The sequence below is a fragment of the Pontivivens ytuae genome (assembly GCF_015679265.1).
In the GTDB taxonomy this organism is placed as follows: Bacteria; Pseudomonadota; Alphaproteobacteria; order Rhodobacterales; family Rhodobacteraceae; genus Pontivivens; species Pontivivens ytuae.
Genome location: NZ_CP064942.1, coordinates 787,200 through 842,966, shown reverse-complemented (window position 1 = coordinate 842,966; position 55,767 = coordinate 787,200). Strand labels below are relative to the sequence as shown.

At 68.0% G+C, this 55,767-nt stretch carries 51 protein-coding genes and 1 tRNA gene (2 of these 52 running past the window's edge); 26 read left to right on the top strand and 26 right to left on the bottom strand.

Features of this window, described 5'->3' with window-relative positions:
- Positions 1-193 carry the end of a GNAT family N-acetyltransferase gene (locus tag I0K15_RS03925; RefSeq protein ID WP_196104126.1) on the top strand. Its footprint begins 251 nt before the window's first position, so the window shows 193 of its 444 coding nt (coding positions 252-444); its start codon lies beyond the left edge, outside the window; it ends in the stop codon at positions 191-193.
- A gap of 82 nt (positions 194-275) precedes the next feature.
- Here I0K15_RS03925 and I0K15_RS03920 read toward each other — a convergent pair.
- The 5 genes from I0K15_RS03920 to I0K15_RS03900 all read right to left on the bottom strand — a co-directional run bounded on the left by I0K15_RS03920 (position 276) and on the right by I0K15_RS03900 (position 5,670).
- Positions 276-352, bottom strand: a tRNA-Arg gene (locus tag I0K15_RS03920).
- A gap of 11 nt (positions 353-363) precedes the next feature.
- Positions 364-1,806 (bottom strand): sensor histidine kinase, encoded by a 1,443-nt coding sequence (locus I0K15_RS03915; protein WP_196104125.1) that lies wholly within the window; start codon positions 1,804-1,806, stop codon positions 364-366.
- Positions 1,807-2,123: 317 nt separating this feature from the next.
- On the bottom strand, positions 2,124-3,152 hold the full coding sequence (locus I0K15_RS03910) for an acyl-CoA dehydrogenase family protein (protein ID WP_196104124.1): 1,029 nt from the start codon (positions 3,150-3,152) through the stop codon (positions 2,124-2,126).
- A gap of 76 nt (positions 3,153-3,228) precedes the next feature.
- Positions 3,229-4,410 (bottom strand): acyl-CoA dehydrogenase family protein, encoded by a 1,182-nt coding sequence (locus I0K15_RS03905; protein WP_196104123.1) that lies wholly within the window; start codon positions 4,408-4,410, stop codon positions 3,229-3,231.
- A gap of 81 nt (positions 4,411-4,491) precedes the next feature.
- Positions 4,492-5,670, bottom strand: coding sequence for an acetyl-CoA C-acyltransferase (locus tag I0K15_RS03900; protein WP_196104122.1), 1,179 nt, complete (start codon positions 5,668-5,670; stop codon positions 4,492-4,494).
- A 175-nt stretch (positions 5,671-5,845) separates the two neighbouring features.
- On the opposite strand from I0K15_RS03900, the gene I0K15_RS03895 reads away from it, so the two are divergent.
- The 3 genes from I0K15_RS03895 (at position 5,846) to I0K15_RS03885 (ending at position 7,337) form a co-directional block, all read left to right on the top strand.
- Positions 5,846-6,259 (top strand): Hsp20 family protein, encoded by a 414-nt coding sequence (locus I0K15_RS03895; protein WP_196104121.1) that lies wholly within the window; start codon positions 5,846-5,848, stop codon positions 6,257-6,259.
- Positions 6,260-6,279: 20 nt separating this feature from the next.
- Positions 6,280-6,498 (top strand): DUF1150 family protein, encoded by a 219-nt coding sequence (locus tag I0K15_RS03890; RefSeq protein WP_196104120.1) that lies wholly within the window; start codon positions 6,280-6,282, stop codon positions 6,496-6,498.
- A gap of 98 nt (positions 6,499-6,596) precedes the next feature.
- Positions 6,597-7,337 (top strand): FkbM family methyltransferase, encoded by a 741-nt coding sequence (locus tag I0K15_RS03885; RefSeq protein ID WP_196104119.1) that lies wholly within the window; start codon positions 6,597-6,599, stop codon positions 7,335-7,337.
- A 15-nt stretch (positions 7,338-7,352) separates the two neighbouring features.
- On the opposite strand, the gene I0K15_RS03880 is transcribed toward I0K15_RS03885, so the two are convergent.
- The 6 genes from I0K15_RS03880 to I0K15_RS03855 form a co-directional block, all read right to left on the bottom strand.
- A complete protein-coding gene (locus I0K15_RS03880; protein WP_196104118.1) occupies positions 7,353-7,730 on the bottom strand; it encodes a type II toxin-antitoxin system death-on-curing family toxin in 378 nt (125 codons plus the stop codon).
- Positions 7,727-7,942 carry an AbrB/MazE/SpoVT family DNA-binding domain-containing protein gene (locus I0K15_RS03875; protein ID WP_196104117.1) on the bottom strand — a complete coding sequence of 72 codons (216 nt, stop codon included), beginning with the start codon at positions 7,940-7,942 and terminating at the stop codon, positions 7,727-7,729. The genes I0K15_RS03880 and I0K15_RS03875 overlap by 4 nt, the downstream gene beginning before the upstream one ends.
- Before the next feature lie 148 nt (positions 7,943-8,090).
- Positions 8,091-9,797, bottom strand: a complete 1,707-nt coding sequence (locus I0K15_RS03870; RefSeq protein WP_196104116.1) for a bifunctional sulfate adenylyltransferase/adenylylsulfate kinase — start codon at positions 9,795-9,797, stop codon at positions 8,091-8,093.
- Between the two features lie 170 nt (positions 9,798-9,967).
- Positions 9,968-10,702: a hypothetical protein gene (locus I0K15_RS03865; protein ID WP_196104115.1), complete on the bottom strand. Its 735-nt coding sequence runs from the start codon at positions 10,700-10,702 to the stop codon at positions 9,968-9,970.
- Complete coding sequence (gene trxB / locus I0K15_RS03860) at positions 10,699-11,694, bottom strand: thioredoxin-disulfide reductase (protein WP_196104114.1); 996 nt, start codon at positions 11,692-11,694, stop codon at positions 10,699-10,701. The genes I0K15_RS03865 and trxB overlap by 4 nt, the downstream gene beginning before the upstream one ends.
- Before the next feature lie 109 nt (positions 11,695-11,803).
- Positions 11,804-12,718 (bottom strand): mitochondrial fission ELM1 family protein, encoded by a 915-nt coding sequence (locus tag I0K15_RS03855; protein ID WP_196104113.1) that lies wholly within the window; start codon positions 12,716-12,718, stop codon positions 11,804-11,806.
- Positions 12,719-12,818: 100 nt separating this feature from the next.
- Here I0K15_RS03855 and I0K15_RS03850 point away from each other — a divergent pair, with 100 nt between their 5' ends.
- Positions 12,819-13,322: an Lrp/AsnC family transcriptional regulator gene (locus tag I0K15_RS03850; protein ID WP_196104112.1), complete on the top strand. Its 504-nt coding sequence runs from the start codon at positions 12,819-12,821 to the stop codon at positions 13,320-13,322.
- 48 nt (positions 13,323-13,370) lie between these two features.
- Here the strand turns inward: I0K15_RS03850 and I0K15_RS03845 are convergent, their stop codons facing one another.
- The 6 genes from I0K15_RS03845 to I0K15_RS03820 all read right to left on the bottom strand — a co-directional run bounded on the left by I0K15_RS03845 (position 13,371) and on the right by I0K15_RS03820 (position 18,272).
- Complete coding sequence (locus tag I0K15_RS03845; RefSeq protein WP_196104111.1) at positions 13,371-13,829, bottom strand: hypothetical protein; 459 nt, start codon at positions 13,827-13,829, stop codon at positions 13,371-13,373.
- Positions 13,826-14,953: a M24 family metallopeptidase gene (locus tag I0K15_RS03840; protein WP_230374279.1), complete on the bottom strand. Its 1,128-nt coding sequence runs from the start codon at positions 14,951-14,953 to the stop codon at positions 13,826-13,828. The genes I0K15_RS03845 and I0K15_RS03840 overlap by 4 nt, the downstream gene beginning before the upstream one ends.
- A complete protein-coding gene (gene pgeF / locus I0K15_RS03835; RefSeq protein ID WP_196104110.1) occupies positions 14,950-15,705 on the bottom strand; it encodes a peptidoglycan editing factor PgeF in 756 nt (251 codons plus the stop codon). Before pgeF ends, I0K15_RS03840 begins: the two co-directional genes overlap by 4 nt.
- A 54-nt stretch (positions 15,706-15,759) precedes the next feature.
- Positions 15,760-16,767 carry a class I SAM-dependent methyltransferase gene (locus I0K15_RS03830; protein ID WP_230374278.1) on the bottom strand — a complete coding sequence of 336 codons (1,008 nt, stop codon included), beginning with the start codon at positions 16,765-16,767 and terminating at the stop codon, positions 15,760-15,762.
- The gene (lgt, locus tag I0K15_RS03825; protein ID WP_196104109.1) at positions 16,764-17,663 is read right to left on the bottom strand and encodes a prolipoprotein diacylglyceryl transferase; all 900 of its coding nucleotides are present in this window, start codon (positions 17,661-17,663) and stop codon (positions 16,764-16,766) included. The genes I0K15_RS03830 and lgt overlap by 4 nt, the downstream gene beginning before the upstream one ends.
- Before the next feature lie 102 nt (positions 17,664-17,765).
- A complete protein-coding gene (locus I0K15_RS03820; RefSeq protein ID WP_196104108.1) occupies positions 17,766-18,272 on the bottom strand; it encodes a hypothetical protein in 507 nt (168 codons plus the stop codon).
- 155 nt (positions 18,273-18,427) lie between these two features.
- On the opposite strand from I0K15_RS03820, the gene I0K15_RS03815 reads away from it, so the two are divergent.
- From I0K15_RS03815 to I0K15_RS03795, 5 genes are all read left to right on the top strand, one after another.
- Complete coding sequence (locus I0K15_RS03815) at positions 18,428-18,673, top strand: accessory factor UbiK family protein (protein WP_196104107.1); 246 nt, start codon at positions 18,428-18,430, stop codon at positions 18,671-18,673.
- Between the two features lie 89 nt (positions 18,674-18,762).
- Positions 18,763-19,152: a tautomerase family protein gene (locus I0K15_RS03810; protein ID WP_196104106.1), complete on the top strand. Its 390-nt coding sequence runs from the start codon at positions 18,763-18,765 to the stop codon at positions 19,150-19,152.
- 64 nt (positions 19,153-19,216) lie between these two features.
- Positions 19,217-19,630, top strand: coding sequence for a DUF4279 domain-containing protein (locus tag I0K15_RS03805; RefSeq protein WP_196104105.1), 414 nt, complete (start codon positions 19,217-19,219; stop codon positions 19,628-19,630).
- Between the two features lie 227 nt (positions 19,631-19,857).
- On the top strand, positions 19,858-21,117 hold the full coding sequence (locus I0K15_RS03800) for a Glu/Leu/Phe/Val family dehydrogenase (RefSeq protein WP_196104104.1): 1,260 nt from the start codon (positions 19,858-19,860) through the stop codon (positions 21,115-21,117).
- On the top strand, positions 21,114-22,757 hold the full coding sequence (locus I0K15_RS03795; protein WP_196104103.1) for an acetolactate synthase large subunit: 1,644 nt from the start codon (positions 21,114-21,116) through the stop codon (positions 22,755-22,757). The genes I0K15_RS03800 and I0K15_RS03795 overlap by 4 nt, the downstream gene beginning before the upstream one ends.
- 87 nt (positions 22,758-22,844) lie before the next feature.
- Here I0K15_RS03795 and I0K15_RS03790 read toward each other — a convergent pair whose 3' ends face one another.
- Entirely contained in the window at positions 22,845-24,731 is a 1,887-nt protein-coding gene (locus tag I0K15_RS03790) for an alpha-amylase family protein (protein WP_196104102.1), read from the bottom strand.
- Positions 24,731-26,362 carry an alpha-D-glucose phosphate-specific phosphoglucomutase gene (locus I0K15_RS03785; protein WP_196104101.1) on the bottom strand — a complete coding sequence of 544 codons (1,632 nt, stop codon included), beginning with the start codon at positions 26,360-26,362 and terminating at the stop codon, positions 24,731-24,733. The genes I0K15_RS03790 and I0K15_RS03785 overlap by 1 nt, the downstream gene beginning before the upstream one ends.
- Positions 26,363-26,518: 156 nt before the next feature.
- Here I0K15_RS03785 and I0K15_RS03780 point away from each other — a divergent pair, with 156 nt between their 5' ends.
- The 5 genes from I0K15_RS03780 (at position 26,519) to I0K15_RS03760 (ending at position 31,648) form a co-directional block, all read left to right on the top strand.
- The gene (locus I0K15_RS03780) at positions 26,519-27,337 is read left to right on the top strand and encodes a metalloregulator ArsR/SmtB family transcription factor (protein WP_338420754.1); all 819 of its coding nucleotides are present in this window, start codon (positions 26,519-26,521) and stop codon (positions 27,335-27,337) included.
- Positions 27,334-28,320: an ArsJ-associated glyceraldehyde-3-phosphate dehydrogenase gene (locus I0K15_RS03775; protein WP_196104099.1), complete on the top strand. Its 987-nt coding sequence runs from the start codon at positions 27,334-27,336 to the stop codon at positions 28,318-28,320. Before I0K15_RS03780 ends, I0K15_RS03775 begins: the two co-directional genes overlap by 4 nt.
- Entirely contained in the window at positions 28,281-29,552 is a 1,272-nt protein-coding gene (gene arsJ, locus I0K15_RS03770) for an organoarsenical effux MFS transporter ArsJ (RefSeq protein WP_196104098.1), read from the top strand. The genes I0K15_RS03775 and arsJ overlap by 40 nt, the downstream gene beginning before the upstream one ends.
- 105 nt (positions 29,553-29,657) lie before the next feature.
- The gene (locus I0K15_RS03765; RefSeq protein WP_422394003.1) at positions 29,658-31,331 is read left to right on the top strand and encodes an ABC transporter permease; all 1,674 of its coding nucleotides are present in this window, start codon (positions 29,658-29,660) and stop codon (positions 31,329-31,331) included.
- The gene (locus I0K15_RS03760; protein ID WP_196104097.1) at positions 31,328-31,648 is read left to right on the top strand and encodes an SH3 domain-containing protein; all 321 of its coding nucleotides are present in this window, start codon (positions 31,328-31,330) and stop codon (positions 31,646-31,648) included. Before I0K15_RS03765 ends, I0K15_RS03760 begins: the two co-directional genes overlap by 4 nt.
- 61 nt (positions 31,649-31,709) lie before the next feature.
- On the opposite strand, the gene I0K15_RS03755 is transcribed toward I0K15_RS03760, so the two are convergent.
- Positions 31,710-32,717 carry an extracellular solute-binding protein gene (locus tag I0K15_RS03755; protein WP_196104096.1) on the bottom strand — a complete coding sequence of 336 codons (1,008 nt, stop codon included), beginning with the start codon at positions 32,715-32,717 and terminating at the stop codon, positions 31,710-31,712.
- Positions 32,718-32,859: 142 nt separating this feature from the next.
- On the opposite strand from I0K15_RS03755, the gene I0K15_RS03750 reads away from it, so the two are divergent.
- Together I0K15_RS03750 and mnmH are read left to right on the top strand one after the other, a co-directional pair.
- On the top strand, positions 32,860-33,090 hold the full coding sequence (locus I0K15_RS03750) for an N-(5'-phosphoribosyl)anthranilate isomerase (RefSeq protein WP_196104095.1): 231 nt from the start codon (positions 32,860-32,862) through the stop codon (positions 33,088-33,090).
- A gap of 72 nt (positions 33,091-33,162) precedes the next feature.
- A complete protein-coding gene (gene mnmH, locus I0K15_RS03745; protein ID WP_196104094.1) occupies positions 33,163-34,233 on the top strand; it encodes a tRNA 2-selenouridine(34) synthase MnmH in 1,071 nt (356 codons plus the stop codon).
- On the opposite strand, the gene selD is transcribed toward mnmH, so the two are convergent.
- Complete coding sequence (gene selD, locus I0K15_RS03740; RefSeq protein WP_196104093.1) at positions 34,204-36,363, bottom strand: selenide, water dikinase SelD; 2,160 nt, start codon at positions 36,361-36,363, stop codon at positions 34,204-34,206. The two genes, mnmH and selD, sit on opposite strands and share 30 nt — an antisense overlap.
- Positions 36,364-36,599: 236 nt before the next feature.
- On the bottom strand, positions 36,600-38,948 hold the full coding sequence (gghA, locus tag I0K15_RS03735; RefSeq protein WP_196104092.1) for a glucosylglycerol hydrolase: 2,349 nt from the start codon (positions 38,946-38,948) through the stop codon (positions 36,600-36,602).
- A 226-nt stretch (positions 38,949-39,174) separates the two neighbouring features.
- On the opposite strand from gghA, the gene I0K15_RS03730 reads away from it, so the two are divergent.
- From I0K15_RS03730 to I0K15_RS03720, 3 genes are all read left to right on the top strand, one after another.
- Entirely contained in the window at positions 39,175-41,646 is a 2,472-nt protein-coding gene (locus tag I0K15_RS03730) for a glycogen/starch/alpha-glucan phosphorylase (protein ID WP_196104091.1), read from the top strand.
- Between the two features lie 163 nt (positions 41,647-41,809).
- Positions 41,810-43,996, top strand: a complete 2,187-nt coding sequence (gene glgB / locus I0K15_RS03725) for a 1,4-alpha-glucan branching protein GlgB (protein ID WP_196104090.1) — start codon at positions 41,810-41,812, stop codon at positions 43,994-43,996.
- Positions 43,997-44,007: 11 nt separating this feature from the next.
- The gene (locus I0K15_RS03720; RefSeq protein WP_196104089.1) at positions 44,008-44,640 is read left to right on the top strand and encodes a LysE family translocator; all 633 of its coding nucleotides are present in this window, start codon (positions 44,008-44,010) and stop codon (positions 44,638-44,640) included.
- Here the strand turns inward: I0K15_RS03720 and I0K15_RS03715 are convergent.
- On the bottom strand, positions 44,637-44,972 hold the full coding sequence (locus I0K15_RS03715) for a hypothetical protein (protein WP_196104088.1): 336 nt from the start codon (positions 44,970-44,972) through the stop codon (positions 44,637-44,639). The two genes, I0K15_RS03720 and I0K15_RS03715, sit on opposite strands and share 4 nt — an antisense overlap.
- A gap of 177 nt (positions 44,973-45,149) precedes the next feature.
- On the opposite strand from I0K15_RS03715, the gene glgC reads away from it, so the two are divergent.
- The 5 genes from glgC to I0K15_RS03690 all read left to right on the top strand — a co-directional run bounded on the left by glgC (position 45,150) and on the right by I0K15_RS03690 (position 53,183).
- On the top strand, positions 45,150-46,403 hold the full coding sequence (gene glgC / locus I0K15_RS03710) for a glucose-1-phosphate adenylyltransferase (protein ID WP_196104087.1): 1,254 nt from the start codon (positions 45,150-45,152) through the stop codon (positions 46,401-46,403).
- Positions 46,404-46,611: 208 nt separating this feature from the next.
- Positions 46,612-48,024, top strand: a complete 1,413-nt coding sequence (gene glgA, locus I0K15_RS03705) for a glycogen synthase GlgA (RefSeq protein ID WP_196104086.1) — start codon at positions 46,612-46,614, stop codon at positions 48,022-48,024.
- A gap of 394 nt (positions 48,025-48,418) precedes the next feature.
- Positions 48,419-50,275, top strand: coding sequence for a glycogen debranching protein GlgX (gene glgX, locus I0K15_RS03700; protein WP_196104085.1), 1,857 nt, complete (start codon positions 48,419-48,421; stop codon positions 50,273-50,275).
- Positions 50,272-51,897, top strand: a complete 1,626-nt coding sequence (locus I0K15_RS03695; protein WP_196104084.1) for an alpha-glucosidase — start codon at positions 50,272-50,274, stop codon at positions 51,895-51,897. The genes glgX and I0K15_RS03695 overlap by 4 nt, the downstream gene beginning before the upstream one ends.
- Positions 51,898-52,166: 269 nt before the next feature.
- Entirely contained in the window at positions 52,167-53,183 is a 1,017-nt protein-coding gene (locus I0K15_RS03690) for a sodium:calcium antiporter (RefSeq protein WP_196104083.1), read from the top strand.
- 25 nt (positions 53,184-53,208) lie between these two features.
- Here the strand turns inward: I0K15_RS03690 and I0K15_RS03685 are convergent, their stop codons facing one another.
- The 3 genes from I0K15_RS03685 to mce form a co-directional block, all read right to left on the bottom strand.
- Positions 53,209-53,850 (bottom strand): CPBP family intramembrane glutamic endopeptidase, encoded by a 642-nt coding sequence (locus I0K15_RS03685; RefSeq protein ID WP_196104082.1) that lies wholly within the window; start codon positions 53,848-53,850, stop codon positions 53,209-53,211.
- Between the two features lie 64 nt (positions 53,851-53,914).
- Positions 53,915-54,178: a DUF1467 family protein gene (locus I0K15_RS03680; protein WP_196104081.1), complete on the bottom strand. Its 264-nt coding sequence runs from the start codon at positions 54,176-54,178 to the stop codon at positions 53,915-53,917.
- The gene (gene mce / locus I0K15_RS03675; RefSeq protein WP_196104080.1) at positions 54,175-54,579 is read right to left on the bottom strand and encodes a methylmalonyl-CoA epimerase; all 405 of its coding nucleotides are present in this window, start codon (positions 54,577-54,579) and stop codon (positions 54,175-54,177) included. Before mce ends, I0K15_RS03680 begins: the two co-directional genes overlap by 4 nt.
- 317 nt (positions 54,580-54,896) lie before the next feature.
- Between mce and I0K15_RS03670 the strand changes: the two genes are divergently transcribed.
- Positions 54,897-55,767 carry the start of a carbohydrate-binding protein gene (locus I0K15_RS03670; protein WP_196104079.1) on the top strand. 3,194 nt of this gene lie beyond the right edge of the window, so the window shows 871 of its 4,065 coding nt (coding positions 1-871); its start codon is at positions 54,897-54,899; its stop codon lies beyond the right edge, outside the window.

Below are 55,767 nucleotides of genomic sequence, written 5' to 3'. Positions count from 1 at the left end.
ATCGATCGGCACGGCTCTTCTGAACCGGGCAAAGGACCGCCACGCCTACCTGCAACTCTGGGTCTTTCAGCAGAACAGCCGCGCCATCCGCTTCTATGAGCGCAACGGTTTTCGAAAGGTCCGGGAGACTGATGGGGCATCCAATGAGGAGAAGGTCCCGGACGCGCTGTACGAATGGCACCTGGAGCCATGAGGCAGTCCTTGCCGCGCGGCGACAGGCGTACGTCGGCATCCGGCGCCGACCGCTATCCATCTAAGATCTTTATGGAAAATAGTGGCGGACCGAGGAGGATTCGAACCCCCGACCCCCAGATTCGTAGTCTGGTGCTCTATCCAGCTGAGCTATCGGTCCGCGGTGAGAGGCTACCTATCGCCGCCCGCGAGGCTTTGCAAGGGCGAAATCTCGGCCGGGCGGACGACCTTCAGATCACGTGACGGCAGCACGATCCGGAAGGTCGTGCCGTTGGTCGAGGTCTCCGCCAGCTCCAGCCGTCCCCCATGCCCTCGCACCAGTTCGGAGGAGATGGCAAGGCCCAGCCCGGTGCCCCCGCGCCGCTGTCCGCCCTGGAACGGTTTGAAGAGATGTTCAATCGCCTTGGTCGGCAGGCCGGGGCCGGTATCGCAGATCAGGATCTCGGCCATGTCGCCCATATCCGTGCCCTCGATCCGGATCTGGCCGCCGCCGGGCTGGTTCTCCATCGCCTGGCGGGCATTGCGCACGAGGTTGAGGATCACGCGGTAGAGCTGCTCGGGATCCGCCTCGATCCGCATGCGGGCGGGGACCGCGTTCTCGAAGCTGACCGTGCAGTCGGGGCGGGCGAGGAGCTCCGCCTCGAACACGTCGGCGACCAGCGCGCTGAGATCCACGATCCGCTTTTCCGGCGGCGCCTCCTCCGCCCGGCCGAAGCTCAGCGTGCTCTCGCACAGGGTGACGGCGCGGCTGAGGGAGCCCACGAGCTTCGGCGCCGTGCGGCGCACCCGCGGGTCGGCCGAGGTCTCCAGGCGGTCGGCCAGCAGGCTCGTGGTGGTCAGGATGTTGCGCAGATCGTGGCTGATCTTCGCCACCGCCTCGCCAAGTGCTGCGAGCCGGTCCTTCTGCTTCAGGGCCGAAATGAGCTGCGTCTGCATGTCGGACATCGCCTGCTCCGCATCGCGGAACTCACGCAGACGCGACTCGGGCCGGATGATGCGCTCGGGGTTCTCGTAGTCCTCGCGGAAGGCCGCCATGTGCCCCACGACCCGCTTGATCGGCCGTCCGATGAAGCGGTTGACGGCGATCAGCAGAAGGCTCGCGGTGATGAGCGAGATGATGAGCGACAGCACGAGGATCCGGAGGCCATAGGCGATCAGCGCGTCGCGCATCGGCGTCTCGGGCACCGTGATCTCGATCGCCGTTCCGCCGCCCTGGACCGGCAGGCCGATCACACGGATCATCCGGTCGCCGCCATAGAGGAGGAGCTGGAACGCGTCGCGGATCAGCACGAAGGGCCCGGCGCCGCGCAGGTCATAGGTCTCCGCAATCGGTTCGGGCATGGGGGAGGCGAGTATGAGTTCGCGCATGAAGTCGCGGCGCAACACGATGTTGGTGACACCCGCATTGGCCAGCAGCTCCTCCTCCAGCGCGGGGGCGACCATGTCGTCTGGTGTGGCGAGCAAGGCGAGGGAGGCGATCTGCGCCCGCTCCAGCCGCTCCTGCAGGTAGTCGGCGCGGAAGCGGGAGATGGAGGGGACGAAGATCGCGACCTCCGCGATCATCACGAAGATGATCGTCAACGCGATGACGCGTCCTGCCAGCGAATGGAACATCGATGAAGGCCCCCGCGGCCGCCCGTTAACTTTGAAAATACGGACGAAAACGCCTGTGCACAACCCGTGCGCGGAGCGTATGACATCCGTATGCCAAGCAAAGCTGTCAGGCTTTCGCCTTCAAAAGGTTAACGGCTGGCGCCGTTCGCCTCCGGCGGGCGTATTTTAACAAAGAAGAAAGACCTGCCGTGTCAGATGAGCCCGCGGTACAGGCGGGCGCGCCGATGACCGCCAAAGGAGAAGTCCCCCGTGTTCCGGGGCGCCGGAGCCGGGGGCACTCCCTCCATCTTCTTCTTTGTCCAAATACGCAAGCCCGGTCACATGCCCGCGAACCGCATGAGATGGACGTCCTCGTCGCCGAGGATCTGGGCGAGCAGGCTCAGCCGTTTCGCGGCGTGAGCGATGTCGTATTCCCAGGTCATGGCGATGCCGCCGTGGAGCTGGATGGTCTCCTCCGCGATCATTCGGCCAGTGGCGCTCGCCGTGTATTTCGCGGCGGCGGCGTAGCGGGGGCCCTGATCGGTGCCGAGGTGGTGGGCCGCGTTGATCACGGCGGAGCGGGCCTGCTCGATCTCGGTCACCATGTCGACGGCGCGGTGCTGGAGCGCCTGGAACTTCGAGAGCGGCACGCCGAACTGCCGGCGGGTCTTGAGGTAGTCGATGGTGGTGTCCTTGCAGCGCTCCATCACGCCGAGCGCCTCGGCGGAGAGCGCCAGCAGCGCTCGGTCCAGTACTAGGTCGAGTGGGGTGTCGAGGCGGGCCGCCGGGGCGGCGACGAAGCTGATGTCCGCGCCCCGGCCGCCATCCATGAGGGCGTAGGGGGTGAGGGACGCCGCTCCGGCCTCGACGGCGAAGAGGGCAGGGGCGCCGTCCTCCAGCGCGGAGACGAGGAAGATGTCGGCTGCCTCGGCATTGGCAACGGCGACCTTGTGGCCGGTGAGCCTGCCGTTTTCGACGCGGGCGGACAGGCGGGCCGGGTCGAAGGCGGTCGCGGGCTCGGAATGGGCGAAGGCGGGGATGAGCGTTCCGGCGACGACCTCCTCCCGCGGCGCGTCGGGCAGGGCGCGGGCGGCCAGCGCGCCGAGGAAGGGTTCGACGACCAGTGCGCGGCCCAGCCGTTCGAAGATCAGCGCGATGTCGTGACCATGCCCGCCGAAGCCGCCTTCCTCCTCGGAGAAGAGCGCGCCGATCAGGCCGAGCTCCGCCATCTCGCCCCACATCTCGCGCGACCAGCCGGCCTCGCTGTCCGCGATTTTCATCCGGGTCGGGTGGTCGTAGCGGTCGGCGAGGAAGCGCTCCAGCGTGTCGGCGAGCATCCGGCGGTCGTCGGTCAGGGTGAAGTCCATGGGTCGTGTCCTGTGGGGGCCGGGATGGTGTTTGTGGCGGTTCCGGCGCGGGGCCGGGACGGAGCCTTGCTGTTGATCAGAAGCCCAGCATCGCCTTGGAGACGATGTTCTTCTGGATCTCGTTGGACCCGCCGAAGATCGAGAGCTTGCGGTTGTTGAAGTAGTCCTTCGCCGCGTAGGCCGCGCCGTCCGGGCCGACCTGCGGGCCGTTATAGCCCTCCTCCAGCGCCTCGCTGACGAAGGGCTGGGCCTGCGGGCCCATGGCACGCATGAAGAGGGCGTTGATCTCCTGCCGGATCTCGGTGCCCTTGATCTTGAGGAGCGAGCTTTCGGCCCCCGGCGCGGCACCGCCCGCCGCGGCGGCGAGGACGCGCAGGTTGGTGGTCTTCATGTTCTCCAGTGCGATCTCGACCCGCGCCATGCGGGCGGCGAAGAGGGGATCGTCCGCCTTCTCGGTCTGGCCGACGACCGCCTTGAGTTCGGCGAGGGCTGCGGTGGAGAAGCCGACCCCCGCGATGCCCGTCCGCTCATAGGTCAGCAGGTACTTCGCGATGGTCCAGCCCTGGTTCTCCGCGCCCACCAGGTTCTCCACCGGCACCCGCACGTCGGTGAACCAGACCTCGTTCACCTCGTGATCGCCGTCGAGCAGGTGGATCGGGCGGACCTCGATGCCCGGCGTGCTCATGTCGATGAGCAGGAACGAGATCCCCTCCTGCGGTTTGCCCTCCTTCGAGGTGCGCACGAGGCAGAAGATCCAGTCCGCGTGCTGGCCGAGCGTTGTCCACGTCTTCTGCCCATTGACGATGTAGTGGTTGCCGTCCTTCACCGCGGTGGTCTTGAGCGAGGCGAGGTCGGAGCCCGCGCCCGGCTCCGAGTAGCCCTGGCACCACCAGTCGGTGCCGTCGAGGATGCGGGGCAGGTAGTGCGCCTTTTGCGCCTCCGAGCCGTATTTCAGCAGGACGGGGCCGAGCATGTTGACGCCGAAGGGGACGATGCGCGGGGCGTGGGCGCGGGCGCACTCATCCTCGAAGATGAACTTCTCCACGGGCCCCCAGCCCGGCCCGCCATGCTCCACCGGCCAGTGATTGGCGAGCCAGCCCTTCTCGTTGAGCTTGGCGTGCCAGCCCTCCATGTCCTCCTTCGCGAGGTGCTTGGAGGTGCGGACCTTGTCGGCGAGGCGGGGCGAGAGGTTGGCGGCGAGCCAGTCGCGCACCTCCTGCCGGAACGCCTCCTGCCCGGGGGTGAAGTCGAGGTTCATCTGTCGCTCCTTTCTCCTGACGCGAAAGAGTTTTCGGACGAAAACTCTTGGGAGATCTTCGGATGAAGATTTTCGCGCGGCTCAGTGAATTTCCAGCAATCCAGCGGCGCCCTGGCCGCCGCCGATGCACATGGTCACGACCGCCCATTTGGCGCCGGTGCGCTTACCCTCGCGGATGATGTGCCCGACCTGGCGGGCGCCGGTCATGCCGAAGGGGTGGCCGATGGCGATGGAGCCGCCGTTGACGTTGAGCTTCTCGTCCGGGATCTCCAGCCGGTCCTGGCAGTAGAGCACCTGGCTCGCGAAGGCCTCGTTGAGTTCCCAGAGATCGATATCCTCCACCTTCAGCCCCGCACGGTCGAGCAGGCGCGGGACGGCGAAGACGGGGCCGATGCCCATCTCGTCGGGCTCGCAGCCGGCGACGGCGAAGCCGCGGAAGGTGGCGAGCGCCTCGATGCCCTCGGATTTCGCGGCCCCCGCTTCCATCAGCATCACGCCCGCCGCACCGTCCGAGAGTTGGGAGGCATTGCCGGCGGTGATGAAGTTGCCCTCTCCGCGCACAGGTTGCAGGCTTTCCAGCCCCTCCAGTGTGGTCTGGGGGCGGTTGCAGGTGTCGCGGTCGACGGTGACTGTCTTCTCCGAGATCTCGCCGGTTTCGCGGTCCTGCACGGCCATGACGGTCTCGATCGCCATGATCTCGTCGTCGTACTTTCCCGCCTGCTGGGCGGCGGCATAGCGCTGTTGGGAGCGCAGGCCGTATGCATCCTGCCGTTCGCGGGAGATGCCGTAGCGCTGGGCGACGATGTCGGCCGTGTCGATCATCGGCAGGAAGATCTCGGGCTTGTGGTCGAGCAGCCACGGATCCTCGTCCATCGGGCCCTTCTTGCCGGGGATCTGGCTGACCACCTCGACCCCGCCCGCGACGACGGCCTCCGCCCCCTCGTTCTCGATCCGGTTGGCGGCCATGGCAACGGTCTGCAGCCCAGAGGAGCAGAAGCGGTTCACCGTGGCGCCCGCGATGGAGACCGGCAGCCCCGCGCGGATTACGATCTGGCGCGCGATGTTGCCGCCGGTGGTGCCCGACGGGAAGGCGCAGCCGATCAGGCAGTCCTCGACCATCTCTGGGTTCACGCCCGCGCGGCGAACCGTCTCTCCAATCACCTCGCCGCCCAGCGTGGCGCCGAAGGTGCGGTTGAACTCGCCCCGGTGGGCCTTGGTCAGCCCCGAGCGGGCGGACGAGACGATCACGGCTTCGCGCATGGTGTTTCCCCTGTCGTTTTGCCGAAGAGCGTAGCGCGGTTACGCCACCTCGCGCCACTGACGTCGCGTCGCGCAGGCTCTTGTGGGTGCGGGGCCGCTCACCCATATTTCTTGTATCCGGGCCGCCGATACCGGGACCCGGGCACATGTCGCTTGACGCAACGAGGACATCGCCATGACACGCCATTCCTTTGGCTCGCACCCGTTCCTGCTCGGCTTCGAGGAACTCGACCGGCTGGTGGAGCGGACGGCCAAGGCCGGGTCGGATGGATATCCGCCCTACAATATCGAACAGACGGCCGAAAACGCCTACCGCATCACGCTTGCGGTGGCCGGTTTCGCGGAGGACGACCTCGCCATCACGCTGGAGGACCGGCAGCTCCTGATCCGGGGCAAGCAGGCCGACCAGACGGGCGAGCGGGTGTTCCTCCACCGAGGCATCGCGGCGCGCCAGTTCTCCCGCTCCTTCGTCCTGGCGGAGGGTGTGGAAGTGACCGGAGCGCAACTGGAACACGGGCTGTTGAACATATCGCTCGAACGCAAGGCGCCCGAGCGCGTTGTTCAGTCGATCGAGATCAAGCGGTCATGACGGAGAGAGGAGATACGGAGATGAGGGAACACGCCCCCGATGCGCTGCCGGACCGGACCGTCTATGTCCGCACCATCAGCGCCGATGACCTGCCCGAGGATGTTCGGGCGCAGACGGACCTGACGACGCTCTACGCGATCCATGCGGAGACCGGGGAGCGCATCGCCATCGTCGGCGACCGCCGCCTGGCCTTTGCGGTGGCGCGCCAGCATGAGATGGCCCCGGTCAGCGTCCACTGACATTTCATTTGAGTTCGAATGCGAAAGCCCCGCCGCTGTGCGGGGCTTTTTCGTTGGCATGCTGGACGGGTCTCGGGGGCGGCTGTAGCGTCGGGCGCATGTTGAAATCCCGTCTGGAGGCGCTGCTGCCGCCGCGCCTCGATCTCCTTCTCCGGTATGTTTTGCAGGTCCATGCGGGGCTGGGCGAGCGGGAGCATCGCTGGGTCTCCCGCCTCGCTTGCGACATCGCGCTCGACATCGGGGCGAACCGCGGGGTCTATGCGCGCCAGCTGGCGGGGCTGAGCCGCAAGGTGCATGTCTTCGAGCCCGATCCGGTGCTGGCGCCTTATCTGCGCGCGACGCTGTCGGGCAATGCGGAGCTGCACACAGTGGCGCTGTCGGACCGGGGCGGCGAGGCGTCTCTCGAGGTGCCCGTTGCCGCCGATGGCCGCCGGGTCTCGACGCGCGCCACGATTGCGCCGGGGGCGCTGGCGGAGGGGACGGAGGTCGTGCGCGAGACCGTGCGATCGGTGCCCCTCGACGAGGTGACGGCGGGCCTGGACGGCGCAATCGACTTCATCAAGATCGACGTGGAAGGGCACGAGAAGGCGATGCTCGACGGCGCGCGGGAGACGCTGCGGCGGCACAAGCCCCTGCTGATGGTCGAGACGGAGTTCCGCCATGGGGCCGACGTCGCGGGCATCTTCGCGGACCTTGCTGCGCTGGGCTACAAGGCTCAAGTCTGGCGCAGCGGGCGGCTGGAACCCGTGACGCTGGACGAGTTCGCGGACCTGCAATCCGCCCGCCCGCCGGAGGATCGCGCCTACGTCAACAACGTGATCTTCACGCCGGGGGCTTGAGGAGGCTCCACCGTTTCAGCGCGCGTCGACACGTGGCCGAAGCCAGTCCGCGATGACGTCGTGACCGTCCTGACTGCCGGCGGCAGTCAGGATCATGTCCGCGATCTCCATATCCCCGGCCTTCAGCCGCAAGCCATTGCCGGCCAGAACCATGACGAGGGCACCATAGGCGGTGCGCTTGTTGCCATCGACGAAGGCATGGTTCTTGAGCACCGCGTGGCAGAGCATCGCCGCGGCCTCGACCGCATCCATCTCCACATAGGCGAGCGCGCTGTGAACGCGGCCGACCGCAGCCTCCAGGAGGCCCGGATCGCGCAGGCCAGGCGCGCCACCGAAGCGCTTCAGCTGTGCGTCGTGGAAGATGCGGAGCGTCGCCGCATCGGGCAGGATCATTCGGCGAGCTTGCGGTAGAGGTCCGGCCGGTCGTTCATGTCTTCGAGGGCCGCGGCGAGCATCCGGCCCTGAGGGCTGTTGGCGGCACTCACGAAGACGCCGTCCTGCACGGGCACCACCGTGACCTCCTCCCCTTCGGAGAGGTTGGCGGTGGCGAGGACGTCCTTGGGAAGCAGGACGCCGACGGAGTTGCCGATCTTACGCAGTTTCATGGCGGATCCTTTCGTTGTCACATATGTAGCAACGCGCGGTCGCGATGACCAGAATGTTCGCCCCGCAAACGAAAAGGCCCCGGCGCTTCGGCCGGGGCGGTTTCAAGTCGTGGAACCGTGCCGGATCTGGTCCGGCACCTCTCTAAAATCAGGCGGCGATCAGGCCCATTTGTTCCAGCTTCAGGATCACCTGCTGGGCGCAGAAGTCGACCTCCTGGCCTTCGGTGTCCACCACCAACTCGGCCTGAGTCGGGGCCTCGTAGGGGTCGGAGATGCCGGTGAACTCCTTGATCTTTCCTTCACGCGCGAGCTTGTAGAGGCCCTTGCGGTCGCGGCGCTCGCATTCCTCCAGCGAGGTGGCGACGTGGACCTCGACGAAGGCGCCGAAGCTCTCGATATCCTCGCGGACGGCACGGCGGGTCGCGGTGTAGGGCGCGATGGGCGCGCAGATCGCGATGCCGCCGTTCTTGGTGATCTCGGACGCGACATATCCGATGCGACGGATGTTCAGATCGCGGTGCTCCTTGGAGAAGCCGAGCTCGGAGCTCAGGTTCTTCCGCACGATATCACCGTCGAGGAGCGTCACCGGGCGACCGCCCATCTCCATCAGCTTGACCATCAGCGCGTTGGCGATGGTGGACTTGCCGGAGCCGGAGAGGCCGGTGAAGAACACGGTGAAGCCCTGCTTGGAGCGCGGCGGCTTGGTGCGGCGCAGTTCCTCGACCACCTCGGGGAAGGAAAACCACTCGGGGATCTCCAGCCCTTCCTGAAGACGGCGGCGCAGCTCGGTGCCGGAGATGTTGAGGACGGTCGCGTCCTTTTCCACCTCGTCGATCGGCTGGTACTCGGCGCGCTCCTGCACGTAGACCATGTGCTTGAAGTCCAGCATCTCGATGCCGATCTCGTCCGCGTGCTCCTTGAAGAGGTCCTGCGCGTCGTAGGGGCCGTAGAAATCCTCACCGGCGGAGTTCTTGCCGGGGCCTGCGTGGTCGCGGCCCACGATGAAGTGGGTGCAGCCGTGGTTCTTGCGGATCAGGCCGTGCCAGACGGCCTCACGCGGACCTGCCATGCGCATGGCGAGGTTCAGCAGGGAGAGGTGCGTGGTGGCCGCGGGGTACTTGTCGAGCACCGCCTCGTAGCAGCGCACGCGGGTGAAGTGGTCGATGTCGCCCGGCTTCGTCATGCCGACGACCGGGTGGATCAGGAGGTTCGCCTGCGCTTCCTTCGCGGCGCGGAAGGTCAGCTCCTGGTGCGCGCGGTGCAGTGGATTGCGGGTCTGGAAGGCGACGACGCGACGCCAGCCCATCTTGCGGAAGAAGGCGCGCAGCTCGTTCGGCGTGTCGCGGCGGGCGCGGTAGTCGTAGTGCACCGGCTGCTGGATGCCGGTGATCGGGCCGCCCAGATAGACCGGACCCGCGACGTTGTGCAGGTAGTTGACCGCCGGGTGCGCGGCGTCGTCGGCGCCGAAGACCTTCTCCGCCTCGCGCGCCTTGTTCGGCACCCACTTGTCGGTGACGGAGAGGATGGCGAGGATCACGCCCTCCGGATCACGCAGGGCGATGTCCTGTCCCTCATTGATGCCGTCGGCGAACTTCTCGGACACGTCGAGGGTGATCGGCATCGGCCAGAGGGAGCCGTCCTTGAGCCGCATCGTCTCCACGACGCTGTCGTAGTCCTCCTCGCTCAGGAAGCCCTTCAGCGGGTTGAAGCCGCCGTTCATCAGCAGCTCCAGATCGCAGACCTGCCGGGCGGTGAGATCCCAGGAGGGCAGGTCGCCCGCCTCGATCTTCAGCTTGGCGGCAGACTCGTAGGAGACGTAGAGTTCGGGAACGGGGGCGTGCGGCTGCGGCAGCATCGTATGATTTCCTGTCCGGATATTGGTTCGGCGGCTAATTGCCCCCTGCGGATCGCGAAAACAACAGCGCTCCGCAGGAAAAGGACGGCGTGGCGCGGCATCTACCGCAGTTGGAACAACAGCCCGTTAACGTTGACGTCCGGCGAACGCTGTTGCTGAGCCGGTGCGGCTTACTCGCGCCAGTGCTCCGCGATCCACGGGGTCGGGCGGACATACTTGTAAAGCTTCTTGTGGCCCTTCGCGGGCCATTTGCCGACCACCGCGTCGTCTGGATCGGGTTTGCCGGTGAAGGCGACGACGCGCGCGGTCTCGGGCAGGGGCACGTCCTTGATGAAGTTGAGCGGCCAGCGCGGCATCAGCGAATGCTTGAAACTGACGCACCACTCCACGGGCCAGAACGCCATCGAGGAGATGGTGCGCGAGATATAGGTCTGGGAGTTCGGGTGCGCGCCCGTCACCCCCTCCGGATCGTCCATCAGGCGCTGGTAGACGTCGTGATGCGCCCCCACGCGGAAGCGGTAGACGGAGGTGTTGCCGATCCGCTTGTCCGGCTGGGTCCAGTTGCGGATGACGCAGAACGTCTCCTCTGGCGCATGGTCGAAGAAGCCGTCGATCGTGCCGGTGATGACGAGGTCGAGATCCATGAAGAGGATGTCGCCTTCCAGCCCGAGGTCCCGGTTCCACAGCGCGATCTTGCGCCACGGCTTCATCCGGTGGCTTTCGGGCAGGTTCACATGCGGGATCGGGCGGCACTCGATATCAGGGTGTACGCCCTCGGCATTGTCCGTGAAGCAGATGAGGCGGGTGTCGCGCGTCGTGTTGCGGCGGATCATGCCCCAGAGGCGGTTGGCGAAGTCCGCGCCGTAGCGCGGACCCCATTTCATGCAGATGACGGTCTGCGTCATTCCGCGGCTTCGACCGGGGCGCCGTAGCCGAGGGGCTCGCTCACGTCCTCGCCCTCCTGCTCGGCCAGGAACTTCTCGGCCTCGAGGGCGGCCATGCAGCCCATCCCGGCGGAGGTCACGGCCTGCCGGTAGATGTGGTCGGTGAGGTCACCGGCGGCGAAGACGCCGGGGATCGAGGTCGCGGTGGAGTCCGGTGCCGTCTTCACGTAGCCGCCGTTGTGCGTCTCCAGCACGTCCTTGACGAGCTCGTTGGCGGGCGCGTGGCCGATGGCGACGAAGACGCCCGCGGCGGGGATCTCCCGCGTCTCGCCGGTGCGCACGTCCTTCACCCGGACGCCGGTGACGCCGAGCGGGGTTTCGTCGCCCAGGACCTCGTCGAGCGCGTGATGCCACAGCGGCTCGATCTTCGGGTTCTTGAAGAGGCGGTCCTGCAGGATCTTCTCCGCCCGCAGCTCGTCGCGGCGATGCACCAGCGTGACCTTGGAGGCGAAGTTGGTGAGGAACAGCGCCTCCTCCACGGCCGTGTTGCCGCCGCCGATCACCACGATCTCCTTGCCGCGGTAGAAGAAGCCGTCACAGGTCGCACAGGCCGAGACGCCGAAGCCTTTGAACTTGTCTTCCGAGGGCAGGCCCAGCCACTTCGCCTGCGCGCCCGTCGCGAGGATCAGCGCGTCGGCGGTATAGACCGTGCCGCTGTCGCCATAGGCGGTGAAGGGGCGTTTGGACAGGTCGAGCCGCGTGATGTAGTCGCCGATGATCTCGGTGCCCATCGCCTTGGCATGGGCCTCCATGTTGACCATCAGGTCGGGGCCCTGGATCTCCGTGTTGCCGGGCCAGTTCTCGACCTCGGTCGTCGTGGTGAGCTGGCCGCCGGGCTGGATCCCTTGGATCAGAAGCGGTTCGAGCATCGCACGCGCCCCGTAGACCGCCGCCGTGTAGCCGGCGGGGCCGGAGCCGATGATGAGCAGGCGTGTATGGCGGGTCTCGGACATCTCGCGCTCTCCTTTCGTTGGTCGCCAGATATAGGCGAGGGGGGCGGGAGGATAAAGCCCGGTTGCGCGGGACGCAGTCCGGGCTTGCGTATTTGACGAGAGTGATGCGTCAGAGGCCGAGGCGCTCCAGGATGAGCGGCGCAATCCGGTCGGCCTCGCGCAGGGGATCGTAGCTCCACTCGGCGGGACCTTCGGCTGCGGGCCGGGTGATGCCGCGCCGGGCGAGGGCCGCGTGAAAGCGCCGGAATTTCGGGGCGATGCGGTCGGTGCCGGAGACGAAGACGGGCGTGCCGGTGGCGGCGGCTTCGGAGGCCATGTTGACGCTGTCCGCCGTCACGAGGATCGCGGCCGCACCGTGCAGCCAGCCGGGGTAGGGATTGGGCGGCGTGCCGTCCCAGATTATGATGCCGGGCACGGCGGCACGCATCTGCTCGATCACGTTTTGCGGCGTGCGGCGCGACGGGGTGGCGGCGATGGCATAGCCCGCGGCGGCGAAGCGGCAGAGATCGGCGAGGAGCGCCGCTTCCTCCTCCGCCTCGAAGGTCGCGGTGCGGGACGGGCCGCCGACGAGGGCGACCAGCGTGCGCAGGGGCAGGGGCGGGAGGCCTTTGGCGGCCTCGGCGATGCGCTCGGACGAGAGGGCGTTGAGCGAACCCAGCGTGGTCAGCACCTTGGGGCCGGTGAGGCCGTCATGTTCCGGTGTGACGACGGCGTCATAGCGGTTGAGCGGCAGGCCGGGGCGCAGGATGGCCACGGCGGGGCTGCCGCCCGCGCGCGCCTCGGCCGCGACGAGGTTGCCGCGCCGCCCTGCGCCGATCACGAGGTCCGCCAGCGGCCCGCGGCGCAGGGGCCGACCGGTCAGACGCAGGACGGTTTCGCGCAGCAGTGGCTTGACGTCCACGTCATGGGCGACGATATCGGCATCACGCAGCCGGGCGATCGCCTCCGCCAATCCCCGGGCCTGCACCGCGTTGCCGGGACGCCCATCCGTCACCGTTGCGATGCTGAGCCGTTTCGATGACATTTCTTGCGTTGTCCTGAAATAATATTGCGTTTGGAGGGGGCGATGCATAGATTGCGCTGCATCTTGCGCCGGTTGGCGCGCAATGACCGTAAAGGCCCCCATGCCCAGCATCAAGCTCGACCCGATCGACCGCAAGATCCTCGCCGAACTGCAGGCGGACGGCCGCATGACGAATGTGGAGCTGAGCCGGCGGGTCGGCATCTCCGCCCCGCCCTGCCTGCGCCGCGTACGCGCGCTGGAGGAGACGGGCTTCATCACCGACTACCACGCGCGGGTCAACGCCCGCGAGCTCGGTTTCGAGGTACAGGTCTTCGCCATGGTGTCCCTGCGCAGCCAGGCGGAGCGGGACCTCAGTGCTTTCGAGGAGGCGTGCCGCAACTGGCCGCTGGTGCGCGAGTGCCACATGCTCAACGGTGAGATCGACTTCATCCTCAAATGCGTGGCACCGGACCTGAGCACGTTCCAGAGCTTCCTGACGGAAGAACTGACGGCGGCGGACAACGTGGCGAGCGTGAAGACCTCGTTGGTGATCCGCAACGCGAAGAACGAGCCGGGCGTGCCGTTCGATGTGCTCGAAGCACGGGTGGCGGAAGGGGCGGCCTGAAGCTGCGAATTTGCAAACTTCAGACTTCGCAGTTTTGCAACTCACAGGTCAGCGTCGGGCGCGGATGATCTCGCGCACTTCGTCCTGAAGGATCAGACCCTCGGCGGAATAGAACGCGAGGCCCCTCGCATCGCGGCGGGAGATCGTGTCGCCCGCGCCGTCGCGCGGATGGATCGCGATGCGGAAGAGGGCGACCTCGGTGCCGCCGGGGTCGCGCACGTCCCAGTCCATGGCGAGCGCCGGCCGGCCATCGGCGCCGAAACCGCGGACCACACGCCCCCGCATCACCAGCACGAACTCGTCGCCCCGGATCTCCGGAAACAGGGCCGGCGGGCCGAGGAGCGTCGCGGTCTCGGTCGCGATGACCTGCGCGATCTCCGGATCTGCGCTGAGATCGACGCGGACCCGGACGATGACGTCGTTGGACAGGAGCGCGTCGGCGGGCAGGTCGGTCGGCGGCGGCGTGCAGGCCCCGAGCGCGAGCAGGAGCAGGAGGGCGCGGATCATGCGGAGACGGGCAGCTCCAGCGACAGGCGGGAGAGGGGCTCGGCCCCGGTCTCGGTGACGAGCGACGTGCGGCCGAGGGTCATGGCGGTGCCCGTTTCGCTTTCCATCAGGATCATGTGGAGGAAGAAGACCATGCCCGGGCCGATGACCGTGTCGGCGCCCGCGTGGAACATCTGCGGCTCCATCCAGCTCGGCGCGTATCGGGCGCCCAGCGAATAGCCGCAGGCGTTGAGGCGGTGGGCGGCGAGGCCGTGGGCGTCGAGCGTGTCGGCATGGGCGGCGAAGACCTCCCGCATCTCGGTGCCGGGGGTGAGGTGCGCCTCGCACGCCTCCAGCGCCTCGCGGGCGGCGGCGTGCAGCGCGATGTGGCGGTCCGTGGGCTGGCCGATGACGACGGTGCGCATGAGCGCCGCGTGGTACTGGCGCCAGACTCTGGCCCATTCCAGCGTGAGCTGGTCCTGCCGGTCGAGCTGACGTCGGCCGCTGGCGTAACGGCAGAGCAGCGCACGTTCGCCCGAGCCGATGATCGGCGGGTTGCCGGAGAAGTCGCCACCCTCCGCGAACACCGCGGCCTGCATGGCGGCGAGGATCACGCCCTCGTCCCCGCCGGGGCGCATCATGGGAAGGGCGGCCTCGTAGGCGGCGTCCCCGAGCTCCGCGGCGCGGCGGATGCAGGCGATCTCGGCCTCGGATTTCACGAGGCGTAGCGGATGCACGATGTCGGGGGTGTCGATGAGGTCGGGCAGCCGCGCGGTCAGGCGGCGGCCATTGGTGAAGGTGAGGCCGTGGGTGTCGGATTCGAGGCCGATACGCTTCGGGCCGAGCTCGGTGAGCCAGTCGGCAAGCCGCTCCACCGGGTCGTCCTTGCCGTCGGTCCAGACGCGGATGTCCTCGATGTCCGAGGTCTCCTGCGCCTGCCGCAGATCGGCGGAGCGCGTGAGGAGATGCGTGCCCTCCTCCGTCACGATCAGGCATTGGAAGAAGCAGAAGCCGAACGTGTCGAAGCCGGTGAGCCAGTAATGGCTCTCGGGCGCGAAGAGGAGCACGGCGTCGAGGCCGCGTCGCGCCATCTCGGCCCGCAGCTTCGCCTTGCGGGCGGCGTATTCCTCGGCCGCGAAGATCACAGGCGGATGCAGGCGATCAGCCTGCCATAGTCCGCCTCGCCCAGATGGGTGGCGCGGCGGTAGGAGTAGAAGCGGTCGGGCTCGGCATAGGTGCAGTGGCCGGTCCACTCGGCGTCCACCCCGATGGAGCGGAGGCGGTGGAGCACGAAGCCCGGCAGGTCGAACTGCACCTTGTCCGGCTCGCGGCCGTGGACGAAGAAGCGGGAATGCACAGTGTCCTCGTCGACGAAGCGTTCCATGAAGTCCTGCCCGACCTCGTAATTGCGCTGGCTGATCGTGGGGCCGACCGTGGCGCGGATGGCGTCGGCGCGCGCGCCGAGGCGTTCCATGGCGCTGACGGTCGATTCGAGCACACCGCCAAGGGCGCCCTTCCACCCGGCATGGGCCGCGCCGACGACGCCCGCCTCGCGATCGGCGAGGAGGACCGGCGCGCAATCGGCGGTGAGGATGCCGAGGACGAGGCCCGGCGCGGCCGTGACCATGGCGTCGGCCTGCGGGCGATCCCCGGGCGCGGTGTCGAGGGTGACGACGTCCGGCGAATGGATCTGGGCGAGGCTGATGAGCCGGTCGCAGTCCACGTCCATCGCGTCGGCCACGCGGGCGCGGTTGATGCGCACCGCCTCGGACTGGTCGGACGAGCCCGGACCGCAGTTGAGCCCCGCGAAGATGCCCGAGGATGCGCCGCCGCGGCGGGTGAAGAACCCGTGACGGACATCGGACAAGAGGTCTGAGGCGAGGATCTCGAGGGTCATGCTACTCGTCCGGCGTGCGCTTTTCTCCTTGTAAGCGCAGGAGGGACGCGTCCGTCAACCGGGTGCGAAGCCCGGAAGGGCCGGGCCGGGGGGTGCGAGGGCAAGGACCTTGAAGAGTGTGCCCATTTCGCCCGGATGCACGAGCCGCCGGTGCGCGGCGGCGATGCCGGGGTCCTTGGACGCGAGCGCCTGGGCGCGGGCGGTGATGCCGAGCCGTTCGAGGAACGCGCCCTGGGTGTCGAAGGCGTGGGGCAGTCCGGCGGCCGCGGCGAGGTGGGAGAAGTTGACATGGGCGGTGAGATCCGCGGTGCCAGGGGCGGCGAGCGGACCCACCGGCTGGTGATCGTGGAGCGCCTGCAACGTGTCGCCGGTCCCGTCCCACGCGCCGTAGTCGATGAGGAGGGCGGCGACGAGCTTCGGGGCGAGGTGCTGCAGGATCGGGGCCGCGGCGGGGCACCATTCGACGAGCGTGTCCTCGGGCGTGGCTGGGAACAGGCGGTCGAGCTGGGGCTGCGGCTGCGGGGCCTTGAGGCCGAAGGCGAGCGTCTCACCGTCGAGGCCCACGACTCGCTCGGCCCATCTGCCTTGGGTGCGGACGAACTGGCGGATCGGCAGTGCGTCGAAGAACTCGTTGGCGATCAGGAGGAGGGGGCCGCCCGGCAGATCCTCGACCCGGTCGACCCAGCGGACATCGCCGAGGGTCTCGCTCTGGCGGGCGCGCAGGGCGGGCGAGGTCTCGACGAGGATCACGTCCGCGTCGAGGCCGAGCTGCCGCCAGACGCGCAGGATGTCGGCCATCAGGGTGCCGCGGCCGGGGCCGAGCTCCACCAGCGTCGCCGGGCCGCGGTCCATGCGGACCTGCGCGAGCCAGAGCCCGATCATCTCGCCGAAGATCTGGTGGACCTCCGGCGCGGTGGTGAAGTCGCCGCCCGCGCCCAGCGGATCGCGGGTGATGTAGTAGCCAAGCTCCGGATGCTGGAGGGCGGCCTGCATGAACTCCGCGATGGTCAGCGGACCCGTCTGGGCGATCTGGCGTCTGAGGATATCGGTGAGGGGGCTCACGCGGGGCGGCTCCTCCGCGTGGCCCAGACGAGGAGGGCGAGGCCCACGACGATCATCGGCAGCGACAGGAGCTGCCCCATGGAGAGGCCGGCCCACGCGCTCTCCCCGAAGCGGATGATCTGGCCGAAGGGGTTGGCCTCGCTCACGAATTGCGCGTCGCCCTGGCGGAAGAACTCCACGATGAAGCGCCCGAGCCCGTAGCCGATGAAGAAGAGCCCGGCGATGTAGCCGGGCTGCGCGAGACGCCGCCCGATCCAGACCGCCCAGCAGAGGACGGCGAAGAGGACGAGCCCTTCGAGCGCGGCCTCGTAGAGCTGAGAGGGGTGGCGCAGGCACGCCTCGGTCCAGAAATCGGGGCAGGTCTGCGCGCGCGGATCGGGGAAGGCGACGCCCCAGGGCACGGTCGTCGGACGGCCCCAGAGCTCCCCGTTGATGAAGTTGGCGATGCGGCCGAAGAAAATGCCGATGGGTGTCACCATCGCCACCATGTCCGCGACGGACCAGAGCCGCAGGTCGTGCCGCCAGCAGAAGATGGTGATGGCGAGCACGACGCCGAGGAAGCCGCCGTGGAAGGCCATGCCACCGTCCCAGACCTGCGGGATCTCCATCGGGTTCGCGAGGTAGTAGCCCGGCTGGTAGAAGATCACGAAGCCGAGGCGCCCGCCCGCGATGATGCCGATGATGATCCAGGTGAGGAAATCTTCCGCGAGCTTGGGCTCCATCGGCGCGCCGGCGCTGCCCCAGAGGCGGTCACGCTTCAGCAGCCGCACCGCCAGCCACCAGCCCAGCAGGATCCCCGCGATATAGGCGAGCGCGTACCAGCGCAGGGCGAGCTCGATGCCGAAGATCTCGAAGGGCAGGCGCAGGGCCACCGGGTCGATGTCGGGGAAAGGCATGGTGCGCGGTCTCTTTTCCGGTGCGACGTGGTGCGGGGCGACCGGTTCCGCATATAGCGCGCTGCTCGGAAAGGAAACATGGGGGTAGCCGCGATGCGAATGTCAGTCCGCGCAGGGGCGCCAGACGAAATCGGGGTGGTCGGCCCAGCAGAGCCCCGCTGCGGTCTTCGCGCCATACAGGCCGCCATCGCCGTAGCCCCATTGGACCGATCCGGCATCACATGCGCGCGAGGAGATCAGGTCGCCCTGATAGGTGACTTCGATAGAGCCGAACGGGGGTCTCGGCGTGTCCTCGCCTTCGCGCAGTTTGTGAAAGCCCGCCGCGACATGATAGGCGTACGCCTCGTTGTGGAAGGTTATCATCTCCCAGACGGTCGAGCCGCTGCCGGACCATGGGTAGTAGTCGGCCTCCTCGATGGGGACGGACAGGGAGAGCTCCGGCGGGCCGCCCGCAGGTCCGTAGTCGTAGGTGACGAACCCGTCGATCAGGCAGATCCGCACCGCGTCGCGGCCGTGTTCGAAGGTGCAGCTCTGGATCAGCTCGCCGCATGCCGAGGCGGCCTGACCGGCGGCAGCAAACACGCACGCGGCAAGGATCGAGATGCGCATTGATGCCCCCACATCTGCTATGCGTTCAGGCTAGCATGGCGGGTCAGGTGCGTCAGCCACGGCCTGCGATCTATGGCGCGCTTGCCTATGCTCGCGCCGCCGCCCATATCTTTCACAAGCCTCTGAGAAGAGGGCCTTTGACAGGAGTGACAGACATGCAGACCCGCAACCGCGTCTTCGACGACATCAGCCAGCTCATGACCAACGCGATGGGTGTGGCGCAGGGCGCGCGGACCGAGGCCGAGAACGCCATGAAGGGCATGATGGACCGCTGGCTCGCCGATCGGGACCTCGTGACCCGCGAGGAGTTCGACGCGGTGCGCGCCATGGCCCAGAAGGCGCGCGAGGAGAACGAGGCGCTGAAGGCGCGCATCGCCGCCTTAGAGGGCAAAGCGGACTGAAGTCCGGACCGCCTCCGGCGGGCGTATTTTCGGGAAAGATGAAGGGGCGGGGCGCGCCCCTTTTTTTCATGTGTGACGGGAGGGGATAGATGCCGCTGAGCAAACTTCATGTGCCTGTGGGGATGCCCGCGGAGCTGTGCCGCGCGGCGGGCGAGGCGCTGCATCTGAGCCTGGTGGACACCTGCGGCGTGAACCCGGACGACAACTTCTGCCTGATCGCGCGCTATGCGACGGAAGACATGATCGTGCATCCGACGTTCCTCGGGGAGCGGGATCCGGCGGTGACGGTGGTGATCGAGATCACGCTTTTGGCCGGGCGGAGCGAGGCGCAGAAGGAGGCGCTCCACGTCGATGTGCGAGAGCGGCTGGCGGTGCTGGGCATCGAGCCGGCGAACGTGATCCTGTTCCTGGTGGAGAACGGCCCGGCGGACTGGTCTTTCAGCGACGCGGGGTCCGTGAAGACGGTGCTGGGGCTGTAGGGGTGCTGTTGGCGGTTCGGGGCGCTCTTGTGAGGCGATCCATGCGGGGCCGGATGCGGTCCTCATGTCGCTTGAGACGACCACCGTGGCGCTCCGTTTGTGGGGCAATGATCTCGATCCCTATGCGGTGACAGCGTTGCTGGGGTGCGCGCCGTCTCGTGCTCGGCGGAAGGGTGATGTTCGGCGGAGCCGGGTGACCGGGCAGGACTACGTTGCGAAGACGGGGTCCTGGCAGCTCATGGCTCCGGATCGGGCGGATGGTGATCTCGACCGTCAGGCGGCGGAGGTGCTGGGGAAGGTCACGAGCGACCTCTCGGTCTGGCGCATTTTGAACGAGCGGTATCGCTGTGACCTGTTCTGCGGGTTCTTCATGGGGAGCGGCAATGACATGGTGCGCCTGTCGGCGGCGACGTCCCGGATGGTTGGGGCGCGGGGGCTGGAGCTGGTGTTCGATATCTACGATGCCGTTGAGAGCTAGGGTTGTGTCGGGTCTGAGGGATAGGGGCGAGCGGTCCTTCGGTTTGATGCCACCCAGGACTTGATCCGGGGTCTTTCGACAAGGAGTGCTTCGTGGGAGAGCGATCCCGGCGCTGCGGCCGGGACGATGGGTGTGGCGGCCGATCTGGGCCAGTCGCGCGCCGTCTGCTTGAAGCCCTGAGCCCGCGCTCCATCCTTCCGCGCACATTGATTTGACGGGAGGATTTCATGGGCGACCAGCTCAGCGGGGCGCGGCAGCGTCTGTTCGATGCGGCGGAGCGGGCGGGTGTGGCGCCCGACCTCTTCGAGAGCCTGAAATATCCCAAGGAGACGCTCGCCGCCTCGATCCCGCTGCGCCGTGACGACGGGCGGCTTGAGATGGTTAAGGCCTGGCGCTGCCGCTACGACGACATGCTGGGGCCGACCAAGGGCGGCTTGCGGTTCCACCCCTCCACCAATGCGGACGAGGTGCAGACGCTTGCCTTCTGGATGATGGTGAAATGCGCGCTGATGCACCTGCCCTTCGGCGGCGGCAAGGGTGGGATGTCCGTCGATTACAAGAGCCTGAGCATCGGGGAGAAAGAGCGGCTGGTCCGGGCCTTTGCCGAGCGCTACGCCCATATCTTCGGCCCGGGACGCGACGTGCCCGCTCCCGATGTGGGCACCGGTCCGATGGAGATGAGCTGGATCGCCGAGGCCTGGGGCTGGATGAACCACCGCCATTCGCCGGACGTGATCACGGGCAAGCCGCCGGTGGACGGGGGGCTCGACGGACGCACGCCCGCGACCGGGCGGGGCGCGTTCCTCGCCCTCGACGAGTTGCGGGAGGCGCTGGGGCTCGGCGAGGATGACAGGCGGATCGCGGTGCAGGGCTATGGCTCCGGCGGGAAGTGGTTTGCCCGCTTCGCGCAGGAGGCCGGGTGGACCATCGTCGCGGTGGCCGACAGCTCCGGGACCGCCTTCGACGGCGACGGGCTGGACCTCGACGCGCTGGACAAGGCCAAGAACGACGGCGGCTCGGTCACCGATGCGGATGGGGTCGAGACGCTCGACAGCGACGCGGTGCTGACGGTGGAGGCCGACGTGCTGGTGCCTGCGGCGCTAGGCGGCGCGGTGACGGAGGACAACGCCGCCGACCTGCAGTGCAAGGCGATCGTGGAGATCGCGAACGGTCCGGTCCTGCCCGAGGCCGACGACATCCTGCGCCAGCGCGGGATCAAGGTGGCGCCCGACGTGCTCGCCAATGCGGGCGGGGTCTTCGTGAGCTGGCTGGAATGGGTCGCGGGCCGCTCGGGCGACTTCCCGACCAACGATCAGGTCAACGACCGGCTGGAGACGCGGATGCGCGACCGCGCGGCCGCCGTGCGCGACATGGCAGACGAGATCGACAGCGATTTCCGTACCGCGGCCTACGCGGTGGCCGCCCGGCGGCTGAACGCCGCGCTGGAGGCGCGCGGCGCCTGCGAGCACAATGGAGGCAACCGATGAAGGCGTCCGATCTTTTCGTGAAGTGTCTGGAGGCCGAGGGCATCACCCGCATCTTCGGCGTGCCGGGGGAGGAGAACGCGGACTTCATGATGTCGCTGCGCAACTCCTCCATCGAGTTCGTGCTGACCCGCCACGAGCAGGGCGCGGCCTTCATGGCGGAGGCGCACGGGCGGCTGACCGGGGAGCCGGGCGTCTGCCTCGGCACGCTGGGGCCGGGCGCGACCAACCTGCTGACCGGCGTGGCGGACGCCAACATGGACCGCGCGCCGCTGATCGTGATCACCGGGCAGGCCGCCACCACGCGCCAGCACAAGGAGAGCCACCAGGTGATGGACGTGGTCGACATGTACCGCTCGGTCACCAAGTGGTCCCACGGGATCATCGCGCCCGACACCATCCCGGAGGTGGTGCGCAAGGCCGTGCGGCTGGCGCGCAAGGAAAAGCCGGGTGCGGTGCATCTGGAGCTGGCCGAGAACGTCGCGAAGATGGAGGTCGATGCTGAACCGCTGGAGCCGCGGCGGTTCTGGCGGCCCGAGGTCTCCGACCACATCCTCGACAAGGCGTGGGACGCGATCCGGGGTGCCAAGCAGCCGATCATCATCGCGGGCAACGGCGCAATTCGGAAGCGGTGCTCGGCGGAACTGCGCGCCTTCGTCGAAGCGACGGGGATCGGGGTGCTGCACACGTTCATGGGCAAGGGCTCGGTCGACATGGACGATCCGCGCTGCCTCTTTACCATCGGGATCCAGCAGCGCGACTGGCCCGCGCTCGCCGTGGAGCGGGCCGATGTGGTGATCTGCATCGGCTACGATCTGGTGGAGTACCCGCCGCGGCTGTGGAACGCGGGCGCGGACAAGGCGATCGTGCATCTCGATTTTGAGCCGGCGGAGATCGACGCGAACTACCACCCGGCGGTGGAGGGCGTCGGCGACATCGCCGAGGCGATCTGCGGTCTGACCGACCGGGCGAAGCGCGACGGCGTGCCGGACTGGGACTTCGCCTATCAGCGCAAGGTGCGCGAGAAGATGCTCGCGGAGTTCGCCGAGTGGAAGGACGACGACGCTGAACGGGTGAAGCCGCAGAAGGCCCTGTGGGAGGTGCGCGATGCGCTCGGCCCCTCGGACCTGCTGCTGTCGGGCGTGGGCGCGCACAAGATGTGGATCGGGCGCTATTACCAGTGCCACGAGCCCAATACCTGCCTGATCCCCAACGGCTTCTGCTCGATGGGGATGCCGCTGCCGGGCGCGGTCGGCGCGACCCTCGATTTCGACGGGAAGATCCTCGCCATCGCGGGCGACGGCGACGTGATGATGAATGTGCAGGAGATGGAGACGGCCTGCCGCCTCGACGCCGACATCACGGTGATGGTCTGGGTCGATGGCGGCTACGGGCTGATCGAGTGGAAGCAGGACGACGAGTTCGGCGGCCACACCGACCTCGCCTTCGGCAACCCGGACTGGCTGCATCTGGCCAAGGCCTTCGGCTGGGAAGGCTGGGTGGTCGAGGGCTCGTCGGACCTGCGGGAGAAGCTGGACGCGGCGCTCGCCCACAAAGGCCCGAGCCTGATCGCGGTGCCGATCGACTACCGCGAGAACGTGAAGCTCACCGAGCGGCTGGGGGACATCTCCATCACGCTCTGAGTTCGCGTATTTGGGGAAAGATGAAGGCGGCTTTCGGATTCGTCCAAATATCCATGTCGGGCCCGCCCGGCCCGGCGGAACGGTCCTTCAGAGCACCCACATCGCCTCGTAGGGCGCGACCCGGACTGCGTCGCCACGCCAGTCTAGGGGGCTGCCGAGCACGTTCTGGAACGCGGTGGCGCCTGCCGCGTGCCACCAGTCGGCGGGCACGAAGCGGGCGGTTTCGGAGACGTTGAAGAGGCAGGTGAGCGGTCCCTCGGCGCTGATCCGGCGAAAGGCGAAGAGGGCGGCGTCGGGTGTCGCGAGGATCTCCCGCGGGTTGGCGCCGTGGAGGTGGGGCGTCGCACGTCGGGTATCGAGGATGTGTTTCAGGCCGGTGAAGATGCGGCCTGCGTCCGTGCTCTCGTCCGTCCGCTCAGCCGCCCGTGTCCAGTCCATCATCGGACGGTGCATCCAGCGGCTGTCGTTCTCGCCGTCGGAATGGGCGGCCCAGTCGTAATCGTTCAGCATCCCGATCTCGTCGCCCATGTAGATCAGCGGGATGCCCCCGAAGCTGGCGATCAGCGCGTGGCCCATCAGGATGCGCGCGATGGCGTCGTGGCGTTCGCCGTCGGTCTTCGCGGCCTCCAGCCCGGCGAGCGAGGCGAGGGCGCCGTTGGAGCGTTTGTCGTTGGTGTCCGGGTTGTACTGGAAGAGGCCGCCGCGCGCGAAGCTGCCCTCGAAATTGCCGCGGTAGAACTCGGCGAGGAAGTCGCGGTGGGCCGCGCCCGAAAAGCCGAGCGCGCCCGCGTCCTCATCCGTGATCGCCCAGCCGATATCGTCGTGGCAGCGCAGATATGTCGCCCAGGTGGCATTCTGATGCGCGGTGGGGAAGTGGTCGGTCAGCACGCGGGTCATCAGTGTCGTGTCGCGGCTGGCCAGCGCCGACCAGAACTGCACCATCAGCGAGTTGTGATAGGCGAGGTTGCCGACCTTCCCCGTATGCCGCCCGGCGCCGAGATAGGGGATGAGGTCCGCGGGCGAGACGATCGCCTCCGCCTTGTGGATCACGCCAGCGCAGGCGATGCGGCAGGCGGCGCGCAGGACCTGCAGGATGTCGTGGACCTCGGGCTGGTTCTGGCAGGTCGTGCCGAGCCGCTTCCACATGAAGGCGACGGCGTCGAGGCGCAGGACCTCCGCCCCCCGGTTGGCGAGGTGGAGCATCGTGTCCACGATCTCCAGCATCACCTGCGGATTCTCCCAGTTCAGGTCCCATTGGTGGGTGTTGAACGTGGTCCAGACCCATTTCTGCAGGCGGTCGTCCCAGGTGAAATTGCCGGGGGCCTGATCCGGAAAGATCTCCAGCAACGTCTCCTCGTAGGCGTCGGGGATCTCGCGGGTGGGGAAGGTGCGGTAGTAGGCCTCGTAAGCCGCGTCGCCCCGGCGGGCGCGCTCGGCCCAGTCGTGCTCACGCGCGGTGTGGTTGAGGACCATGTCGATGCAGGTGGAGATGCCGCGGGCGCGCAGCGCCGCGGTCACCGCCTCGAACTCCGACATGGTGCCGTATTTCGGGTTGATGGCGCGGTAGTCCTGAACCGAGTAGCCGCCGTCGTTGTCGCCGTCCCGCGGCTTGAGGAGCGGCATCATGTGGACATAGGTGACGCCGAGCTCTTCGAGGTAGTCGAGATGGTCAAGGATGTCGGTGAGTTTCCCGGCGAAGCGGTCCACGTAGAAGACGTAGCCGACCATGCCGGGGCGCTGGAACCAGTCGGGCTCCAGGTCGCGCTTGAGGTCGAGGGCCTTGAGGTCGGCGGGGCGGGCGGCCCAGGCGTCGGCGAGGATCTCGAGGAGGCGTGCCTGCTCCGCCTCGGCCTGCGGCAGGTGGCCGTAGAGGCGGTCGAAGGGTTCGGTCAGGTCGGCCCAGGAGCGTTCGAGGCGAAGCTCGAAGAGCTCCGCCTCGTGCGGTGGAAGTGCTGCAAGGGCCGGGTCGGGCATCAGGTGCGCACGTCCGGCGCGTCGCGGCCCGTGCGCTCGGTGATCCCGGCGAGGGCGTCGGCGGCCGCGATCACGTCGGCCAGCGCCTCCTGCGGGTCGCGGTGCTGCTGCGCGGGGTCGCCCTCGTGCTGTTCGAGGTAGACGCGGAGCGTCGCGCCCACGGTGCCGGTGCCCGACAGGCGCAGCACCAGACGCGCGCCGTTGGTGAAGGTGACGCGCAGGCCCTGCGACGTCGCCTCGGAGCCGTCCACCGGATCGGTATAGGCGAAGTCGTCGGCGGCCTCGACCTCCAGCCCCGCGAAGCTCTGCCCCGGCAGGGTGTCGAGGTGATTGCGGACGTCGTCCATCAGGGCGCGGGCCTTGGCGCTGTCCACGCCCTCGTAATCGTGGCGGGAGTAATAGTCGCGCCCGTAGTCGGACCAGTGGGCGGTGAGGATGTCGGCGACGCTCTGCCCGCGGGCGGCGAGGATATTGAGCCAGAGGAGCACCGCCCAGAGGCCGTCCTTCTCCCGCACGTGGTCGGAGCCGGTGCCCGCACTCTCCTCCCCGCAGAGCGTCGCGTGGCCGCCGTCGAGCAGGTTGCCAAAGAACTTCCAGCCCGTCGGCGTCTCGTAGGCGGGGATGTCGAGATATTGCGCCACGCGATCGGCGGCGCGGGAGGTGGGCATGGAGCGGGCGACGCCGGTGAGCCCGTCCGCGTAGCCAGGCGCGAGATGCGCGTTGGCGGCCAGCACGGCGAGGCTGTCGGAGGGGGTCACGTAGGCCCCGCGGCCCACGATCATGTTCCGGTCGCCGTCGCCGTCGGAGGCCGCGCCGAGATCGGGCGCGTCCTCGCCCATCATCAAGTCCATCAGCTCCTTGGCCCAGACCGGGTTGGGGTCCGGGTGCCCGCCGCCGAAATCGGGGAGGGGCACGGCGTTGACGACGCTGCCCTCGGGCGCGCCCAGCATCCCCTCGATGATCGTCTTGGCGTAAGGTCCCGTCACCGCGTGCATGGCGTCGAAGCGCATGGTGAAGCCGGAGGCGAAGAGGCGGCGGATCGCGTCGAAGTCGAAGAGCTTCTCCATCAGCGCGGCGTAATCCGTGACCGGGTCCACGACCTCGACGGTCATGCGGTCGAGCGTGGTCTCGCCGAGGGCGCTCAGGTCGATGTCCTGCGCCTCCATGATGCGGTAGACGGTGATCTCCTCCGTCCGGGCGTGGATGGCGGCGGTCACGCTTTCGGGCGCGGGGCCGCCATTGGCGGTGTTGTACTTGATGCCGAAATCCTCCTCCGGCCCGCCGGGATTGTGGGAGGCCGACAGGATCAGGCCGCCATCGGCGCCGCGGGTGCGGATGAGGTTGGAGGCGGCGGGGGTCGAGAGCAGCCCCTCGCGCCCGACGATGCAGTGCGCGGCCCCGTTGGCGGCGGCCATGCGCAGGATCACCTGGATCGCCTGTGCGTTGAAGTAGCGGCCGTCGCCGCCCACCACCAGCGTCTTGCCCTCGATGCCCCCCACGGCGTCGAAGACGGACTGGACGAAGTTCTCCACGTAATGCGGACCCATAAAGACCTTGGTCTTCTTGCGCAGGCCGGAGGTTCCGGGCTTCTGCCCGCCGATGGGCCGGGTCTCATGCGTTGTGATCTGCATCGGGGAACTCCCTGGTTCTGGGCGCGGTCGCGGCGGACCCTGCGGTGAAATCGCGCGTCGCGCAAGCGGGTTGCGCGCGGGGCCTGTGCTGCAACCGGAGCGGAGGGGGCGCTGGCCTTATTTCCATATTTCCGGTATTTGCGAAGTATGGACGGTATGGTGGATCGATTCGGGGCACTTGCGCATGCGCAGCGGATGCAGGTCTTCCGTCTTCTGGCCGGGCGTGCCCCGGCCGAGATGACGCCGGGGGAGATGGTGGAGCGAACGGGCCTGCCGGCCAGCACTTTGTCCGCCTATCTCGCCCGCCTGGCCGATGCGCGATTGATCCGCGCCCGCAGGGACGGGACGCGGCTCTACTACTCCGTCCAGCCCGATACCGTGCGCGAGATGCTCGAATTCCTCGTGTTCGACTGCTGCAACGGTCAACCCGAGCTCTGCGAACCCCTCATTCGGAAACAGGGATCTGACGTCATGCAAGACACCTTCAAGGTGCTGTTCGTCTGCACCGGAAACTCCGCCCGCTCGATCATTGCCGAGACGCTGCTGCGGGAACTCGGCGGCGCGCGCTTCGAAGCCTATTCGGCCGGAACGAAGCCGTTCTCCGAGCTCAACCCGCACGCGGTCGAGATGCTGGAGGGGCTGGGGCACGACACATCCGGCCTGCGGGCCAAGAACATCTCGGAGTTCGAGAGCGGCGACGCGCCCGCCTTCGACTTCGTCTTCACCGTGTGCAACCGGGACGCGGGGGAGGAGTGCCCGCCGTGGGAGGGGCAGCCGGTCTCGGCCCATTGGGGCATGCCCGACCCGGTGAAGGTCGAGGGCACGGATGCGGAGAAGGCGCTGGCCTTCAAGGAGGCCTACCGCACGCTGCGCTCGCGCATCGAGGCTTTCGTGAACCTGCCGGTGTCCTCTCTGGACGCGGTGTCGCTGCAGAGCGCCGTGGACGCGATCGGCGAGGAGCGTGCCGCGGAATGAAGATCGGATTGAACGGGCTGGGGCGCATCGGGAAACTGGCGCTCCGCCGCATGATCGACGAGGGGATGGGCGCACGCATCGCCTGGGTCAACGACGTGACCGGGGACGCGGCGATGCACGCGCATCTCCTCGAATTCGACACGGTGCACGGGCGCTGGGGGCAGGATGTCGGCGCCGAGGGCGACCGGCTGCGGGTCGGCGAGCTGTCGATCCCGGTGCTAAACAACGCCGATCCGGCGGACCTGCCGTTGGGCGAGGTCGATCTGGTCGTGGAGTGCACCGGCAAGTTCAAGACGCTGGAGGCGCTCGCGCCCTACCGCGGCAAGAAGGTCGCGGTGTCCGCGCCCATCAAGCAGGAGGGCGCGCTCGATCTGGTCTACGGCATCAACCACGACCTCTACGATACGGCGGTGCATGACGTGGTGAGCGCGGCGAGCTGCACCACCAACTGCCTCGCCCCCGTGGTGAAAGTACTGCACGAGGCGGTGGGGATCCGGCACGGCTCGATCACCACGATCCACGACGTGACCAATACGCAGGTGATCGTGGACAAGCCGATGAAGGACCTGCGCCGCGCGCGCTCGGCGCTGAACGCGCTGATCCCGACGACGACGGGCTCAGCGACGGCGATCACCGTGATCTATCCGGAGCTCAAGGGCCGGCTGAACGGCCATGCGGTGCGGGTGCCGCTGCTCAACGCCTCGCTGACGGACTGCGTGTTCGAGATGGAGCGCACCGTCACCGAGGAGGAGATCAACCGCCTGTTCGAGGCGGCGGAGGAGGGGCCGCTGGCGGGGATCCTCGGGGTCGAGCGGCGGCCGCTCGTCTCCACCGATTTTCTCAACGACCCGCGCTCGGCGATCATCGACGCGCCCTCCACCATGGTGGTGAACGGGACGCAGGCGAAGATCTATGCCTGGTACGACAACGAATGGGGCTACACATGCCGGCTGGTGGACATCGTGCGGATGATGGTGGGCTGAGGGCCTACATCGCCGTCACCGCGGCCTACTGGGCCTTCATGCTGACCGACGGGGCGCTGCGGATGCTGGTGCTCCTACATTTCCACACGCTGGGGTTCTCGCCGTTCCAGCTGGCGTGGCTGTTTCTGCTCTACGAGGCGGCGGGGGTGGTGACGAACCTGAGCGCAGGGTGGATCGCGGCGCGGTTTGGCCTCACCTCGACGCTCTATGCCGGGCTGGGGATCCAGGTGGTGGCCTTGTTAGCGCTGGCGGCCCTCGATCCGGGCTGGGGCGTGCTCGCCTCCGTCATCTACGTGGCGGCGGTGCAGGGCGCGTCTGGCGTGGCGAAGGACCTGTCCAAGATGTCCTCCAAATCCGCCGTGAAGCTACTCGCACCGAAGGAGGAGGGCGGGCTGTTCCGCTGGGTCGCGCTTCTCACCGGCTCGAAGAACGCGGTGAAGGGGGCGGGCTTCGCGCTGGGCGCCGTGCTGCTGGCGACGGCGGGATTCGTGCCGGCGCTGCTTTTCATGGCGGTGGTGCTCGGGGCGATCCTGCTCGCTGTCGTGCTCTTCATGCCGGAGGGGCTGCCCAAGGGCATGAAGGGCGCGAAGTTCAAGGAGGTCTGGTCGAAGGACCCGGCGATCAACCGGTTGTCGCTGGCGCGGCTCTTCCTGTTCGGGGCTCGCGACACGTGGTTCGTGGTGGGCATCCCGGTCTTCTTCTACGGCGTGCTGTCGGACGGGACGACCGAAGACAACCGCGCGGCGTTCTTCCTGATCGGGTCGTTCATGGCGGGGTGGATCGTGCTCTACGGTGCGGTGCAGGCGAGTGCGCCGCGGCTGCTCAGGGCGACCACGCTGCCGCTGCCCCGGATCGCGGCGCTGGCGCGGCGCTGGGTGACGGTGCTGACGGGCATCATCGCGGTGCTCGCTGCGCTGGCGGTCGTCGCGCCGCCGGGGCTCGCCGTGATGCTGGTGGTCGGGCTGCTGGTCTTCGGCGGTGTGTTCGCGCTGAACTCAGCGCTGCATTCCTACCTGATCCTGGCGCTCGGCAAGGCGGAGCGGGTGACGATGGATGTGGGTTTCTACTACATGGCCAACGCCGCCGGGCGGCTGGTGGGCACGCTGCTGTCGGGGCTGAGCTACGAGGCGGGCGGGCTGCCGCTGTGCCTCGCCACGGCCGCCGCGATGGCGGGGGCGAGCGCGCTGGCGCTGCGCGGCCTGCGGCCCGCACCGGTCCCGGCCGAGGCGTAAGCGGCACCGTCGCGGTTTTGCGTATTTGACGAGAGTGATGCGGGGCGGTTGTGCGCCGGGGCGGGCCGGGCTAATTCCGAGCGATGAAGTCGGGATAGGTGAGCCTTGGGCGAGCGCGGACTGAAGATACTGGCCTGGACGGCGGCGCTCCTGTGCATCGCGCCCATGATCGCGGCGGCGCTCGCGGCGCTGACCGGGGATCTGACCACCTGGGGCATGCTCGCCGACACGGTGCTGCCGCGCTATGCAGGCACGACGCTGATCCTGACGGCGTCGGTTGCGGTCGGCACGGCGCTGATCGGGACCGGGGCGGCATGGCTGGTGACGCTCTACCGCTTTCCCGGCGTGCGGGTGCTGGAGATCGCGCTGGCGCTGCCGCTCGCCTTTCCGGCTTATGTGCTGGCCTACGCATACACCGATTTCCTCGATTATCCCGGCGTCGTGCAGACGGGCTTGCGGGATCTCTTCGGCTGGGGGCGGCGGGATTACTGGTTCCCGGAGGTGCGCTCGACCGGCGGGGCGGCGGCGATGCTCATCATCTGTCTCTACCCTTACGTCTACCTGCTGGCGCGGGCGGCGTTCCGGCAGCAATCCGCCTCGGCCTATCTGGCGGCGCGCACGCTGGGGCAGGGGCCGTGGCAGGCGTTCCGGCGGGTGAGCCTGCCGATGGCGCGGCCGGCCATCGCCGGAGGCGTGGCACTGACGGTGATGGAGACCATCGCGGATTACGGGACCGTCAGCTATTTCGGGGTGCAGACCTTCTCGACCGGCATCTACCAAGCGTGGTTCTCCATGGGCGACCGGGCGGCGGCGGCGCAACTGGCGCTGTGCCTGCTGGCCTTCGCGCTGTTGCTCGCGACCATTGAGCGGATCGAGCGCGGGCAGGCGCAGGCGCATATGCGGGGCAGTGCCGGGCGGCTCGCGGGGCTCGAGGCGGTGACGCTGACCGGGTGGAAGGGCGCGGTCGCCGCGGGCTTCTGCGCGCTACCGGTGGTGGTCGGTTTCGTGCTGCCGGTGATCCTGCTCGGCGAGATGGCCTGGGACAGCGGGCAGAGCCTCATGGACCGGCGCTACCGGGCCTTCATGTCGAACTCGCTGGTGCTGGCGAGTGCGGCGGCGGTGGTGACGGTGGGGGCCGCGGTGCTGGTCGCCTACGGCGCGCGGCTGGCGCCGGGGAGGTGGTCCAAGGCGATGCTGCTGCTCGCGGGCCTCGGCTACGCGGTGCCCGGCGGGGTGATCGCGGTGGGGCTGCTGGTGCCGTTCGCGCGGGTGGACAACGCGCTCGATGCCTTCATGGAGGCGCGGTTCGGGATCGATACGGGGCTGCTCTTCACCGGGTCGATCTGGCTGTTGGTCGTCGCCTACATGGCGCGGTTCATGGCGGCTGCACTTTCGGCGGTGGATGCGGGGCTCGGCACCGTGGCGCCGAACGTGGATGCCGTGGCGCGCACGCTGGGGCGCAATCCGCTACGGGTGCTGGGCGAGGTGCACCTGCCGATCCTGCGCGGGGCGGTGCTGACGGCGCTGTTGATCGTCTTCGTCGACGTGATGAAGGAGCTGCCGGCGACGCTGATCATGCGGCCCTTCAACTTCGACACGCTGGCAGTGCAGGCGCACCGGCTGGCCGCCGATGAGCGGTTGAACCAGGCGGCGCTGCCGTCGCTCGTGATCGTGGCGTTCGGGCTGCTGCCGGTGATCCTCGTCTGCCGCTCGATCGGGCGGCACGCGGTGATCCGGCCACGGATGCGGCCCGACGCGGCGCAGGCGCGCAAGGCGTGAGGACGGTCCGGGAGGGCTGGACGGCGAGCTACGCCGATCCCATCCGCCTGAGTGCGGGCGAGGCGGTCCGGCTGACCGGGCGCGAGGACATCTGGGACGGACACCGCTGGCTCTGGGCCGTGGCGCCGGACGGGCGGGAGGGCTGGGTGCCCGACACGCTGGTGGTGGAAGGACGAGCGGCCCGCGACTACTCAGCGCAGGAGCTCACCTGTGCCGCGGGCGACAGGCTCACAGTCATCGAGGAACTCCACGGCTGGGTCTGGTGTGACAACGGAAAAGGCAGCGCCGGCTGGGTGCCGCTGCGCTGCCTCTCTTGATCTCTCTCTTCGCGAAATATCCCCGCCGGAGGCTGTCCGGCGGAGATCGCGGGCGGGCCGGTTACTCCCAGCCCGTCTCGTTGTAGATCTGCTGGGCGAGCGGCACGTTGTCGGCCACCGCGGCGAGGTCCACGCTGTCGCCTTCGAAGGAGCCGAGCTCGGCGACGGAGGCGCTGACCGGCACGCCTTCGACCACCGGGAACTCGTCGTTGCCGTCGGCGAAGTAGCTCTGCGCCTGCTCGCTGGCGAGGTACTCGAGGAAGGCGATCGCGTTCTCGCGGTTCGGCGCGTGGGCCGCGACGCCGCCGGCGGAGATGTTCACGTGCGCGCCGTTCGAAGCCTGGTTGGGGTAAACCCAGGCGATGTTCTCGACGGAGTCGGAGAGGCCGTCGACCTCCTTCCGCAGGGCGCGGGCGAAGTAGTAGGAGTTCGACACCGCGATGTCGCACTCGCCCGAGACGAGGCCGCGGAGCTGGTCCGTGTCGCCGCCCTGCGGATCGCGGGCGAGGTTCTCCAGGAGGCCCGCGGCCCAGGTGCGCGCGGCTTCCTCGCCCTCGTTCTCGATGATCGCGGCGAGCAGGGTCTGGGAGTAGACGTTGGTCGCCGAGCGCATGCAGACCATGTCGTTATAGGCGGGATCGGCGAGGTCCATGTAGGTCTGCGGCGGGTTCTCCACCCGGTCGGCGACGTAGAAGAACATGCGCGCGCGCTGGGAGAAGCCGAACCAGTGGCCATCGTCATCCTGCAGCTCGGCGGGGATCGCGTCGGCCAGCACGTCGCTCTCGATCGGCTGGAGGACGCCCGCCTGCTCGGCCCGCGCGATGCGGGAGGCGTCGACGGTCAGCAGGATGTCGGCGGGCGAGTTCTCGCCCTCGGCCACCATGCGCTCAATCAGCTCGTCGGCATTGCCCTCGATGCGGTTGATGGTGATGCCGGTCGCTTCCTCGAAATCGGAATAGAGCCGCTCGTCCGTGTCGTAGTGGCGCGACGAATAGAGGTTGAGCTCCTGCGCGAAAGCGGGCGCGGCGACGGTCAGCGCCGTGGTGGCGAGGATGAGGGGACGCAGCATCGGGGGCTCCTTCTTTGGTGTCCGACTGATTTGCTCGGGCATAGAGATGCCATCCCGACTGTTTTCGTCAAGCACTAATTTCGACTGGTTTGCTCGGGAATGCGGAAAGCTGGCGTTAACCCTGCCCTGGCAGGGTCTTTGCATGAGACGAGAACGTGTGATTCCGGGGCCGGATGTCTGGCTCGCCCAGATCTTCGAGGCGCGCGCCGTTGCCCGCGGCGGGGTGGTCCGGCGGCAGCGGCGCGATATCGAGCGGCATGTCGGCTGGGAACGGCTGGTGGCGGAGGTGAAGCGGCGGGGCTTTCACCTGGTCAAGACCGGTGATCAGGTCCTGATCCTCTGCCATTCCGGGCATTTCCGCGTGATCTGCTGAGGGAAGGTTTTTCCGCTGAAAAACCTCCGGCAAAAATGTTCCGCGGACCATTTTTGGGCTAGATGTGGCGCCATGCCTGCCTTTCAGCTTCACGCCCTCACCGACCTCCACGACGCGCCCTTCGACGAGATCATCGACGTGCGCTCACCCTCCGAATTCGCCGAGGATCATCTGCCCGGCGCGATCAGTCTGCCCGTGCTCTCGGACGCCGAGCGGGCGCGGGTCGGCACGATCTACGTGCAGGAGAGTCGGCTGGAGGCGCGCAAGATCGGCGCCGCGCTGGTCGCCCGCAACGTCGCGGCGCATATCGACGCGCATTTTAGAGGAAAGCCCTCCGGCTATCGTCCGCTGATCTACTGCTGGCGGGGCGGGCAGCGCTCGGGCTCGATGGGGCTGATCCTCGGGCAGATCGGCTGGCGGGTGCAGACGCTCGATGGCGGCTATCGCAGCTACCGGCGGCTGGTGAACGAACAGCTCTATGGCGAGACGTTCCCGTGGCGGATCGTCGTGCTCGACGGCAACACGGGCTGTGCGAAGACGGACATCCTGAGGGCGATGGGACGACAGGCCGCGCAGGTGGTGGACCTGGAAGGGCTTGCGGCGCATCGCGGCTCCGTCTTCGGCGGGCATCCGGACCGACCGCAGCCCGCGCAGAAGGGGTTCGAGACGGCGCTGGCCGACGCCCTCTCCCACCTCGACACGGCGCGGCCGGTGGTGGTGGAGGGGGAATCGAGCAAGATCGGGCAGCTCCAGATCCCGCCCGCGCTCTGGACCGCGATGTGCGCAGCACCCCGGATCGAGCTGTCCGCGCCGCTGGAGGAGCGGGCGCGGTATCTCACGCGCGCCTATGCGGACATCGTCGCGGACGTCGCGCGACTGGAGGAGGTGCTGGACCGCCTCAAGGGCCTGCATGGAAAGGCGCAGCTTGAGGAATGGGCCGAGCTCGCGGTGGCCGGGGAGCATGCGGCGCTGGCCGCCAGCCTGATGGAGCGGCACTACGATCCGGCCTACCGCAAGCATCGCGCCCGGCATCCGGATCCGAGCGCGCGGCTCGCGCTCGACGATCTGTCGGAGGCGGGGATCGAGGCTGCCGCGACCCGGGTAATCGCGGCGTCAGGCGAGCTCGATCCGCACCGGGCCTGAGACGAGGCGCCCGATCTCCCAGGCCGGTTCGCCCTGATCGTGGAGCATGGCGAGGGCGTCGGAGCCTTCCGGCACCGCCGCCAGCATCCCGCCCGCGGTTTGCGGGTCGAAGAGGAGGTCGCGGTGCGGGCCGTCGGCGCCCGTCACCGCATCGCCGCGTGCGCTGTTATGGGCGAAGAGCGAGGAGCGGTGGCCCTTCGCGGACAGCGCCTCGGCGCCCGGCAGGAGCGGCACGTCGGTGAGCTCGGCGCCGAGATCCGCGCGGTCGAGGATGCCGAAGAGGTGTCCCGCCAGCCCGAACCCGGTGACGTCGGTCATCGCGTGGGCCTCGCCCGCCAGGATCGCGGCGGCGGCGGCCGGACTGCGCTGCATGGAGGCGAGGGCGGCCGTCACGTCCTCGCCGCGCGCCTGCCACTTCATGTGGGCGGCGAGCACGGTGCCGGTGCCAATCGGCTTGGTCAGGATCAGCCGGTCGCCCGGCTGCGCCCCCTCCAGCCCGATCGGCTGCTCCACGAGGCCGGTGACGGAGAAGCCGACCGTCAGCTCCGCCCCCAGCGAGGTGTGCCCGCCGACGAGATCGGCGCCTGCTTCCGCGAAGGTTGAGGCGGCGGCATCCAGGATCTCCCGCAGCATCTCGGCCTGCGGGCGCTCGGCCATGCGGGGCAGGATGAGCTGGCTGAGGGCCGCCTGCGGCCGCCCGCCCATCGCCCAGACATCGCCCATGGCGTGGAGCGCCGCGATGCGCGTCAGCGTCCACCAGTCGTCGACGAAGCCGCGGAAGTGGTCCGTAGTGAAGGTCTGGAAGCCGCCATTGTGGTGCAGCAGTGCGGCGTCATCTCCGGCGCCGCGGGCCACGTCGTTGCGCGCGGGGCGGGGCAGGGTGGCGAGCTGTTCGGCGAGATCGCCCGCGCCGACCTTCGCCCCACACCCACCGCAGAGCGGTTGGGCGGCCACAAGCGTCGCGACCCCCTTCGCCGCGTCGCTGGGAACATGGCTGTCGACCTCCATCTTCGGCAACTCTTCGAACTGGTCCATGAACTTGCGGTCGATCCGATCCTTCCAGCCCCAGAGCCAGTCGCCGGAGGGGGCGAGGCCGTGCCAATCGGCCACGGCGCTCTGCCGTCCGACGGAGACGAGCTTGAGGTAGTCGCCCTGCGGCGTGTACTCGCGCAGGCGCCCGGCGCCCAGGCTCGCGCGGATGTTGTCGTGGAGGAAGGGGGCTTGGCGCACGGCGTAGACGCCCGCCTTCTGCCGCGGGGCGTGGACCATGTGGGCGCAGTCCCCGGCGGCGAAGATGCTCTTGTCGTCGACGCTGCGCAGGTACTTGTCGACGCAGATGAAGCCGTCGCACTGCTCCAGGCCTATGTCGGCGATCCAGCCCTGCGGGTTGGCACCGGCGGCACTGACGATGAAGGTGGCGGGCACCGGGCCGCGCTTGGTGTCGACGCAGTCTGCGTGGACCTCGATCACCCGTGCGCCGTCGAGCACCGTGACCTCGGCCTCGGCGAGGGCGGCGTTGAGCTTCGCGCGGGCCTTGGGGCTGGCACCGGACAGCGCGTCGCGCTCCTCCAGGATGTGGATCTTCGGGGCGCGGTCGCGCAGGCGGTGGCGCATGGCGAGCGCGAGCTCGGCCCCCGCGATGCCGCAGCCGATCACCGCGATGCTGGGCGCGACCTCGCCGTTCTCGACGCGGGCGACATAGGCCTCCCACCGGTCGGCGAAGAGGCCGAGGGGCTTCGCGGGCACCGCATGTTCGGCGAAGCCCGGCAGGTCGGGCAGGATCGCGGTAATGCCCACGTTGATCGAGGCGACGTCGTAGGCGATCGGGGGGCGGCCGCTGACCTCGACGCGCTTGTTCGCCCGGTCGAGGCCGATGGCGCGGGCGGGCACGACGCGCGCGCCGGCGAAGCGGGCGAGGCGCACCATGTCGATCTCAAGCTCGTCGCGCGCATAGTGCCCGGCGACGAAGCCCGGCAGCATGCCGGTATAGGGCGCGGTCGGATCGGGGGTGATGACGGTGAGCCGCGCGCCGGGCAGCGGCTTCATCCCCCACTTGCGCAGGACGAGGGCATGGGCGTGGCCGCCGCCCACGAGTACGACGTCGCGCGTCACCGGATAGGTGGGTCGCATGGATCCTCCCGCTCTGCCTCGGTCCCTATCTAGGCATTCCGACAGCCCGCGACAGTCAAAACCCCGTTTTCGAGTTCGTGCAAATACTCAAGCCGCGACGCCCGGCCGCAGGTGTGCCTTCGAGTACTTGGGCGAAATCGAAGGCAAGGGGCCTCCGGGCCGGAGGCGCGGCCCGGCCCAACGCCGAGCCCGGCGCCCCGGGCCGGGACGAGGGGGCGGGAGCACCTTGGGGCCTATCAGGGGCGGCGGGTGAAGACGACGCCCTGGCTGTCGTGGAGCGTGAGCGGGCCGCTGATGTAGTCGCCGCCGATGGGGGGCGTGCGCAGGGCGACCTCCCACCCGAAGCCTTCGAGCCCGTCGATCGGCAGGCGCAGGGGGTCGAATTCGCCGGTCGGGCCGCCCTCCATATGGGCGATCATGTAGACCTGCTCGCCGTCCGGGCCGTGGCGCAGCGAGGTGAAGAGCACCGTGCCCTCCACCGGGCGGCGGTAGTCGAAGCGGTCGCGTTCGTTGAGGTTTTCGCGCAGCCACGGCCTTGCCCGGCGGAACTCTCGCAGTTCGTGATTGAACTTCGTTTGCGCCGGGGAGAGCTGCGCGTGGTGGCGGGCGACGTTGCAGTATTCGTGCATGTCGTCCATCCAGGCGCGTGCGATCTCCTTGAGCGTCGCCACGGTGACCGGGTGCGGGCCGTCGAGCGGCGGGTCCACCTCGTTGAGCAGTTTCGCGATAACGTTGAGGTCGTAATCGGTGACCTCGACGAGGGCGGGCAGGAACTCCATGAACCGCACCAGGCTCTCGCGATCCTCGAAGCCGAGAGCCTTCAGGCGCGGGAAGGACTGGGGCAGGGAGTAGGAATACTCGTCCACTTGCCATTTGAGGCTGATCGCCTCCTCCGACACGACTTTCACGCCGTAGCGGTCGTCCTGGTTGCGGATGAAGCCCCAGGAGGCGCGGGCGGAAGCGTTGAGGAAATCCATCGGCACACCCGGAAAGGCCGCGTAGGTCACTATCTGGATGGCCGGGTTGTCATAGGCCTTGTCCAGGATCTCCATCCGCGTGTTGCCGAGGCGGGTGTTGATGTTGAGCTTGGTGTCGACCTGCGTGCCGCGGCGCAGGGTGTCATGATTGGCGCAGCCCGAAATCCAGTTGGCGCCGTGGTTCAGGATCTCCCGGATCCGCCACCATTTCGACAGCCAGAAGCCGTAGAGGAAGGGCGTGTTGTGGGCGAAGGTGAGCGGGCCCCATTGGAAGACGTCGGGATCCGGCTGGTTCTCGATCACCGCGCGGTAGGTCGAGGAGAGCTCCCAGTCCTCCTGCGGCCAGGGGCGGCCGTCCTCGAAGACGAACCAGGGGCGGTAGCGAGTGCCCGCGACCTCCTGCACGATGTCGGACATCTGCTGGAGGTATTCGTCGTCGTGGCGCAGCGTCTCTGCCTCCGCATCCCACCACTTGAAGTCCTGCGCGCCGTCGACCCGCACGCCGTCCGCGCCGAAATTTACCTTGCGGCGCTGCATCTCCAGCATCAGGGCGCGCACGGTGGGGTGGCGGTAGTTCATGTTCTGCCCGTACATGTTCGGCCCGGCGAACCAGTAGGAGTTCAGCACCTCCGTCCCCTGGTTGTCGGAATGGCCGAAGACGACGTCGAGGATCAGCTTCTTGGGCCGCGGGAAGGTGTGGAGGGCGGCGGCGAAGTCCACCAGCTCGTCCGGGCGGCCCGATTCCAGGAGCACCGGGTTCACGGTGGACATGCCCGCGATCACCACGTCGTAGCCCCAGTTGGTGGTGTCGGGGCGCATGAGCTCCACCGTGGCAATGTCCTCGCCCGGCTCCTCCTGCCAGAAGGCAGGGCCGGCCTCGTAGACGGTGGTGGGCTCGACGGGGAGCAGTTGCACCGCGTCGTAACCGGCGAAGAGGCGTTCGGCGGGTTCCAGCTCCACCCCGCGGCGCACCCGCTCGGCGAGGCGTTCGTAGAGGGCGGTGAGGGCAGCCAGCGTACCGCCCGCGGTGGCCGTGGGGACGTGGATCTGCTGGATGCTGACGGGCGGGCCGAACTTGTGCGGGGCGTCGCCCGCGAACTGCCGCCAGTAGTCCGCATCGGCCCGGTCGGCGAAGAGGGCCTCGACGTCGTAGAACTCCGCGGGCGTGAAGGCGCCGAAGGGAAGCGACCACGCCATGGGGTCGAGGATGTGGTACCATTCGGCGTCGGCACCCCGATAGGCGAGACGGTAGAAGGAGCCGATCTGCTCCCGTGTACCGGCAGTCAGGCCATCGGCGGCAACGAGGCTGAAGGCGTCGACCCGCGCCATCGGCACGCGCTCGATATCGAAGGTGACGCTCTGCCGCGCGGTCTGCAGGTCGAGCGGCTCGCGCGGCGTCAGCACCTCCAGATAGACGTCGCCCTCGGGCACGCGGGCCTCCAGCAGTTCCGGCGTCCAGAAGATCGCCTCGCAGAGCCTCTCGTTGAGATGGGCGCCCATGCGGCGGGCCAGCACCTCCTGCCCGGCGAAACTCGTCTCCGCCCCGTCCAGCGTGTCGCGAACCCAGTCTGCAAGCGCGAGCGTGGCGGTTTCGTCACGGCGGATCATGTTTTTCCTCCCCGAATTGGTGCTGCCGCGCCACTTGGCGCGGCTTTCCGGGCCGTCAACCGCCATGGAGGGGCTGAAAAGCACCACCTTCTCAAACCGCTTCGATCTTCGCTGCGGCATGTGTCCGGGGGGCTCTTGCATCGCAGCAAAAAGCCCGCATATCGTGCCGCGGACTTCGATGCTGCGGGGCAATAGGCCTCCGCGGCCCCAGCGAAAGTGCTCCGACATGACCCAAGCGCAGCCCAGCCGCGTTGTCGCGGTGGCCTCCGACCTGCCGCAAGCCACGCCCAAGAGCTCCGACCCCGCGCGCCTGGCCCACGATATCGTGGACCGCCTGACCTACCGGATCGGCAAGGACGCGACCGTCGCCACGCCCGACGACTGGCTCACCGCCGTCATCCTCGTTGTCCGCGACCGCGTCGTGACCCGGTGGATGGAGTCGACGCGCGACACGTACCGGAAGGAAAGCAAGCGGGTCTACTACCTGTCGATGGAGTTCCTGATCGGCCGCCTCATGCGCGATGCCATGTCGAACATGGGCCTCGTGGAGGAGATGCAGGAGGCGCTGAGCGAGCTCGGCGTCGAGCTCGACCTGATCCGGGAGCTGGAGCCCGACGCGGCGCTGGGCAATGGTGGTCTCGGCCGTCTCGCCGCCTGTTTCATGGAATCGATGGCGAGCGTCGACATCCCCGCCTATGGCTACGGCATCCGCTACCAGAACGGCATGTTCCGACAGGAGCTGAGCGACGGCTGGCAGGTTGAACTGCCCGAGACCTGGCTCGAGCACGGCAACCCCTGGGAGTTCGAGCGGCGCGAGAGCGCGTACGAGATCGGCTTCGGCGGCGAGACCAAGTTCGACGGCAATAGCTGCACCTGGCGTCCGGCGGAGCGGTTCCATGCCGAGGCCTTCGACACGCCGATCGTCGGCTGGCAGGCCAAGCGCGTGAACACCCTGCGCCTGTGGCGGGCCGAGCCGATCGACCCGCTGAAGCTCGACGCCTTCAACGCGGGCGACCACATGGGCGCGCTGCGCGACAGCAACAAGGCGGAGGCGCTGAGCCGCGTGCTCTATCCCGCGGACGAGACGCCGGCGGGGCAGGAGCTGCGGCTGCGGCAGGAGTATTTCTTCTCGTCGGCCTCGCTGCAGGACATCCTGCGCCGGCACGTCCAGCAGTTCGGGCGGATCACCTCGCTGCCCGAGAAGGCCGCGATCCAGCTCAACGACACGCACCCGGCGGTGAGCGTGGCCGAGCTGATGCGCCTGCTGATCGATGAGCACGGCCTCGATTTCGACCTCGCCTGGGACATCACCAAGCGGACGGTGGCCTATACCAACCACACCCTGCTGCCCGAGGCGCTGGAGAGCTGGCCGGTGCCGCTCTTCGAACGGCTGCTGCCGCGGCACATGCAGCTCATCTACCAGATCAACGCGCGTGTGCTGAAGGAGGCGCGGGCCGCCGGAACCTTCGACGACGAGCAGATCGCGGCGATGAGCCTGATCGACGAGAACGGCGAGCGGCGGGTGCGCATGGGCAACCTCGCCTTCGTCGGTGCGCATTCGATCAACGGCGTCTCCGGCCTGCACACGGAGCTGATGAAGAAGACGGTCTTCCACGACCTGCACCAGCTCTACCCGCTGCGCATCAACAACAAGACCAACGGCGTGACGCCGCGCCGCTGGCTCGCGCAGGTGAACCCGGAGCTCTACGAGATGGCCCGCGACGTGGCGGGCGACGGCATCCTGTCGGACCTCGAGCAGATGAAGGCACTCGACGCGGTCGCCGACGACGTGAACGCGCAGCACCGCTTCGCCGCGATCAAGCGGGCGAACAAGGCGCGGCTGTCGGACCTCATCAAGTCGCGGGTGGGCCTGAGCGTCGATCCCGACATGATGTTCGATATTCAGATCAAGCGGATCCACGAGTACAAGCGCCAGCTCCTCAACATCGTGGAGACGGTCGCGCTCTACGATCAGATCCGCTCGCATCCCGAGCGCGACTGGGTGCCGCGGGTGAAGCTGATCGCGGGCAAGGCGGCGGCGAGCTATCACAACGCGAAGCTCATCATCAAGCTCGCCAACGACGTGGCGCGGGTCATCAACAACGACCCCGCGACGCGCGACGTGCTGCGCATCGCCTTCCTGCCGAACTATAACGTCAGCCTTGCCGAGGCGATGGTCCCGGCCGCGGACCTCTCCGAACAGATCTCCACCGCGGGGATGGAGGCGTCGGGCACCGGCAACATGAAGTTCGCGATCAACGGCGCGCTGACCATCGGCACGCTGGATGGTGCAAATGTCGAGATGCGCGAGCATGCGGGCCACGAGAACATCGTGATCTTCGGCCTGACCGCGGCCGAGGTCGCGGCGAAGCGGGCCGAGGGCTATGACCCCGAGGAGGTCATCGCCGCCTCGCCGGAGCTTGCCCAGGCGCTCACCGCGATCGAGAGCGGCGTGTTCTCGCCCGACGACCGGAACCGCTATCGCGATCTGATCGCGGGCGTGCGCCTGTCGGACTGGTTCATGGTCGCCGCCGATTTCGACGCTTATGCCGCGGCCCAGCGGGACGTGGATGCGCTCTGGCGCGACCGGGCGACCTGGCGCGCGATGGCGATCCGCAACTCGGCGCGCATGGGCTATTTCAGCTCCGACCGGACGATCCGGCAATACGCGCGGGAGATCTGGAACGTGCTGCCCTGACGGGCCGCCCCTTTCTTCTTGCCTGAAATATCCCCGCCGGAGGCGCCTGCGGCCGATGCCGGATGCCTCCGGCGGGGATACTGGACGAAGAGAGAATGCGGGTCTTTGATCCGCGCGAGCTCTGCTCTAGCTGGCCCCTCAACACGTTCGAGGGAGGAGCCGAATGGCCGTGCGCCAAGCCGAGAAGCCGTTGACCGAAGCCGGGGAGATCGCCGCGATCCTTGCGGGGACCCATCGTGATCCGTTTGGAGTGCTGGGCCTGCACCAGACCTCCGCCGGGTGGGTCGCGCGGGCCTTCGTCCCGGGGGCGGAGCGGGTTGCGGTCTCGACGATGGGTGGGCGCGATCTCGGGCGGCTGACGCGGCGCGATCCGCAGGGCTTCTTCGACGGCGAGGTGGACCTCAAGGACCGCGAGCCGGTGCGCCTGATCGCGATGAACGAGGAGGCGAGCTGGGAGGTCGTCGACCCCTATTCCTTCTCCTCGACGCTGGGCGAGACCGACGACTACCTGATGAACGAGGGCACGCATCGGCGGCTCTTCGACAAGATGGGCGCGCAGGTCGGCGAGCATGAGGGGGTCGCGGGCGTCAGCTTCGCAGTCTGGGCGCCGAATGCGCGGCGCGTCTCGGTCGTCGGTCCGTTTAACGCATGGGACGGCCGGCGGCATGCAATGCGGCTGCGGCTCTCGACGGGCATCTGGGAGATCTTCGTCCCCGGCCTCGGCCCCGGCGAGGCCTACAAATACGAGATCATCGGGCCGGACGGGCAGCTGTTGCCGCTGAAGGCCGATCCCTTCGCCTTCGCCGCCGAGATGCGGCCGGCGACCGCGAGCGTCACCCACCGTTTCGGCGGGCACGACTGGAAGGATGACGGTCACATCGCCCACTGGAAGGGCGTCGACAAGCGGCGCACCCCGGTCTCGATCTACGAGGTGCATGCGGGGAGCTGGCAGCGGCGGGACGATGGCTCCTTCCTGAGCTGGGATGAGATGGGCGACCGGCTGATCCCCTATGCGGTGGAGATGGGCTTTACCCATCTCGAATTCCTGCCCGTCACCGAGCATCCTTACGATCCGAGCTGGGGCTACCAGACCACGGGGCTCTACGCGCCCTCGGCCCGCTTCGGCGATCCCGACGGCTTCGCGCGGTTCATGGAGGGCGCGCATGGCGCGGGGCTCGGCGTGATCCTCGACTGGGTGCCCGCGCATTTCCCGACCGACGCGCACGGGCTCGGCCGCTTCGACGGCACGGCGCTCTACGAGCATGCGGACCCGCGGCAGGGCTATCACCCGGACTGGAACACGCTGATCTATAATTTCGGGCGGCGCGAGGTGGAGAACTACCTCATCAACAACGCGCTCTTCTGGGCGGAGAAGTACCATATCGACGGGCTGCGCGTTGATGCGGTCGCCTCGATGCTCTACCTCGACTACAGCCGCGAGGAGGGGCAGTGGATCCCCAATGACGAGGGCGGCAACGAGAACAAGGAGGCGATCGCCTTCCTGCGCCGCATGAACGAGGCTGTCTACGCAGCACACCCCAACATCATGACGATCGCGGAGGAATCGACCGCATTCCCGGGCGTGAGTCAGCCGACCGATGCCGGGGGTCTCGGCTTCGGGTTCAAGTGGAACATGGGCTGGATGCACGACACGCTGCAGTACATGTCGAAGGACCCCATCTACCGGAAGCATCACCACGGCGAGATGATGTTCACCTTTCACTACGCGATGTCGGAGAACTTCGTCCTGCCGCTCAGCCACGATGAGGTGGTGCACGGCAAGGGCTCGCTGATCGCCAAGATGCCCGGCGACAACTGGCAGCGGCATGCGAACCTGCGCGCGTATTACGGGCTGATGTGGGGTTATCCGGGCAAGAAGCTGCTCTTCATGGGTCAGGAGTTCGCGCAGGAGGAGGAGTGGACGGAGAGCCGCTCCCTCGACTGGCACCTGATGGACGATCCGCTAAAGCGCGGGGTGAAGGACCTCGTGCGCGACCTCAACGCCGCCTACAAGCGCCTGCCCGCGCTGCACGGCCGCGACAACGAGGGCGACGGGCTGGAGGTCGTGCTGGGCGACGATGCGGAGAATTCGGTCTTCGCGTGGCTGCGCCACGCGCCCGGCGGGAACCCGGTGCTGGTGGTCAGCCACATGACGCCCGCGGTGCGGGAGAAATACCGCGTGCCGCTGCCGGACCGGCTGATGGGGCGGTGGGCTGAGGTGCTGAACACCGACGCGCCCACTTACGGCGGCTCCGGCGTCGGCAATATGGGCGGGGCCGAGGCGGCGGACGGTGGTCTGACCATCACCTTGCCCCCGCTCGCGACGCTGTTTTTCGAGTTCGAGGGGTAAGGGGACTTCGCATGGCCGTTCTGGAGACCCTCGTTCCGATCCTGCTCGCCTTCTTCATCGTCGCGGCCTCGCCGGGGCCGGCGAACATCGCGACGGCGACGATCGCCATGCGCTTCGGCCGCCGCAGGGCGCTGGTCTTCGGGGCGGGGCTCTCGGTCGGGCTCGCCTTCTGGGGCGTGATCGCGGCGAGCGGGCTCGGGGCGGTACTGCAGGGCTCGGCCCAGGTGCTTTTCGTGCTGAAGATCCTCGGCGGGCTCTATCTGCTGTGGCTCGCCTTTCAGTCGGGACGCGCGGCGCTGAAACCCGGCGAGGCAATGCCCGCCCGCACGGCGGAGGGCCGGTGGTTCGTGCGCGGCCTGATGCTGAACCTGTCGAACCCGAAGGCGGTCTTTGCCTGGCTCACGGTGCTCTCGATGGGGCTGGAGGCCGGTGACGGACGCGGGCTGCTGATTCTCGCGACCCTGGTCTGCGTGGCGCTGGGTTTCGTGAACTATGCGGCGCACGCGCTGACCTTCTCGCTGCCCGGGTTCATGGCCGGTTATCGGCGGTGCCAGCGGTGGATCGACGGGGCGGTGGCGGGGCTGTTCTCGCTCGCCGGGTTCGGACTGATCCGCTCGGCCTTCCAGCGTGGGCCGGCGGCCTAGCCGTTATCCTCGATCTCGAAGCGGCGGATCTCACGGATGTTCTCGAAGCGGGTGTTGCGGACGGCGTCGCGGATGATGGCCTCGGCCCGCTCGAAGTTCTTGACCTCGAAGCCGAAATTCACCTCACCCTTGCCGATCTCGGCCCCCAGCCACTCGGCCTGACCCTCGGCGGTCAGTGCCGCCTCGATCAGGTCGAGCGCGTCGTTGCGGAAGGCAAGCGCATCGGGAATGGAGGGATTGTCCGGATTTATACCCGGAATGGTTGAAATATCGTAGTATATTTCAATCGACTTAATAATCACCGAAAGGCCCTGCGATACAACTTGAAGCATCTGTACTCCTAAAAAGAAAATCCGGCGGAATTAAGGTGTTACGCTCAATCAAAGCTTGTTTTTCAGGCGGCTCGCTCTCCTTCCAAGTTTTCCCGCGCGTTTTCGGCCAAGCGCGCTACCCTGTTCGGAAAGCAGGGGCCGCACGCCAGAGACGGCCTCGCCGATGGGAGGAAGAAGATGACACGACAGGGACCGCTCAGCCGGGATGCCATGGCCTATGTCCTCGCAGGGGGGCGGGGGTCTCGACTTAAGGAGCTTACCGATATTCGCGCAAAACCCGCCGTGTATTTTGGTGGCAAGACGCGCATCATCGACTTTGCCCTGTCGAATGCTTTGAATTCGGGGATCCGGCGCATCGGTGTCGCCACCCAATACAAGGCGCATTCGCTGATCCGGCATCTACAGCGGGGCTGGGGCTTCTTCCGCTCGGAGCGCAACGAGACCTTCGACATCCTGCCGGCCTCCCAGCGCACGTCGGACAACTGGTACGAGGGCACGGCGGACGCCGTCTTCCAGAACATCGACATCATCGAGGATTACGCGCCGCAGTTCATGGTGATCCTCGCGGGCGACCACATCTACAAGATGGACTACGAGATCATGCTGCAGCAGCACGTGAACTCGGGCGCGGACGTGACCGTGGGCTGCCTCGAAGTGCCCCGGATGGAGGCCACGGGCTTCGGCGTGATGCATGTGGACGAGACCGACCGCATCACCGATTTCGTGGAGAAGCCTGCCGATCCGCCCGGCATTCCGGGGCAGGAGGACATGGCGCTCGCCTCTATGGGCATCTACGTCTTCAACACCGCCTTCCTGATGGACGAGTTGCGGCGCGATGCGGCGACGGACGGGTCCAAGCGCGACTTCGGCGGCGACATCATTCCCTACGTCGTCAAGAACGGGCACGCGCAGGCGCACCGCTTCAGCAGCTCCTGCGTGAAGTCGGCGGGGGAGAACAACGCCTACTGGAAGGACGTGGGCACGGTCGACGCCTACTGGCAGGCGAATGTGGACCTGACGACCACGGTGCCGGAGCTCGACCTCTACGACCGCGACTGGCCGGTCTGGACCTATGCCGAGACGCTGCCCCCCGCGAAATTCGTCCACAACGAGGAGGGGCGGCGCGGCTACGCGGTGCAGTCGCTGGTGGCCGGTGACTGCATCATCTCGGGCACGGAGATGTCGAACTCGCTGTGCTTCACCGGGGTGCGGACGAACTCCTACTCCCGGCTCGACCAGGCGGTGATCCTGCCGCGCTGCGTGATCGGGCGGCACGCGCGGCTGTCCAAGGTGGTGCTGGACCGCGGCGTGCAGATCCCCGAGGGGATGGTGGTGGGCGAGGACGCGGAGGACGACGCCCGCCGCTTCCGCCGCACGGACAGCGGCGTGACGCTGATCACCAAGGCCATGATCGACGCGCTGGACGCATGAGGGGGGCGGTGCGTTTGTTTGGGGGCCGCCGCGGATTGTGTCGAGGGTGGTCCAAGGCGCAACCGTCCCGGCCGCAGAGCCGGGACCGCTCGCGGCTGTTGCTCCGGTTGGCCACGAAAGGTGGCTCATCGTTGAGACGGCTTGGGCCTGCACAAGCCGGCCCCGGATCAGGTCCGGGGCGGTGGCGCGAGATAGCGGAGGCGACGCGATGAAGGTCCTCTCCGTCGCCTCCGAGATCTTCCCGTTGGTCAAGACCGGCGGTCTCGCCGATGTGGCGGGGGCGCTTCCGGGCGCGCTCGCCGGGCAGGGCGTGGAGATGCGCAGCCTCGTGCCCGGCTACCCCAAGATCATGGCCGCACTGCAGGACGCCACCGAGGTCGCGCCCTTCGAGGGCGGGCGCATTCTCACGGGGCAGGCCACGGGGCTGGAGCTCTACGTGGTTGACCGGCCCGACCTCTACGATCGCGACGGCGGGCCCTATACCAACCTCACCGGGCAGGACTGGCCCGACAACTGGGCGCGCTTCGCGGCGCTCGCGCGGGCGGCGGAGGCGTTGACGCGCCTCGGCGACTGGTGCCCCGATCTGGTGCATGCCCATGACTGGCAAGCGGGGCTGGTGCCGGTCTACCTGAAGGCGCGGGAGACCGGCGTGCCCTCCGTCCTCACCATCCACAACATCGCCTTTCAGGGGCAGTTCGGGGCCGAGATCTTCGGCGCGCTCGACCTGCCCGGCAGCGTTTTCGCCATGGAGGGCGTGGAGTACTACGGCGATGTCGGCTTCCTGAAGGGCGGGCTGGCGATGGCCGATGCGATCACCACCGTCAGCCCCACCTACGCGCAGGAGATCCGGGATCCGCGTTTCGGCATGGGGCTCGAAGGGCTGATCGCGGCGCGGGGTGAGGCGGTGCATGGCATCGTGAACGGGATCGACACGGGCGTGTGGGATCCGGCGACGGACACGCATCTGGCGGCGACCTACGCGGCGCGGACGCTGAGCCGGCGCAAGCAGAACGCGGCGGCGCTGGAGGCGCGCTTCGGGCTGGAGCCCGGCGGACCGCTCTTCGCTGTGGTCTCACGGCTGACCTGGCAGAAGGGGCTCGACCTGCTGGCGGCTTCGGTGGAGCATCTGGTCGGGCTTGGCGGACGGCTCGCCGTGCTCGGCTCCGGCGAGGGCGGGCTGGAGACGGCGTTTCAGGAGGCCGCGGCCCGTCATCCTGGGCGCGTCGGCTGTGTGATCGGCTATGACGAGGCGCTGAGCCATCTGGTGCAGGGCGGTGCGGACGCGATCCTCGTCCCCTCCCGCTTCGAGCCCTGCGGGCTGACCCAACTCTACGCGCTGCGCTACGGATGCGTGCCGGTGGTGGCGCGGACCGGAGGCCTCGCCGATACGGTAGTGGACGCGAACGGAGCAGCGCTGCGGGCCGGCGTGGCGACGGGGATCGTGCATGCGCCGGACGATGCGGATGCGCTGCGGGCGGCGCTGGGACGGGCGGTGGCGCTTTTCGGGACACCGGGTTGGGCGAAGTTGCAGCGCAACGGGATGAGGGCGGATGTGAGCTGGGATGCGTCGGCGGCGGAGTATGCGGCGCTGTATAGGTCGTTGGGCGGAGTTCATTCGTAGCGTCGGTTCGGAAAGGTGTCGTCCTCGGGCTTGACCCGAGCATCTCCGCGGGCAGGAGATGCTCTGGTCGAGCCAGAGCATGACGGCGCTCCAAAGCACCCTTCCGCCCGGCTGGTAAGCCGGGCTGCGCCCGACCGGGGCTCCGCCCGTGATCCGGCGAAACTGTCCACTGGACAGTTTCCTGGAAGCCGGATCACCCTCCCCCCGCAGGGCGCGTTGGCGATGTGGTTCATCGAATGAGCGACATGGACGCTTGAGGGCGCGGACCTATCAATCCCGTCGCGCAAGCGCCCTCCAGATCGGGCGCGGCCCTCGTCGCTTTGTAGGCATTCACCGCTACCCATTCGGAGCTCGTCGCGCTAACTAGCGGCCAAACCGCTTTGAGGGCTTCCGCATGATTCCGCCGCACGCCCCCGGTGCCGTCCCCGACGCCACCGGTACCCGCTTCACGGTCTGGTCCGAGGCGGCCACTGTCGTTTCTGTTGTGCTGACAGACCGCGAAGTCCCGCTCGACCGCCATGACGATGGCTGGTGGAGTGCGCACGTGCCCGGCATCGGCGAGAGTGCGCCCTATGCCCTGCGCGCCGAGGGGCCGTGGGCGCCGGAGGCGGGCCACCGCTTCGACGCAACGAAGCTGCTGGCGGATCCCTACGCGCGGGAGTTCGACCGGCCCTGGCGCTACGATCCGGCGCTCGGGGAAAGGGGCGAGGACACCTCGTCCCTCGTCCCCCGCGCCATCGTCCGCCCGCGCCATGGCGGCCCGGCGCCGGAGCCGGTGCTGCAACCGGGCGGCGTGGTCTACGAGGCCAGTGTCCGGAGCCTGACCATGCGCCACCCGGAGATCCCGGCGCATCTGCGCGGCACCGTCGCGGCGCTGGCGCATCCGGCGATCATCGACCACATGCAAAGCCTGCACGTGAACGCCATCGAGCTGATGCCCGTCACCGCCTGGATCGACGAGCGGCACCTGCCGCCCTTGGGGCTGACCAACGCCTGGGGCTACAACCCCGTGACCTTCATGGCGCCGGATTGCCGCCTTTGCCCCGGCGGGCTGCCCGAGTTGCGGGAGACGGTGGCGACCCTGCGCGACGCCGGGATCGGCACGTTGCTCGACGTCGTCTTCAACCATACGGGCGAGAGCGACACGGACGGGCCGACCGTCAGCTTCCGCGGCCTTGCGAATACGGCCTACTACCGGCATGCCGATGGCGGGCTTGTCAATGACACCGGCTGCGGCAACACGGTCGCCTGCGACCACCCGGTGATGCGGCAGATGATCCTCGACACCCTGCGCCTCTTCCGGCGGGAGGTCGGCGTGGACGGGTTCCGCTTCGACCTCGGCCCCGTGCTGGGGCGCACGGCGGAGGGCTTTGACCCGCAGGCGGAGACGCTGCGCGCGATGCGCGAGGATCCGGAGATCGGTTCGGGCGTCCTCATCATGGAGCCGTGGGATATCGGGCCGGGCGGCTATCAGCTCGGGCAGTTTGGCGAGCCGTTCCTCGAATGGAATGACCGCGCCCGCGACGACATCCGGCGGTTCTGGAAGGGGGAGGGGAGCCTGGGCGACGTGGCGACGCGTCTTGCCGGATCCTCGGACCTCTTCGACGGGGAGCACTCGCGCAGCGTGGATTTCGTTGCGGCGCATGACGGGTTCACGCTCTGGGACCTCGTGAGCCACGAGCACAAGCACAACGCCATCAACGGTGAGCAGAACCGCGACGGTCACAACGGCAACCACTCCTGGAACAACGGGGTGGAGGGACCGACGGAGGACGCCGGGGTGGACGCGGCGCGGCGGCGGGATGTCACCGCATTGCTCGGCACGCTCTTCGCCGCGCGAGGCACGGTGATGATCACCGCGGGTGACGAGATGGGGCGCAGCCAGCAGGGCAACAACAACGCCTATGCGCAGGACAACCATATCACCTGGGTGGACTGGGAGGGCGCCGACCCGGAGATCCTCGCCGCCGCCCGCGCCTATGCCGGGGCCCGCGCCGCGGCACCGCAACTCGGCGATCCGGCCTTCCTGACCGAGGAGACCGTGGCTTGGTGCCACCCCGACGGCAGTGAGATCGCCGACTGGCACGGCCTGCGCGCCCTGCAAAAGCGGCTGCCCGGCGTGGTCGTCGCCATCAACGGAACCGATGAGACGCGGCCCTTCGCGCGACCGCCCGGCCGCTGGCGCTCCGTCCGCGGGTGGGAGGATCTGCCGCCGCGCAGCGTGGACTACTGGCTGGAGGCCGAGACATGAGCAATCCCGACTGGTGGCGTGGGGCCACCATTTACCAGGTCTATCCACGCTCCTATCAGGACACGGATGCCGACGGGATCGGCGATCTGAAGGGGATCACCCGGCGGCTCGACCACATCGCCTCGCTCGGCGTGGACGCGATCTGGATCAGCCCGTTCATGGCCTCGCCGATGAAGGATTTCGGCTACGATGTCAGCGACTACCGCGACGTGGACCCGATGTTCGGCACGCTTGCGGATTTCGACGAACTGATCGCGGAGGCGCACAAGCGGAACCTGAAGGTCACCATCGACATGGTGATGGCTCATTGCTCCGACCAGCATGCGTGGTTCCGCGAAAGCCGCCAATCCCGCGACAACCCCAAGGCCGACTGGTTCGTCTGGGCGGAGGCACAGGAGGACGGTTCCGCCCCCACCAACTGGCTCTCCGTCTTCGGGGGGCCGTGCTGGGAGTGGGATAGCGTGCGGCGGCAGTACTACATGCACAACTTCCTCAAGGAGCAGCCGCAGCTCAACTATCATAACCCGGAGGTGCAGGAGGCGATGCTGGGCGAGATCCGGTTCTGGCTGGATCGCGGTGTGGACGGCTTCCGCTTCGACGCCTGCAACTACCACTTCCACGACACGGAACTGCGGAACAACCCGCCGGCGGAGCGGTCGTCCGGGTCCAGCTTCATCGAGGCGTCGAACCCCTATTCCTTCCAGGACCATCTCTACGACAAGTCGCGGCCGGAGAACTTGGCGTTCCTGCGCCGCGTTCGCGCGCTGCTCGACGAATATGACGACCGGACGAGCGTGGGCGAGGTGGGCGACGAGCATCGCAGCTACGATACCGTGGCCGCCTACACGCGGGGCACCGAGCGACTGCACATGGCCTACACGTTCGATCTGCTGGCGGACCAGTTCTCGGCGGAGTTCATTCGCGGGACGATCGAGCGGATCGAGGACAAGGTGCGCGAGGGCTGGGTCTGCCACTCCTTTTCCAACCATGATGTGACGCGGCACGTGACCCGTTGGGCCGAGCCCGGGGATGATCGGGAGCGGCTGGCGAAGTTCTGCATCTCGCTGCTGACGGCCCTGCGTGGCTCGATCTGTCTTTATCAGGGCGAGGAACTGGCGCTGCCGGAGGCGGATGTGGCCTACGAGGACCTGACGGACCCCTACGGCATCCGATTCTGGCCCGGCTTCAAGGGGCGGGACGGCTGCCGTACGCCGATGGTGTGGGAGTCGGAGGCACGGTTCGGCGGGTTCTCGGAGACGAATGCGGAGAAACCGTGGTTGCCGGTGCCTGATGAGCATCTGCCGCTCGCCGTGGATCGGCAGCAACCGGGCGGTGTCCTCGACCATTACCGCGCCGCCATTGCGCTGCGGCAGGGCAGCGAGGTGCTGCTGAAGGGGGAGATCGCGTTCCACGATTTCGGAGATGATATCCTCGCCTTCGAGCGTAGCCACGACAGCGCACGGATGCTCTGCCTCTTCAACTTCGACCGGCGGGCGCGCCGAGTGGAGGCTGCCGGCAACCCGCGCAGGGTTCCGACGGCGACGGAGCAGGTGGCGACGCGGGATGGCGGCGAGCTGGTCCTGCCGCCGCTCGGCTTCGCGCTGATGGATCTGGAGGGCTGACGCGGGCGGTCCCGGATCACGTCCGGGACGGTTGCTCCCACCGCCCCGGCCCTGCGCCGGGGCCGTTCGCCCCTCTTGAGCGGTCCGGTCCCGGGTCGAGCCCCGGGACGGTAGCTGTCTCGCCAAGACGTCTGAAACTTTCGCAACCTGAGGGTCCGAGCGGGCGGAGGTCCATCTACGTGACTGAAGCAGATCGTCTTTTTCCGGCAGCGCACTAGGCTGATCGGAATGAGTATCGCGATGCACACGCCGATCCCCGTGGTCCCGTCATGTTCGACGGGCTGAGCCTTCCGCTTCTACTGGCGATCTTCGCCGCGGCGGGGCTGGTGATCCTGCTGTGCGGGACGCGGCTTACCGGCATCGCCGACCGGCTGGCCGATACGACCGGGCTGGGCGAGGCGCTGGTGGGCGGCATCCTGCTGGGTGCCGCGACCTCGCTGCCCGGGCTGGTCGCCTCTGTCACCGCGGCGCTCGACGGCCATCCCGCCATCGCGGCCTCGAACGCGGCGGGCGGGATCGCGGCGCAGACCCTGTTCCTGGTCCTCGCCGACCTCGTCTACCGCCGCGCGAATCTAGAGCATGCGGCGGCCGATCAGAACAACCTCCTCTCCGCGGCGCTGCTCGTCATCATGCTGGCGCTGGCGCTCGGCGGCGCGTTCGGGCCGGAGGTTGCGGTCGGGGGCGTGCACCCCGTCTCCATCCTCCTGATTGGGGTCTATGTCGTGGGGACCCGGCGCGCGGTCCTGCTCCGCGACGCACCGATGTGGCAGCCGCGGCGGACGACCGAGACGCGGGAGGACGAGCCCGAGGATGACGGGACGGCGGAGCAGCCCCTGGTGCCGCTGCTGCTGCAGTTCGCGGCGCTCGGCGTCGTCGTGGCGGTCGCGGGCTGGCTGCTGGCGAAGACCGGTGTCCAGATCGCGGGCCGGGCCGGTGTCGGCGAGACCGTCGTGGGCGGCCTGATGATCGCGCTCGTCACCTCACTGCCGGAGCTCGTGACCACCCTCGCTGCCGTTCGGCGCGGGGCGCTACAACTCGCGGTGGGTGGGATCATCGGCGGGAACACGTTCGACGCGCTGTTCCTGAGTTTCGCCGACATCGCGTACCGGCCCGGGTCGATCTACCACGCGATCGGGGCGGGCGACCTCTTCATCATCGTGACGGGGCTTTGCATGACCGGCGTGCTGCTCTTCGGCTTGATCGTGCGGGACCGGCGCGGTATCGGGCTGGAAGGCGGGGTGATGCTGGCGCTTTACGCCGCGATGGTCTGGGTGCAGTTCGCTTAGGCTGTGCGTTGCTGCTGGGAAATGCTCAGTTCCCCACCGCACCCGAATAGAACAGCCGCCCCAGCCCCACGGTGAAGACGATGCCGCCCGCGAGAGCGTGCATGATGACGGCGGTCCAGAAGCTGCCGCGCCGGTGATAGGCCCAGGCGAAGGCGAGGCCGCCGCAGAAGGTCATGCCGAGCACGACCGGATCGCGATACATCAGGTGCGCGAGCGAGAAGAGGGCGGCGTTTACCCAGATCAAGCCCGCCTCCGGAAAGAGGTGGCCGTACCGGCGGAAGAAGAGCGGGCGGAAGATTACCTCCTGCGGCAGGGCGGAGACGAAGGGGTAGAAGAGCAGGATCGTGAGCCAGAGCTGCGGCAGGTTCTGCGGCAGGAAGAAGAGCATCTCCGGCATCAGCCACAGCGTCATCGCGGTGGCCACGACCACGGTCGCGAGGGTGAAGAGCGCCGTGGCGCGCCAATCGATGCCGCCCTTGCCGAGCTCCGACCAGCTGAAGCCGGGCGTCACGTGCAACAGGACGAGGCCCGCGCCCGTGGTCACGCCGAGCACCGTCCACATGGCGGTCGGTGGCAGAGCGAGCGCCAGCAGCAGCGGCACGCCGCCGAACAGCACGATGAGCTCCGCCCAGAGCCGTGCGCGTCTTCCGTCGATGGTGCCGATCATGCCGTGCCTCCGTCCCGACCGCGATGTGGGCGCGCGCCGCGCCGCTGGCAAGAGCGGGGTCGGCTCAGTTCACGCCCCGCACGTCGATCATGTCGACGGTCAACAGGCCCGAGAGCACGACGGTGCAGATGATGGTGGTCAGGATCGCGGCCCAGATGGTGGTGATGATGACCTTGCGCTTCATCTTGGGCTCGGCCGGGGCGCCCGCGGGCGTGCCGGGGACCACGTTGCCGTCCTCCTCCTGCGAGCGCTGGCCGATCGGCAGCACGACGAAGAGGGTGAGGAACCACATCACCGCGAAGACGACGAGGATGGAGGTGATGCTCATGCCTGCTCCAGCTCCACCAGCGTGCCGGTGAAGTCCTTGGGGTGGAGGAAGAGCACGGGCTTGCCGTGGGCGCCGATCTTCGGTTCGCCATTGCCCAGCACGCGGGCGCCCTCGGCCTTCAGCTTGTCCCGGGCGGCGAGGATGTCGTCGACCTCGTAGCAGATGTGGTGGATGCCGCCCGAGGGGTTCTTGTCGAGGAAGCCCTGGATCGGGGAGCCCTCGCCCAGCGGGTAAAGGAGCTCGATTTTCGTGTTGGGCAGTGTGATGAAGACCACCGTGACACCGTGATCGGGCTCCTCCTGCGGGGCGCCGACATCCGCGCCGAGGGTGTCGCGATACTGGGCCGTCGCGGCCTCGAGATCCGGGACGGCGATGGCGACGTGGTTGAGGCGTCCGATCATGCTGGGGCTCTCCTTCATACGTTCGGGATGTTGTATGCAGCGCCCGCCGCGATGGGAAGGGGCGGGGCCTGCGACACCGTCTCCGACCCGCTGCGTTCTGTCGCGGTCCGAGGCGAAGTCTCGGGAAGCGCAAGCGAAAACTTGCCTATGACGAGGCGTCGGACCTCAGAAAACGCAACTTTCGACGCAATGAAGAACATAAAATTCTACTCAAGGTAGAAAAGACCGGAATCGTGCGCTACCGATTGTCTCCGGGTCGTACGCGTGCGGGGGCACATAGCGACGGTCCGTTGGGATGATTTTGGGAGGGACGGATCATGGTTACGACCATTTCCGGCACCGACGGCTGGGATCGCGCGATCCTCGGCAGCGGTGCCCAGACTGCTATCATGGGTAAAGGCAACGATCGCATCATCTCCTACGGGGATGCGGGCGAGCCCGATCCGGCACAGACCGAGGGTGCGGAGGGGCGCATCTATCCGGCGGTGCCGGACGGCGAGGCCAACGACACGCTCACGGGCGGCGAAGGCGGCGACCGCTTCGAGTTCGTGGCGCTCTTGAACGCGACACCAGAGGTGCTGGCCGAGCACACGAACTCCTCCGGCAACGTCAACTGGAAGAGCGTGGCCGGCGAGAACGACAACGTCCACGACCACTGGGTCGAGGGCTTCGGCAACGACGTCATCACCGACTACTCCAAGGACGAGGGCGACAAGATCGTCGTGCGCGGCCACACGGTGGAGATCGCGGACGTGACCTACGGCTCGGATGACGGGGGCGACTTCTCCCTGATCACCGTGCGCTCGCAGCAGGGCAATGGCGGGGCCGGTGGCGCCAACACCGAGACCGGCGCCCATGACGAGGATCCGCTCGGCACCATCAAGGTCTATGGCGACCGGGTGAACGAGGGCGATATCGAGGTGCAAGCCGCCAACGTCTTCGACGGCATCGACCGGCTGGAGCAGGCGGATCTGCTGGCGAACAACAATGCCGGCAGCACCATCGAGGTCTTCTCCAACACCGACGGGGCGAGCTACTACGGCCTGCTCGCCAAGCAGACCGACGATGTCGAGATCGGGATGGGCGCGCAGGTGGTGAACACCGGCGGCGGCAACGACCGGATCTACAGCTTCTCCGACGGAGGCGAGCCCGATCCGGCACAGACCGACGGTGCGGATGGCCGCGTGA

Bases quoted from the DNA above. Each gene is read 5' to 3' on its own strand.
- I0K15_RS03915 (WP_196104125.1), bottom strand. From the start codon at position 1,806: ATGTTCCATTCGCTGGCAGGACGCGTCATCGCGTTGACGATCATCTTC.
- I0K15_RS03910 (WP_196104124.1), bottom strand. From the start codon at position 3,152: ATGGACTTCACCCTGACCGACGACCGCCGGATGCTCGCCGACACGCTG.
- I0K15_RS03905 (WP_196104123.1), bottom strand. From the start codon at position 4,410: ATGAACCTCGACTTCACCCCCGGGCAGGAGGCGTTCCGGCAGGAGGTG.
- I0K15_RS03900 (WP_196104122.1), bottom strand. From the start codon at position 5,670: ATGCGCGAAGCCGTGATCGTCTCGTCCGCCCGCTCGGGGCTGACCAAG.
- I0K15_RS03895 (WP_196104121.1), top strand. From the start codon at position 5,846: ATGACACGCCATTCCTTTGGCTCGCACCCGTTCCTGCTCGGCTTCGAG.
- I0K15_RS03890 (WP_196104120.1), top strand. From the start codon at position 6,280: ATGAGGGAACACGCCCCCGATGCGCTGCCGGACCGGACCGTCTATGTC.
- I0K15_RS03885 (WP_196104119.1), top strand. From the start codon at position 6,597: ATGTTGAAATCCCGTCTGGAGGCGCTGCTGCCGCCGCGCCTCGATCTC.
- I0K15_RS03880 (WP_196104118.1), bottom strand. From the start codon at position 7,730: ATGATCCTGCCCGATGCGGCGACGCTCCGCATCTTCCACGACGCACAG.
- I0K15_RS03875 (WP_196104117.1), bottom strand. From the start codon at position 7,942: ATGAAACTGCGTAAGATCGGCAACTCCGTCGGCGTCCTGCTTCCCAAG.
- I0K15_RS03870 (WP_196104116.1), bottom strand. From the start codon at position 9,797: ATGCTGCCGCAGCCGCACGCCCCCGTTCCCGAACTCTACGTCTCCTAC.
- I0K15_RS03865 (WP_196104115.1), bottom strand. From the start codon at position 10,702: ATGACGCAGACCGTCATCTGCATGAAATGGGGTCCGCGCTACGGCGCG.
- trxB (WP_196104114.1), bottom strand. From the start codon at position 11,694: ATGTCCGAGACCCGCCATACACGCCTGCTCATCATCGGCTCCGGCCCC.
- I0K15_RS03855 (WP_196104113.1), bottom strand. From the start codon at position 12,718: ATGTCATCGAAACGGCTCAGCATCGCAACGGTGACGGATGGGCGTCCC.
- I0K15_RS03850 (WP_196104112.1), top strand. From the start codon at position 12,819: ATGCCCAGCATCAAGCTCGACCCGATCGACCGCAAGATCCTCGCCGAA.
- I0K15_RS03845 (WP_196104111.1), bottom strand. From the start codon at position 13,829: ATGATCCGCGCCCTCCTGCTCCTGCTCGCGCTCGGGGCCTGCACGCCG.
- pgeF (WP_196104110.1), bottom strand. From the start codon at position 15,705: ATGACCCTCGAGATCCTCGCCTCAGACCTCTTGTCCGATGTCCGTCAC.
- lgt (WP_196104109.1), bottom strand. From the start codon at position 17,663: ATGCCTTTCCCCGACATCGACCCGGTGGCCCTGCGCCTGCCCTTCGAG.
- I0K15_RS03820 (WP_196104108.1), bottom strand. From the start codon at position 18,272: ATGCGCATCTCGATCCTTGCCGCGTGCGTGTTTGCTGCCGCCGGTCAG.
- I0K15_RS03815 (WP_196104107.1), top strand. From the start codon at position 18,428: ATGCAGACCCGCAACCGCGTCTTCGACGACATCAGCCAGCTCATGACC.
- I0K15_RS03810 (WP_196104106.1), top strand. From the start codon at position 18,763: ATGCCGCTGAGCAAACTTCATGTGCCTGTGGGGATGCCCGCGGAGCTG.
- I0K15_RS03805 (WP_196104105.1), top strand. From the start codon at position 19,217: ATGTCGCTTGAGACGACCACCGTGGCGCTCCGTTTGTGGGGCAATGAT.
- I0K15_RS03800 (WP_196104104.1), top strand. From the start codon at position 19,858: ATGGGCGACCAGCTCAGCGGGGCGCGGCAGCGTCTGTTCGATGCGGCG.
- I0K15_RS03795 (WP_196104103.1), top strand. From the start codon at position 21,114: ATGAAGGCGTCCGATCTTTTCGTGAAGTGTCTGGAGGCCGAGGGCATC.
- I0K15_RS03790 (WP_196104102.1), bottom strand. From the start codon at position 24,731: ATGCCCGACCCGGCCCTTGCAGCACTTCCACCGCACGAGGCGGAGCTC.
- I0K15_RS03785 (WP_196104101.1), bottom strand. From the start codon at position 26,362: ATGCAGATCACAACGCATGAGACCCGGCCCATCGGCGGGCAGAAGCCC.
- I0K15_RS03780 (WP_338420754.1), top strand. From the start codon at position 26,519: ATGGTGGATCGATTCGGGGCACTTGCGCATGCGCAGCGGATGCAGGTC.
- I0K15_RS03775 (WP_196104099.1), top strand. From the start codon at position 27,334: ATGAAGATCGGATTGAACGGGCTGGGGCGCATCGGGAAACTGGCGCTC.
- arsJ (WP_196104098.1), top strand. From the start codon at position 28,281: ATGCCGGCTGGTGGACATCGTGCGGATGATGGTGGGCTGAGGGCCTAC.
- I0K15_RS03755 (WP_196104096.1), bottom strand. From the start codon at position 32,717: ATGCTGCGTCCCCTCATCCTCGCCACCACGGCGCTGACCGTCGCCGCG.
- I0K15_RS03750 (WP_196104095.1), top strand. From the start codon at position 32,860: ATGAGACGAGAACGTGTGATTCCGGGGCCGGATGTCTGGCTCGCCCAG.
- mnmH (WP_196104094.1), top strand. From the start codon at position 33,163: ATGCCTGCCTTTCAGCTTCACGCCCTCACCGACCTCCACGACGCGCCC.
- selD (WP_196104093.1), bottom strand. From the start codon at position 36,363: ATGCGACCCACCTATCCGGTGACGCGCGACGTCGTACTCGTGGGCGGC.
- gghA (WP_196104092.1), bottom strand. From the start codon at position 38,948: ATGATCCGCCGTGACGAAACCGCCACGCTCGCGCTTGCAGACTGGGTT.
- I0K15_RS03730 (WP_196104091.1), top strand. From the start codon at position 39,175: ATGACCCAAGCGCAGCCCAGCCGCGTTGTCGCGGTGGCCTCCGACCTG.
- glgB (WP_196104090.1), top strand. From the start codon at position 41,810: ATGGCCGTGCGCCAAGCCGAGAAGCCGTTGACCGAAGCCGGGGAGATC.
- I0K15_RS03720 (WP_196104089.1), top strand. From the start codon at position 44,008: ATGGCCGTTCTGGAGACCCTCGTTCCGATCCTGCTCGCCTTCTTCATC.
- I0K15_RS03715 (WP_196104088.1), bottom strand. From the start codon at position 44,972: ATGCTTCAAGTTGTATCGCAGGGCCTTTCGGTGATTATTAAGTCGATT.
- glgC (WP_196104087.1), top strand. From the start codon at position 45,150: ATGACACGACAGGGACCGCTCAGCCGGGATGCCATGGCCTATGTCCTC.
- glgA (WP_196104086.1), top strand. From the start codon at position 46,612: ATGAAGGTCCTCTCCGTCGCCTCCGAGATCTTCCCGTTGGTCAAGACC.
- glgX (WP_196104085.1), top strand. From the start codon at position 48,419: ATGATTCCGCCGCACGCCCCCGGTGCCGTCCCCGACGCCACCGGTACC.
- I0K15_RS03695 (WP_196104084.1), top strand. From the start codon at position 50,272: ATGAGCAATCCCGACTGGTGGCGTGGGGCCACCATTTACCAGGTCTAT.
- I0K15_RS03690 (WP_196104083.1), top strand. From the start codon at position 52,167: ATGTTCGACGGGCTGAGCCTTCCGCTTCTACTGGCGATCTTCGCCGCG.
- I0K15_RS03685 (WP_196104082.1), bottom strand. From the start codon at position 53,850: ATGATCGGCACCATCGACGGAAGACGCGCACGGCTCTGGGCGGAGCTC.
- I0K15_RS03680 (WP_196104081.1), bottom strand. From the start codon at position 54,178: ATGAGCATCACCTCCATCCTCGTCGTCTTCGCGGTGATGTGGTTCCTC.
- mce (WP_196104080.1), bottom strand. From the start codon at position 54,579: ATGATCGGACGCCTCAACCACGTCGCCATCGCCGTCCCGGATCTCGAG.